The organism is Acidovorax sp. MR-S7, from assembly GCF_000400995.2.
Taxonomy (GTDB): Bacteria; Pseudomonadota; Gammaproteobacteria; order Burkholderiales; family Burkholderiaceae_C; genus MR-S7.
Genome location: NZ_DF238912.1, coordinates 1 through 56,001 on the forward strand (window position 1 = coordinate 1; position 56,001 = coordinate 56,001).

Genomic DNA, 56,001 nt, shown 5'->3' on the forward strand with positions numbered 1-56,001 from the left:
CATGGCAAACCCACTCCGTCAACGCGTTGGCCCACATACTACCAACACAGATTTGTGACAGAGCCATAAAAAAAGCCGCTTTCAGCGAAAGCGGCCTTTTGTAGGAAACCCTGGCGGGTTCTCGTTAAACTTGGTGCCCAGGAGAGGACTCGAACCTCCACGATGTTACTCGCTAGTACCTGAAACTAGTGCGTCTACCAATTCCGCCACCTGGGCATTTCAGGAAAGACAGAGATTGTATATCAAAAAAAATCACTCCAGTGCACCCGCGCCGCAGCTCTCGTTGGATGAGATCGAAGGCAGCGTGCAGGGGCACCGGGACGGGCACGGTTTTGTCCTGCGCGACGACGGGCAGGCCGATATCTACCTGCCTCCCAACGAGATGCGCGCCGTGCTGCACAAGGACCGCGTGCGCGTGCGCATCGTGCGCCACGACCGCCGGGGCCGGCCCGAGGGCCGCGTGGTCGAGATCGTCGAGCGGCTGCCCCAGCCCATCATCGGCCGCCTGCTGCAGGAAAGCGGCGTGTGGCTGGTGGCGCCGGAGGATAAGCGCTACGGCCAGGACGTGCTGATTCCCAAAGGCGCCACCGGCGCGGCGACGCCCGGCCAGGTGGTCGTGGTCGAGCTGACCGAGCCGCCCGCCTTGTTCGGCCAGCCCGTGGGCCGGGTGGTCGAAGTGCTGGGCGAGGTGGACGACCCCGGCATGGAGGTGGAGATCGCGGTGCGCAAGTACGGCGTGCCGCACGAATTCTCCGAAGCCTGCCTGGCCGAGACCAAGGCGCTGCCCGACAAGGTGCGCGCCAAGGACAAGCGCCAGCGCGTGGACCTGACGGACGTGCCGCTGGTCACCATCGACGGCGAGGACGCGCGCGACTTCGACGACGCCGTGTACTGCGAGCCGGCGCGCGTGGGCCGCGGCAAGGGCTGGCGCCTGCTGGTGGCCATCGCCGACGTGAGCCATTACGTGGAGACGGGCAGCGCGATCGACGTGGATGCCTACGACCGCGCCACCAGCGTGTACTTTCCCCGGCGCGTCATTCCCATGCTGCCGGAGAAGCTCTCCAACGGCCTGTGCTCGCTGAACCCGCACGTCGAGCGCCTGTGCATGGTCTGCGACATGCTGGTGACGGCCAAGGGTGAGATCCACGCCTACCAGTTCTACCCGGCAGTGATGCTCAGCCACGCCCGGTTCACCTACAACGAGGTGGCCGCCATCCTGGCCAACACCCGCGGGCCGGAGGCCAGCCGCTACAAGGAGCGCGTGGACAACCTGCTGCACCTGCACGACGTGTACCGCGCACTGCTCGGGGCGCGCCAGACGCGCGGCGCGGTGGACTTCGAGACCACGGAGACGCAGATCGTCTGCGACGACAACGGCCGCATCGAGCGCATCGTGCCGCGCGTGCGCACCGAGGCCCACCGGCTGATCGAGGAGGCCATGCTGGCGGCCAACGTCTGCAGCGCGGACTTCATCGGGCAGGCTGACCGCCCCGGCCTGTACCGCGTGCACGAAGGCCCCACGCCGGAAAAGCAGGACATCCTGCGCTCCTACCTCAAGGCCATGGGCGTGGGCATGACGATCGGGGACGACCCGCGTCCGTCGGAGTTCCAGGCCATCGCCGATGCGACCAAGGAGCGGCCCGACGCGCAGCAGATCCACACCATGCTGCTGCGCTCCATGCAGCAGGCGATCTACACGCCCGTCAACAGCGGGCACTTCGGGCTGGCCTTCGAGGCCTACACGCACTTCACCAGCCCCATCCGCCGCTACCCCGACCTGCTGGTGCACCGCGTCATCAAGTCCGTCCTGGGCAAGAGCCGCTACGTGCTGCCCCAGCTGCCCACGCCGGGCGAGGCGCAGTTCAAGCTGGCCAAGCGCCTGGCGGCCTCCAAGGCGTCGGACGGCGCCAAGCCGCCGCGCGGCAAGGCAGCGGGCAGCAGCCGCGAGATCGAGGCATGGGAGGCCGCCGGCCTGCACTGCAGCGCCAACGAGCGCCGCGCCGACGAAGCCAGCCGCGACGTGGAGGCCTGGCTCAAGTGCCAGTACATGCGCGAGCACCTGGGCGAGGAGTACAGCGGCGTCGTGAGCGCGGCGACCAGCTTCGGCATCTTCGTCACCCTGGATGCGCTGTACGTCGAGGGCCTGGTGCACATCACCGAGCTGGGCGGCGAATACTTCAAGTTCGACGAGGCGCGCCAGGAGCTGCGGGGCGAGCGCACCGGCATCCGCTATTCCATCGGCACGCGCGTGCGCGTGCAGGTCAGCCGCGTGGACCTGGACGGGCGCAAGATCGACTTCCGCCTCGTGCGCGACGAGATGGACGGCATGCCTGCCAAGCCCGGCAAGGCCGCGAAAGGGCGAGAATCGCCCGTGCGCGCTCCGGTGGACGATGCCAGGGCGCCCGCCCCGGCGCGCGCGCAGGCCCGTAGCGGCGCACGCGGCAAGGCGGACAAGCCCCCCGGCCGCAAGCCCGAAGCCGGAAAGGCCGGCCGCGGCGGCAAGGGCCGCCGCTCGCGCGGCTGAGCCTTCTGCGCCTTGCGGGCGCTGCCCGCATCCCCACCACCCTTTGAGAACAAGAGGCATCGCCATGAGTGAGACTTCCAAAATCGCCATCGTCACGGGCGCCGGCACCGGCATCGGCAAGGCGGCTGCGCTGGCCCTGCTGGGCAACGGCTGGACCGTGGCATTGGCCGGCCGCCGCGAGCAGCCGCTGCTGGACGCTGCGGCCGAATCGGGCGCCGGGCCGCGTGCCCTGGCCGTGCCCACCGACGTGTCGGACCCGCAGGCCGTGCGCAGCCTGTTCGACCAGGTGGTGGAGCGCTTCGGCCGCGTGGACCTGCTGTTCAACAACGCCGGTGTGGGCGCCCCCGCCGTCCCCCTGGAAGACCTGCCGGTGGAGCAGTGGAAGAACGTGGTGGACATCAACCTGAACGGCATGTTCTATTGCATCCAGAACGCCTTCCGTGTGATGAAGGCGCAGGCGCCGCGCGGCGGGCGCATCATCAACAACGGCTCCATCTCCGCCCACACGCCGCGCCCCAATTCCATCGCCTACACCGCCACCAAGCACGCAGTGATGGGCATGACGAAGACGGCCTCGCTCGACGGGCGCAAGTACGACATCGCCGTGGGCCAGATCGACGTGGGCAACGCGGGTACGGAACTGGCCCAGCGCATGACCCAGGGCGTGATGCAGGCGCACGGCGCCGTCGCACCCGAGCCGCTGATGGACGTGAACATCGTCGGGCAGTCGGTGCTCTACATGGCCAACCTGCCGCTCGAAGCCAACGTGATGTTCCACACCGTCATGGCCACGAAGATGCCGTTCGCCGGACGCGGATGAGCGCGCTCCTCCGGGCGCTGGCGGTGTGGGCCGCCATTCTGGCGCCGTCTGCCTGGGCGGCCGATGCGGACCATCCTCCCGTGGAGTCGATGGCATCGCGCGTGCTGGCATGTACCGCGTGCCACGGGCGCGAAGGGCGGGCCACGCCGGGCGGCTATTTCCCGCGCATCGCGGGCAAGCCCGCAGGCTATCTCTACCACCAGCTGCTCAACTTCCGCGACGGGCGGCGCAGCTACCCTCCCATGTCGTACCTGCTGGAGCACCTGACGGACGACTACCTGCGCGAGGTCGCGGAGCATTTCGCCGCGCTGGACCTGCCTTATGCGCCGCCCCAGCCTGCGCAGGCCCCTGCCGCCGTGCTGCAGCGGGGGCGCGCGCTCGTGCTGCAGGGCGATGCCGGGCGCGACCTCCCGGCCTGCGTGCACTGCCATGGAGAGTCTTTGACCGGCGTGGCGCCGTTCATTCCCGGCCTGCTGGGCCTGTCGCGTGACTATGTGAACAGCCAATTGGGTGCTTGGCAGACCGGCCAGCGGCGCGCGCAGGCGCCCGACTGCATGGCGCAAGTGGCCCGGCAGCTCTCGGTGGAAGACGTGAGCGCCGTGTCCGCATGGCTGGCCTCCCAGCCTGTGCCTGCGCAGGGGCGGCCGGCTACTGCGCTGGCGATGCGGCTGCCGTTGCCCTGCGGCGGCGTGCCGCAGCAGCCGCAAGCGGCGGCGGGAGGTGTGCGATGACGTCCCGCCTCGCGCTCTGGGGGGCAGGCCTGGCCTGCGCCGTGGCCGTCGCGGCGGCGGGCGTGTGGGCGCTCAACCGCCTCGATGAGGCGCCTCTGCCCGCGCAGGACGCGCCCGCGTCCTCGGCGCCCGAAACCATCGCGCGGGGGGAATACTTGGCGCGTGCGGGCAATTGCATCTCCTGCCATACGAGCCCGGGAGGCGCCGCCTTCGCGGGCGGGCGGGCGATCGACACGCCCTTCGGCTCCATCTACGCTTCCAACCTGACGCCGCACGATGCCACGGGCATCGGCCGGTGGACGTCTTCCGAATTCTGGCGCGCACTGCACAACGGCCGTTCGCGCGACGGCCGCCTGCTGTACCCCGCGTTTCCCTATCCCAACTACACGCGCGTGACGCGCGAGGACTCGGACGCCATCTTCAGCTATCTGCGCAGCCTCGCGCCGGTCGAGCAGCCCAGCCCTGCGCATGCGCTGCGGTTCCCGTACAACACGCAGGCCGCGCTGGCGGTCTGGCGGGCATTGTTCTTCCGTCCCGGCGTGCTGGACGCGCAGCCCGGGCAAACCGAAGAATGGAACCGCGGTGCCTACCTGGTCCAGGGATTGGGCCATTGCGCTGCATGCCACACGCCGCGCAACGCCCTGGGTGCCACGCGCGAGGGGGCGGCCTTCCAGGGCGGGCTGATGCCGGTGCAGAACTGGTATGCCCCTGCACTGAATTCCGCGCGCGAGGCCGGGCTGGCGGCGTGGCCGCTGGAGGATGCCGTAGCGCTGCTCAAGACCGGCGTGTCTCCCCGGGCGGCCGTTTCCGGCCCCATGGCGGAGGTGGTGTTCCGCAGCCTGCAGTACCTGAGCGAGGAGGACCTGCGTGCCATGGCCACCTATTTGCGTGGCTTGCCGCAGGCGCAGGACGCGCCCCTGCCGGTGGCCAGGCCATCGCAGAAGGTCATGGAGCGTGGCGAGCAGGTGTATGCGCAGCACTGTGCGCAATGCCACGGCCGGCAGGGGGAGGGGAGCACTGGCGCATTTCCCGCGCTGGCCGGCAACCGCGCGGTGGAGATGCCAGAAACCGTCAACCTGGTGCGCGTGCTGCTGCAAGGCGGTTACCTGCCGGCCACCCAGGGCAACCCGCGTCCCCATGGCATGCCGCCTTTCATGCACAGCCTGGGCGACGAGGACATGGCCGCGGTGCTTTCCTACATCCGCGCAGCCTGGGGCAACCAGGGCTCCAGGGTGGATACCATTGACGTCCACCGCGGCCGGGAGCGGCGCGGCCATTGACATCGAGCACCTCCTCCATGGGCCCACCTGCCGAACCGAATGCGACGACCCCTGCCTCTTCCATGCGGGAAGGGTTGTGGGTCATCTGCCTGTGCGCGCAGTGGTGCGACGTGTGCCGCCAGTACCGTGCCGGTTTCGAGGCCCTGGCCCGCGAGTGGCCCGGGGCCCGGTTCCTGTGGGTGGACGTGGAGGACGAGGAGGGCGTCGTCGGCGACGTGGACGTGGAGACTTTCCCCACGCTCCTGATCGGCGACGGCCGGGGCGTGCGCTTCCTGGGGCCTCTGCTGCCGCAGGCCGGCGTGCTGGGGCGGCTGCTGCAAGGGCTCGGCAGCAAAGGGTTTTCCCCTGTGGCGGACGGGCCGGCGGAAGCGCTGTTGCGGCGCATTGTTGCCAGCCGCGCTTGAATGCAAGATGCGTGCCGCGATCCTTTGCATCGCGGGGCATTAGCGAGTACAATACTCGCTTCACGACCAATCGGGCGGGTACCAACCGCCCGTTTTTTTTGGGCGTTTGCTTTTCAGTCCCGGCCGCCACGAAGGCGAGGGCAGGCCGGGCATTTCATCTGGAATTGGACAGAGCGCACACACGTGGCATTGCAGCAGATTGTTGAACAGACCGTGGCCGGGTTGGGCTATGACCTGGTGGAGATCGAACGCTCCGCAGGGGGCCTGCTGCGTATCACCATCGACCTCCCGTGGACTCCCGTGCAGGAGGGCGAGCCGCCCGCCGCGGAGCAGTTCATCACCGTGGAAGATTGCGAGAAGGTCACGCGCCAGCTCCAGTTCGCGCTGGAGGTCGAGGGCGTGGACTACAAGCGCCTGGAGGTGTCCTCCCCGGGCATCGACCGCCTGCTGCGCAACGAGCGCGACTTCGAGCGCTTCGAGGGCGAGATGGTCGACATCACGCTCAAGGCCCCGCTGGGTGCGGCGGCGGGCGGGCAGGTGTCTGCCAACCGCAAGAAATTCCGGGGCACGCTGGAGCGCGTGCAGGCCGGTGGCTGGCAGGTCGTGTGGAGCGACGAGCCGCCCCCGAAGCCAGGCCAGCGCGTGAGCAAGAAGCGCGTGCCGCCGCCGCTGCAGGCGCTGGGGTTCACGTTCGACGAGCTGCGCGAGGCGCGGCTGGCGCCCATCGTGGACTTCAAGGGGCGGGGCGCCAAGCCCGGGACCGAAGGCTGAGAAACCGAACAGTGGGGCCGCCGTGTATGGCCGGGGCCCGCGAGAGATTGAGAAACAGGAGAGTCGTCGCATGAATCGCGAATTGTTGATGTTGGTGGAAGCCATTTCGCGCGAGAAGAACGTCGAGCGCGATGTAGTCTTGGGCGCGGTGGAGTCGGCGCTGGCGCAGGCCACGAAGAAGCTGTACCAGGGCGAGGTGGACATCCGCGTGGCCATCGACCGCGACAGCGGCGAGTACGAGACTTTCCGCCGCTGGCTGGTGGTGCCCGACGACGCGGGCCTGCAGAACCCCGACGCCGAAGAACTGCTGATGGATGCGCAGGAGCGCGTCCCCGACATCGAGGTGGGCGAATACATCGAGGAATCGGTGGAGTCCGTGCCCATCGGCCGCATCGGCGCAATGGCCGCCAAGCAGGTGATCCTGCAGAAGATCCGCGACGCCGAGCGCGAGATGCTGCTCAACGACTTCATGAGCCGTGGGGAGAGGATCTTCACCGGCACCGTCAAGCGCATGGACAAGGGCGACATCATCGTCGAGTCCGGCCGCGTAGAAGGGCGCCTGCGCCGCAGCGAGATGATCCCCAAGGAGAACCTGCGTAATGGCGACCGCGTGCGTGCCATGATCATGGAGGTGGACCTGACGCTGCGCGGCGCGCCCATCATCCTGTCGCGCTCGGCGCCCGAGTTCATGATCGAGCTGTTCCGCAACGAAGTGCCCGAGATCGAGCAGGGCCTGCTGGAGATCAAGAGCTGCGCCCGCGACCCGGGCAGCCGCGCCAAGATCGCCGTGCTGTCGCACGACAAGCGCGTGGACCCGATCGGCACCTGCGTGGGCGTGCGCGGCACACGCGTGAATGCCGTGACCAACGAGCTGGCAGGCGAGCGCGTGGACATCGTGCTCTGGTCCGAGGACCCCGCCCAGTTCGTGATCGGCGCGCTGGCGCCGGCCAACGTGTCGTCCATCGTGGTGGATGAGGAAAAACATGCCATGGACGTGGTGGTGGACGAGGAGAACCTCGCCATCGCCATCGGCCGCGGCGGCCAGAACGTGCGCCTGGCCTCGGACCTCACGGGCTGGAAGATCAACATCATGGACGCGGCCGAAAGCGCCCAGAAGCAGGCCGAGGAAACCGACGCGGCCCGCAAGCTGTTCATGGAGAAGCTCGACGTGGACGAGGAGATCGCCGACATCCTGATCGAGGAAGGCTTCGCCAGCCTCGAGGAGGTGGCCTACGTGCCGCTGCAGGAAATGCTGGAGATCGAGAGCTTCGACGAAGACACCGTGAACGAGCTGCGCGCCCGCGCCAAGGACGCGCTGTTGACCATGGAAATCGCCCGCGAGGAGAGCATTGGCACCGTCTCCCAGGATCTGCGCGACCTGGAAGGCCTCAATGCCGAGCTGATCGCCAAGCTCGCCGCTGGCGGAGTGCATACGCGTGATGACCTGGCCGATCTGGCCATTGACGAATTGACCGAACTGACCGGCCAGACCGCCGAGGATGCCAAGGCCTTGATCATGAAGGCGCGTGAGCACTGGTTTGCCGCGGGGCAAGAGTAAAGGTCAGGGAGGTTCGAACTGAATATGTCGAGTAACACTGTTGCCGAGTTCGCTGCAGAGCTCAAGAAATCGCCTGAAACCCTGCTGGAGCAGCTCAAGTCTGCCGGCGTGGCCAAGACGTCCGCGGTCGATGCGCTGAATGAGTCCGACAAGCAAAAGCTTCTGGCCTATTTGCAGGCCAGCCACGGTACCGTGGGCGGCGACCGCAAGAAGATCACCCTGGTGAAGAAGTCCACCAGCGAGATCAAGCAGGCCGACGCCACGGGCAAGGCGCGCACCATCCAGGTGGAAGTGCGCAAGAAGCGCACCTTCATCAAGCGCGACGACGCTGCCGAGGCGCCCGAGGCACCCTCCGCCGAGGACCAGGACCTGGTTCGCCGCGAGGAAGAAGCGCGCCAGCAGGCCGAACTGTTCCGCCGCCAGGAGGAAGAGCTGGCCACACAGCGCCAGGAGCGCGAGGCGCGCGAGCGCCGCGAACGCGAGGCCGAGGAGCGCGCCGCCGCCTATGCGGCCCAGCAGGCCGAGAAGAAGGCCCAAGAATCCGCCGAGCGCCAGGAAGCGCAGCGCGAAGCCGCCGCCGAGGCCGAGGCACGCAACCAGGCGCAGGCCGAGGCGCGTGCCAAGGCCGAAGCCGAATCCAAGGCCCGCGCGGCCGAGGATGCGGCGCGCGCGGCCGACCTGGACGAGCGCCGCCGCAGGGCCCTGGCCGAGGCCGAGGCCATCCGCGCCATGATGGCCGCGCCCAAGAAGGTGCTCGTGGCCAAGAAGCCCGAGGAGGCCAAGCCGGCCGCCAAGGCAGCCACCCCCGCGGCCGATGCCAAGAAGGGCACGCTGCACAAGCCGGCCACCGGCACGGGCGGCGCCCGCGCGGGCGCGCCTGCCGCTCCGGGCGCGGGCAAGGAAGTGAAGTCCGCCAAGCTCTCGTCGAGCTGGGCCAACGACACGACCAAGAAGAAGGAAATCAAGACCCGCGGCGACAGCAGCGGCGGGGTGGGGCGCAACAACTGGCGCGGCGGCCCGCGCGGCCGGCGCGGCAACGACCGCGACGACCAGCGCCAGCAGCAGGCGCCGGCCGAGTTCCGCGCGATCGAGGTGCACGTGCCCGAGACCATCACCGTGGCCGAGCTGGCGCACAAGATGGCCATCAAGGCCTCCGAGGTCATCAAGGCGCTCATGAAGATGGGCCAGATGGTCACCATCAACCAGCCGCTGGACCAGGACACCGCCATGATCGTGGTGGAGGAAATGGGCCACAAGGCCGTGGTCGCCGCGCTGGACGATCCGGAAGCGTTCACCGCCGAGGAAGTCTCCGGCCACCAGGCAGAGGCCCTGTCGCGCGCGCCTGTGGTCACCGTCATGGGCCACGTGGACCACGGCAAGACCTCGCTGCTGGACTACATCCGCCGCTCCAAGGTGGCGGCGGGCGAGGCCGGCGGCATCACGCAGCACATCGGCGCTTACCACGTCGAGACGCCGCGCGGCATCGTCACCTTCCTGGACACCCCCGGCCACGAGGCCTTCACGGCCATGCGTGCCCGCGGCGCCCAGGCGACCGACATCGTCATCTTGGTGTGCGCAGCCGACGACGGCGTGATGCCCCAGACCAAGGAAGCCATCAAGCACGCGAAGGCGGCTGGCGTTCCCATCGTCGTGGCCATCACCAAGGCCGACAAGCCCGAAGCGAACCCCGACCGCGTCAAGCAGGAGCTGGTGGGCGAGCAGGTGGTGCCCGAGGAATACGGCGGCGACTCGCCCTTCGTGGCCGTGTCGTCCAAGACCGGCATGGGCATCGACGAGCTGCTGGAGCAGGTGCTGCTGCAGGCCGAAGTGCTGGAGCTCAAGGCCCCGGTGGACGCCATGGCCAAGGGCCTGGTCATCGAAGCCCAGCTCGACAAGGGCCGCGGCCCCGTGGCTACGGTGCTGGTGCAGTCTGGCACGCTCAAGGTGGGCGATGTGGTGCTCGCGGGCCAGACCTTCGGCCGCGTGCGCGCCATGACCGACGAGGACGGCCGCTCCACCAAGGAAGCCGGCCCCTCGATCCCTGTCGAGATCCAGGGCCTGACCGAGGTGCCCCAGGCGGGCGACGAGTTCATGGTGCTGTCCGACGAGCGCCGTGCACGGGAGATCGCGACCTACCGCGCGGGCAAGTTCCGCAACACCAAGCTGGCCAGGCAGCAGGCCGCCAAGCTGGAGAACATGTTCGCCGATATGGCGGCGGGCGAGGTGCAGAACCTGCCCATCATCATCAAGGCGGACGTGCAAGGCTCCCAGGAAGCGCTGGCGCAGTCGCTGCTCAAGCTTTCGACCGACGAGATCAAGGTCCAGCTCGTGTATGCGGGCGTGGGCGGCATCAGCGAGTCCGACGTGAACCTGGCGATCGCCTCCAAGGCCATCGTGATCGGCTTCAACGTGCGTGCCGACGCAGGCGCGCGCAAGCTGGCCGAGAGCAACGGCGTGGACCTGCGCTACTACGGCATCATCTACGACGCCGTGGACGAGCTGAAGGTGGCCATGTCCGGCATGCTGGCGCCCGAGCAGCGCGAGGAGGTCATCGGCACGGCCGAGATCCGCACGGTGTTCGTGGCCTCCAAGATCGGCACGGTGGCGGGCTCCTACATCACCTCGGGCATGGTCCATCGCAACGCACGCTTCCGCCTGCTGCGCGACAACGTGGTGGTGTACACGGGCGAGGTCGAATCGCTGCGCCGCATCAAGGACGACGTCAAGGAAGTCAAGGAAGGCTTCGAGTGCGGTATCAAGCTCAAGAACTACAACGACATCCGCGAGGGTGACCAGCTGGAGTTCTTCGACATCAAGGAAATCGCGCGTACGCTGTAAGCAGGACGACGGGAAGGGCACGCTATGCAGATCATTCACAGGATGTGGCGTGAGCACCGCGGCTTCATGCTCTTCGTGGGGCTGATGCTCGTGTTCCGCTCGGCCGTGGCCGACTGGAACTACGTGCCCTCGTCGTCGATGAACCCGACCCTGTACGCGGGCGACCGCGTACTCGTGGACAAGCGTGCCTACAGCCTGCGCGTGCCCTTCACGCTGCACGAGGTGGCGCGCTGGGGTACGCCGCAGCGCGGCGACGTGATCACCTTCGACTCGCCGGCCGACGGGCTCAACCTCATCAAGCGTGTGGTGGCCGTGGCAGGCGACGAGGTGTCCATGTCGAACAACCAGCTGTTCCTGAACGGCCGGCCACAGCCGCGCATCCTGGTGGATGCGCAGCGCGACATACCCACGGAGCAGGGCTTGCTGAAGGCCGAGGTCTGGCACGAAGCGCTGGACGGCCACATGATCGAGGTGGCCCGCCTGCCCGGCATGAACCTCTACACCGGCTTCGCGCCGGTGCGCGTGCCCGAAGGCCACGTGATGGTCATGGGCGACAGCCGTGACAACAGCAAGGATTCGCGTTTCCTCGGCTTCATCGACGTGCGCCGCGTCACCGGCAAGGCCGTGCGCGTGGTGCTGTCCCACGATCCGGACCATATGTACGTGCCGCGCGTGGACCGCTGGTGGCAACCCCTGCATCTTTGAACCGCCATGGCAGCCAAGAAATCATCCACCCCCAACCGCGGCTTCAAGGTCGCGGACCAGATCCAGCGCGACCTGACCGAGCTGATCCGCGAGTTGAAGGACCCGCGCATCGGCATGTGCACGCTGCAGGGCGTGGAAGTGACGCCCGACTACGCGCACGCCAAGGTGTTCTTCAGCGTGCTCGTGGGCGATGCCGACGCCACGCAGGAGGCGCTGAACCAGGCCGCGGGATTCCTGCGCAACGGCCTGTTCAAGCGCCTGCACATCCACACCGTGCCCACGCTGCACTTCGTGTTCGACCGCACTACCGAGCGCGCGGCCGACATGAATGCGCTGATCGCACGCGCGGTGGCCTCTCGTTCCAAGGACGACGACGACGCATGACCGAGCGCGCTCCCCGCATCCGGGTGCAGCGGCGCCCGGTGCACGGAGTGCTGCTGCTCGACAAACCCCTGGGCCTGTCCAGCAACGACGCCTTGCAGAAGGCGAAGTGGCTGCTGCGCGCCGAGAAGGCGGGCCACACGGGCACGCTCGATCCGCTGGCCACGGGCGTGCTGCCGCTGTGCTTCGGCGCGGCCACCAAGTTCAGCCAGTTGCAGCTCGATGCGCCCAAGACCTACGAGGCCGTCGCGCTGCTGGGCGTGACCACCGCCACCGGCGATGCCGAGGGCGAGGTGCTGCAGCGGCGGGCGGTCGACCCCGCGCAGCTCACGCCCGAGCGCCTGGCGGCCGTGCAGGCGCAGTTCACCGGCCCCATCCGGCAGGTGCCGCCGATGCACAGCGCGCTCAAGAAGGACGGCAAGGCGCTCTATGAATACGCGCGCGCCGGTGTGTCCGTGGAGCGCGAGGCGCGCGACGTGACGATCCACGCATTGGAACTGACCCTGACGCAGGCTGGGCAGGCACAGCCAGCTATCAAGATGGTAGTGACGTGCAGCAAGGGCACCTACATCCGCACGCTGGGTGAGGTCATCGGCGCGGCCCTGGGCTGCGGCGCGCACCTCACCTTCCTGCGCCGCACCGACACCGGGGGCCTGGGCGTCGCGCGTTGCGTGACGCTGCACGCGCTGGAGGCCATGGGCGAGGACGAGCGCCTGGCCTGCGTGCAGCCGGTGGAGACGCTGCTGGCCGGGCACGTGCCTGTCACGCTCGACGAGGACAATGCAGGCCGGTTCCTCTCCGGCATGCGCCGGCGCGGGCCCTGGCCCGATGCGCCGGCCGTGGCCGTGTTCGGCACGCGCCCACGCGCGCTGCTGGGCGTGGCACACATCACGCGGGGCGAGCTGATCCCTGGCCGGCTGCTCTCTCCCATCGAAATACAACAGATCCTGGAAAGCGCGCCGCGCGCTGCCAACGCGGCACATTGAAGGCAACAACGCTATGAGCAAACAAATCCGCAACATCGCCATCATCGCCCACGTCGACCATGGCAAGACCACCATGGTGGACCAGCTGCTGCGCCAGTCCGGCACCTTCGCCGCCCACGAGAAAGTCGTGGACACGGTGATGGACAACAACGCCATCGAGCGCGAGCGCGGCATCACCATCCTGGCCAAGAACTGCGCCGTGAGCTGGAACGGCACGCACATCAACATCCTCGACACGCCCGGCCACGCCGACTTCGGCGGCGAGGTGGAGCGCGCGCTCTCGATGGTGGACGGCGTGGTGCTGCTGATCGACGCGCAGGAAGGCCCCATGCCCCAGACGCGCTTCGTGACCAAGAAGGCGCTGGCCCTGGGCCTCAAGCCCATCGTGGTGGTCAACAAGGTGGACAAGCCCGGCGCCAACCCCGACAAGGTGGTGAACGCCGCGTTCGACCTGTTCGACAAGCTGGGCGCGACCGACGAGCAGCTCGACTTCCCCGTGGTCTATGCCTCCGGCATCAACGGCTGGAGCGCGCTGGAGCAGGGCGCGCCGGGCGAGCAGTGGGGCCCCGACATGTCGGCCCTGTTCGAGACCATCCTCAAGCACGTGCCCTCGGTCAAGGGTGACCCCTCCGCGCCGCTGCAGATGCAGGTGTCCGCGCTGGACTACTCCACCTTCGTGGGCCGCATCGGCGTGGGCCGCATCACGCAGGGCACGCTCAAGGCAGGCCAGGACGTGCTGGTCATGGCCGGCCCCGATGGCGAGAGCTACAAGGGCCGCGTGAACCAAATCCACCAGTTCCAGGGCCTGGACCGCGTGCAGGTGACCGAGGCCGGCCCCAGCGAGATCGTGCTCATCAACGGCATCGAGAACGTGGGCATCGGCGAGACGCTGACCGACCCGGCCAACCCGCAGCCGCTGCCCATGCTCAAGATCGACGAGCCCACGCTGACCATGAACTTCTGCGTGAACACCTCGCCGCTGGCGGGCCGCGAAGGCAAGTTCGTGACCAGCCGCCAGCTCTGGGACCGCCTGCAGAAGGAGCTGCGCTCCAACGTCGCCCTGCGCGTGAAGGAGACCGACGAGGACGGGATCTTCGAGGTGTCCGGCCGGGGCGAACTGCACCTGACCATCCTGCTGGAGGAAATGCGCCGCGAGGGCTACGAGCTGGCCGTCTCCAAGCCGCGCGTGGTCTTCAAGGACATCGACGGCGAGCGCTGCGAGCCCATCGAGCTGGTGACCGCCGACATCGAGGAAGGCCACCAGGGCGGCGTGATGCAGGCGCTGGGCGAGCGCAAGGGCGAGCTGGTGAACATGGAGCCGGACGGCCGCGGGCGCGTGCGCCTGGAATACCGCATCCCTGCGCGCGGCCTGATCGGCTTCACCAACGAGTTCCTGAACCTGACGCGCGGCTCGGGCCTCATCAGCAACATCTTCGACAGCTACGAGCCGCACAAGGGCGACATCGGCGGGCGCAAGAACGGCGTGCTGATCTCCATGGACGACGGCGAGATCTTCACCTACGCCCTGGGCAAGCTGGATGACCGCGGCCGCATGTTCGTGCGCGCGGGCGACCCGGTGTACGAGGGCATGATCGTCGGCGTGCACAACCGCGACAACGACCTCGTGGTGAACGCCACGCGCACCAAGCAGCTCACCAACTTCCGCGTGAGCGGCAAGGAAGACGCGATCAAGATCACGCCGCCCATCGACCTCACGCTGGAATACGGCGTGGAGTTCATCGAGGACGACGAACTCGTCGAGATCACGCCCAAGAGCATCCGCCTGCGCAAGCGCCACCTCAAGGAGCACGAGCGCAAGCGCGCCAGCCGCGAGGGCGCATGACGCTGCGCGCCGGCTGACCGGCCCGTGGCCCGTAGGGCGAGCCGCTCCGCAAGGAGGGCTCGCCCTGCGCGCATCCGGGCCTGCGCAAAGCGGGCTGCGCGGCTACCGTGCGGCGCTGCACACAGCGATGCAGACAACGGCCTGTGGCAGCGACTGCGCGGACAGCGCCAGGGCCATGCGGTGGACCTGGTACCGGCCGTGCTGGTGGGCGCAGCGCTTTCGTCGCTGGCCACCTTCCCGCTGGCCTGGCCGTTCCAGGCCACGGGGCACGACCTGGCGCTGCTGGCCTTGCGGGGTCTGGTCCAATTGGCGATTCCGTGCGTGCTCGTGGTGTACTGTGCGCGCGTGCTCAAGGCGCCCGAGGTGGCGCTGCTGGGTCTGCTGGAGGTGATTTTCGGCATTCTGCTGGCCTGGGCGGGTGCGGGTGAGCGCCCGGCCCCGGCCGTGCTGATGGGGTGGCGCGCTGGTGATCGGCGCGTTCGTTTTCAATGAACTGCTTGGATGGAAGGAACAACAATGACGGAGATGACGGCGGAAGTCGTGACCGAGGTGCGCGGCCGCGTGGGCTGCATCACACTGAACCGCCCGAAGGCGCTCAACGCCTTGTCGCTGGGCATGGTGCGCAGCCTCATGGCCACGCTGCTGGCCTGGCAGAAGGATGACCAGGTGCTGGCCGTGGCGATCCGCGGCAACGGCCGCGAGGGGCCGTTCGGCGCGTTCTGCGCGGGCGGCGACATCCGCTTCCTGCACGCGGCGGGTAGCAGCGGCAACCCGCAGCTCGAGGACTTCTTCACTGAGGAATACGCGCTCAACCACCTGATCCACACCTTCGGCAAGCCCTACATCGCGTTCATGGACGGCATCGTCATGGGCGGCGGCATGGGCATCAGCCAGGGCGGCACGCTGCGCGTGGTGACCGAGCGCACCAAGATGGCCATGCCCGAGACGGCCATCGGCCTGTTCCCAGACGTGGGCGGCGGCTACTTCCTCTCGCGCTGCCCGGGCCGCGTGGGCGAGTGGCTGGCCTTGACGGGCGACACCATCGGCGCGGCGGACGCCATCGCGTTCCAGCTGGCCGACGGCTTCCTGCCCTGCGGCGAGCTGGGCGCCGTGTGGGAGCAGCTGGGCAGCCAGCCGTTCTCCGACGGCAAGGCGGTGCAGGACTTCGTTGCTTCCAAATTCGTAGCTGCTGGCGCTTGCCAGGTAAGCGCTGGAGCCCAAATCGACCAATATTTCGGTCTGGACGGCGTGCCGGCCATCATCGCGGCGCTGGAAGCCGCGCCGGGCGAATGGGAGCGCGCCACGGCCGCCACCCTGCGCAAGCGCTCGCCGCTGATGCTGCACGTGGTGCTGGAGCAGATCCGCCGCGCGCGGGGCATGGGCCTGGCCGACGACCTGCGCATGGAGCGCGACATGGTGCGCCACTGCTTCTACCTGCGCCCCGGCCAGAGCGAGACCATCGAGGGCATCCGCGCGCTGGCCGTGGACAAGGACCACAGCCCGCAGTGGGCCCCCGCGCGCATCGAGGACGTGACGCCCGCGGTGTGGCAGCCGTTCTTCGACAGCCCCTGGCCCGTGCACGCGCATCCGCTGGCGCCGCTGCGCGACTGAGGCGGGCACCGTGAAAAAAAGCCGCACAACCGTGCGGCTTTTTTCATGCAGGCGGCAGGGCCGTCAGGGCCGCGCCACCTTCCAGACGCCGTTCACGCCGTCGCCCAGCTTCTCGCCGGGCCTGGTGTCCTTGGCGAAGTAGTAGAGCGGCTGGCCCTTGTAGGCCCATTGGCGGGTGTTGTCGCTGCGCACGAGGATGGTGTAGTCGCCCTGGGGCTGCGCGCCGGACGCCACGGCCAGCGGCGGCCAGTTGACGGCGCACTGGTCGTAGCAGGCGGAGGCGCCGCTGCCCTGGGCATCCCGGGTGAAGAAATACAGCGTGCGGCCGTCGGGGCCGATCAGCGTGCCGTCGGCGGCGCGGGTGGGCGTGCTGGGCTTGGCGTGGTGCATGCCGCCGGTGCCGCAGGCGGCCAGGAGGGTGGCCGACAGGGCAACGGCGGCGAGGGAAAGCTTGCGGGTCATGGACGGGCTCCTTGCTGGAGTTGGCGGAGCCTTCGACTGTAGGGGCGGGCGGCGCTGCCCGGCTGTCGGACGGGTGCCCGAGATGCTTCAGCGGTGGCGGCTCTTCATCGCGCGTTCCACCTCGCGCTTGCCTTCGCGGTCCTTGATGGTGTCGCGCTTGTCGTGCTCGGCCTTGCCCTTGGCCAGGGCGATGTCGCACTTGGCGCGGCCGTCCTTCCAGTGCAGGTTCAGCGGCACCAGCGTGTAGCCTTTCTGCTCCACCTTGCCGATCAGGCGCTTGATCTCGTCCTTGTGCATCAGCAGCTTCTTGATGCGGGCGGCGTCGGGGCTCACGTGGGTGGAGGCGGTCTTGAGCGGGTTGATCTGGCAGCCGATCAGGTACAGCTCGCCCTCCTTGATGACCACGTAGCCGTCCGTGAGCTGGGCCTTGCCTTCGCGCAGCGCCTTCACCTCCCAGCCGTGCAGCACCATGCCCGCCTCGTAGCGTTCCTCGAAGAAGTAGTTGTATGCCGCCTTCTTGTTGTCGGCGATGCGTGACGATGTTTCGGGTTTCTTGGCCATGGGTTCTAGATGCGGATGCCATAGGAGGATGCAATGCCTCCCTACAATGGTCATCCGTCTCGCGCCATGGATTCTAGGCGCCCCGCCTTCATGAAAACAGTCAACAAGTCCGTCCTCATCTGGTACAGCCCCGAAGAAATGTTCGCACTCGTGACGGACGTGGAGAAGTATCCGCAGTTCCTGCCCTGGTGCGATCATGCCCGGGTGCTGGAGCGTGACGAGCACGGCATGAAGGCCGAGGTCGGCATCGCGCTGGGGGGCATCCGCAAGTCCTTCGTCACGCGCAACACGCACGAGGCGGGCCGCCGCGTGAAGATGGAGCTGGTCGAAGGCCCGTTCTCGCAGCTGGACGGCGACTGGCACTTCCACCCCGTGGGCGATGGCTCGCAGCGCGCCTGCAAGGTCGAGCTGCAACTGCGCTATGGGTTCGACAACCGGGCCCTGGCTGCCCTCGTGGGGCCGGTGTTCGACCGCATCGCCGCCAGCTTCGTGGATGCGTTCATCCAGCGCGCGGAGCAGGTCTATGGCTGATGCCGTGGGGGCTGTGCTGCGGATCACCGTGGCCGCCGGGCTGGCGCCGGGCGGGGTGCGCGAGTGGACGCTGCAGCTGCCGCCAGGGGCTACCGTAGCCGACGCCTTGCGGGCGTGCGGGCTGGAGATGGGCGACAGCAGCTTCGCCTGCGGCATCTGGGGCCGCGCAGTCCCGGCCGACGAGGCGCTGCGCGACGGCGACCGCGTGGAGTGGTGCCGCCCGCTGCGGGTGGACCCCAAGCTGGCGCGCCGCCAACGCTTCGCGAGCCAGGGCGCACGCGCGGCGGGCCTTTTCTCCAAGCGCCGGCCGGGCGCCAAGGCCGGGTACTGATGCGAAAAGGCCGCCTCCCGGGCGGCCTTGCGGTTCCAGGAGAGGGGCTTAGAGCGTGTTTACGCTCTCACCGGCAGTCGGAGGCGATGACCTCGTCGGCGCGGCGCAGCTCCGCGGCGCGCGTGGCGTCGTCCATGTAGCCGCGCTCACCCTGCGCGTTCACATGGCCCACGAGCTGGCCGGGCGCCAGCGCGGCCTTGGCGCGCTTGGCGCGCGCGCAGTTGTCGGCGCGGGCCCTGGCCATGCGGTCTTCTTCGGCTTTCTTCTTGGCGGCCTCGGCGGCATCGGCCTTGGCCTTGTTGTCCTCGAGCTGCTTGTCCTTGCCGCTGACCTGCGGCGCGGCGGCCGCCGGCGCGCTGGCGGGTGCCGCGGCCGCCGAGGCGGGCGCTGCCGCCGGCGCGGCGCGGCCCAGCGTGTGCGGCTGCTTGAGGATGTTCTTCTCGGGAACGTCCTGCGGGGGCGGCCGGTCGCTGAAGACCTTGCGCCCATCCTTGTCCACCCATTGCCATTGCGCCGAGGCGCCCATCGCCCAGGTGCAGGCAATGGCCAACAGAAGCAGCTTGCGGGATCTCATGCGGCAGAGTGTAGCGGCGGCGCTGCGCTGCCACCAGCGGCGCCCCGGCGGAACGTGTCGCGCCGCGGGTACAATCCTTTTTTTGGAGCTTTCACATGCGCCTTCTCGGAAAAGCGCTCACCTTCGACGATGTGTTGCTGGTGCCAGCGTACTCCCAGGTCCTGCCCAAGGACACCTCCCTCTCCACGCGCTTCACGCGCGACATCACCCTGAATCTCCCCCTCGTGTCCGCCGCCATGGACACCGTCACCGAGGCGCGCCTGGCCATCGCCATTGCGCAGGAGGGCGGCATCGGCGTGATCCACAAGAACATGACGGCGCAGGAGCAGGCGGCCGAGGTTGCCAAGGTCAAGCGCCATGAGTCCGGCGTGGTGCGCGACCCCGTGGTGATCACGCCCGAGCACACGGTGCTGCAGGTGCTGGAGCTGTCGGAGAACCTGGGCATCTCGGGCTTCCCGGTATGCGACGGCGGCAAGGTGGTGGGCATCGTCACCAGCCGCGACGTGCGCTTCGAGACGCGCTACGACGTGAAGGTGCGCGAGATCATGACGCCGCGCGAGAAGCTGGTCACCGTCAACGACAAGGACGGCACCACGCCCGCGCAGGCCAAGGCGCTGCTCAACCGGCACAAGCTGGAGCGCCTGCTGGTGGTGAACGACGCCTTCGAGCTCAAGGGCCTCATCACCGTCAAGGACATCAACAAGCAGACCACCTTCCCCAACGCCGCGCGCGATGCGGCCGGCCGCCTGCGCGTGGCCGCCGCCGTGGGCGTGGGCGAGGGCACCGAGGAGCGCGTCGAACTGCTGGTCAAGGCCGGCGTGGACGCCATCGTGGTCGACACGGCCCACGGCCACAGCAAGGGCGTGATCGACCGCGTGCGCTGGGTCAAGCAGAAGCACCCGCAGGTGCAGGTCATCGGCGGCAACATCGCCACGGGCGCCGCTGCGCTGGCGCTGGTCGAGGCCGGCGCGGACGCGGTCAAGGTCGGCATCGGCCCGGGCTCGATCTGCACCACCCGCATCGTCGCCGGCGTCGGCGTGCCGCAGATCATGGCCATCGACAGCGTGGCCACGGCGCTCCAGGGCACGGGCGTGCCGCTGATCGCCGACGGCGGCATCCGCTTCTCGGGCGACATCGCCAAGGCGCTGGCCGCAGGCGCATCCACGGTGATGATGGGCGGCATGTTCGCCGGCACCGAAGAGGCGCCCGGCGAGGTCATCCTCTACCAGGGCCGCTCCTACAAGAGCTACCGCGGCATGGGCTCCATCGGCGCCATGCAGCAGGGCTCGGCCGACCGCTACTTCCAGGAAGCCACCACGGGCAACCCCAACGCCGACAAGCTCGTGCCCGAGGGCATCGAGGGCCGCGTGCCCTACAAGGGCTCGATGGTGTCCATCGTCTTCCAGATGGCGGGCGGCGTGCGCGCGGCCATGGGCTACTGCGGCTGTGCCACCATCGAGGAGATGAACAACCAGGCGGAGTTCGTGGAGATCACGGCCGCCGGCATCCGCGAGTCGCACGTGCACGACGTGCAGATCACCAAGGAAGCCCCCAACTACCGCGCGGACTGATACGCCGCAGCCCGCAGGCCCGAACCCCGCAGCCAGGTGTTCGGGCCTTTGTCTTTCCCGACCCGCCGCTCCGCCATGCAACACGACAAGATCCTCATCCTCGATTTCGGCTCCCAAGTCACCCAGCTCATCGCGCGCCGCGTGCGCGAGGCCCATGTCTACTGCGAGGTGCATCCCTGCGACGTGAGCAGCGACTGGGTGCGCGCCTTCGCCGCCGACGGCCGGCTCAAGGGCGTGATCCTCTCGGGCAGCCATGCCAGCGTCTATGAGGTGGATGACCGCGCGCCCGATGCCGTGTTCGATCTGGGCATCCCCGTGCTCGGCATCTGCTACGGCATGCAGACCATGGCGACGCAGCTCGGCGGCAAGGTGGAGGGCTCGCACACCCGCGAATTCGGCTACGCCGAAGTGCGTGCCCATGGGCACACCGCGCTGCTCAAGGACATTGCCGACTTCACCACCGCCGAGGGCCACGGCATGCTCAAGGTGTGGATGAGCCATGGCGACAAGGTGACCACGCTGCCTCCGGGCTTCAAGGTGATGGCCTCCACGCCGTCGTGCCCCATCGCGGGCATGGCCGACGAGGCGCGCCGTTTCTATGCCGTGCAGTTCCATCCCGAAGTCACGCACACCGTGCAGGGCGCGGCCATGCTCACGCGCTTCGTGCGCGAGATCTGCGGCGCCGATGCGGACTGGATCATGGGCGACTACATCGAGGAAGCGGTCACGAAAATCCGCGAGCAGGTGGGCGACGAGGAGGTCATCCTCGGCCTGTCGGGCGGTGTCGATTCCTCCGTCGCCGCAGCGCTGATCCACCGTGCCATCGGCGACCAGCTCACCTGCGTGTTCGTCGATCACGGCCTGCTGCGCCTCAACGAGGGCGACATGGTCATGGAGATGTTCGAGGGCAAGCTGCACGCTAAGGTCATCCGCGTGGATGCCAGCGACCTGTTCCTGGGCAAGCTGGCCGGCGTCAGCGAGCCCGAGGCCAAGCGCAAGATCATCGGCGGCCTGTTCGTCGATGTGTTCAAGGCCGAAGCCGCCAAGCTCAAGGCCGGCGACGCGGGCCACAAGGGCGCGACCTTCCTGGCCCAAGGCACCATCTACCCCGACGTGATCGAGAGCGGCGGCGCCAAGAGCAAGAAGGCCGTCACCATCAAGAGCCACCACAACGTCGGCGGCCTGCCCGAGCAACTGGGCCTGAAGCTGCTGGAGCCGCTGCGCGACCTGTTCAAGGACGAGGTGCGCGAACTCGGCGTGGCCCTGGGCCTGCCGCGCGAGATGGTCTACCGCCACCCGTTCCCCGGCCCCGGCCTGGGCGTGCGCATCCTGGGCGAAGTGAAGAAGGAATACGCCGACCTGCTGCGCCGCGCCGACGCCATCTTCATCGAGGAGCTGCGCAACTTCCGCGACGAAGCCACCGGCAAGACCTGGTACGACCTGACCAGCCAGGCCTTCACCGTCTTCCTGCCCGTCAAGAGCGTGGGCGTGATGGGTGACGGCCGCACCTACGACTACGTCGTCGCCCTGCGCGCCGTGCAGACCAGCGATTTCATGACGGCCGACTGGGCGGAGCTGCCCTATGGGCTGCTGAAGAAGGTGTCGGGCCGCATCATCAACGAGGTGCGCGGGATCAACCGGGTGACCTACGACGTGAGCAGCAAGCCGCCGGCGACGATCGAGTGGGAATGATCGGGCCGCAGTGAGCCAAGCCTGCGCTCCAGCGGCAGCCGGTGCGCAGGCGCGAAAAGGCCTGGAAGCTCAACGCAGCACGGCGAAGTACCGCTCCAGCGGCTCGCGCGCCGTGCGGGTGCTGTTCACTGGCGCCTGCGTGTCTTCCCAACCCAGCGCCATTCCGCACACCACCACCTCTGACTCCGCGAGCCCCAGTGCGCTTCGTACCACCGCGGGATAGCTCGCCAACGCCCCGATCGCGCAGCCGGCCAGCCCGTGTCCCTGCGCCGCCAGCATCAGCGCGTGCAGGCACATGCCGAGGTCCATGAAACCGCCCGCGCCGAAGTCCCGGTCGATGGTCACGACCAGTGCGACGGGCGCGTCGAAGAAGCGGAAGTTGCGCTCGAACTGCGCGGCACGTCCCGCCTCGTCGCCCCGCGCCACGCCGATGGCGCCGTACAGCGCCTGGGCAGCGGCCACCTGCCGCTTGCGCAGCGCGAGCGGCATGGGCCGGGGGAAGTAGCCGTAGTCCTCCTGCTCGGGCACGCCATCGCGCCGTGCCTGGGCCAGCGCGCTGCACAGCCGCTCGCGCGCGGCGCCTTCCACGGCCCAGAAGCGGCCGGGTTGCAGGTTGGCGCCGCTGGGTGCGCGGCGCGCCACGGCCAGCAGATGTTCGAGAAGTTCCGCCGGCACGGCGCGTGGCAAGAAGGCACGCACCGAGTGGCGTTCGCGCGCCAGCAGGTCGTGGGCCGTGGGGGTCATGCACCCTCCCTGGGCATGGACACCCATGCGGCCGTGCCCAGCCCGCCCGCGCCCGCGATGCAGGCCATGCCGCGCGGCGCTGCGCTGGGTGTGGCCTGCAGCTGCGCCAGTACGCGCACCAGCGCGATCGCGCCCGAGGCGCCGATGGGGTGGCCGCGCGCGAGTCCGCCGCCCTGGCGGTTGACGGTGCCGGGCGGCAGGCCGAGTTCGTCGCAGAAAGCGATGCCCTGCGCGGCGAAGGCGTCGTGCAGTTCCAGTGCGTCGAGCCGCGCCAGCGGCCAGCCGCTGCGCGCCTGCGCGGCGCGGGCCGCGGCGGCGGCGCAGAGCATGGGAACTTCGGGCGCGCCGCCTACGCTGGAGGCGCCGTGCCACAGCGCGCGCGCTCGCAGGCCCAAGCGTGCACAGGCTTCGTGCGTGGCCAGCAGCAGCAGGGCCGCGCCGTCGGCCCTGGGCGAAACGGCGGCGGTGCCGACGGCGCAGGCCCCCCCGCCCGCCACGGCGGGCATGCGCGCGGCGCTGAGGCGCTCGCGCGGGTAGGCGTCATGCGCCAGCCCGTTCAGGGGCACGATCTCGCCGGCCATCGCGCCGCGGGCGGCAGCGGCGCGTGCGTGGCTTGCGGCGGCCCAAGCGTCTTGCGCAGCGCGGGTGACGCCGTGGCGCTGCGCCCAGGCAGCCGCGGCTTGCAGCATGCCGGGGTCGCGGTCGGGCCAGGGGGCGAAGGGCGGGCTGTCATAGGGCACCGGCGCGGCGCCGTGCTCCAGCGGGCGGTGGTGGCGTAGCGGAGCGCGGCTCCAGGCCTCGGCGCCGCCCGCCACCACCACCTGCGCTTGCCCGAGCGCGAGCAGCCCGCAGGCGTGGGTGATGGCGTCCAGTCCTGCGCAGCATTGCGTGTCCACGGTGGCGGCGGGCGTGCGCTCGGGCAGCCCCGCGGCCAGCGCGAGCATGCGCGCGGGGTTGCCGCCCGCGCCCAGGGCGTTGCCGAGCACCACGGCATCGACCCTGTCGGCGGGCAGGCCGCTGTCGGCGAGCAGGCGTGCGAGGAGCGGCGCGGCGAGGTCGTGCGGCTGGCAGCGCGAGAGCGCGCCGCCCACGGGCGCCACCGGCGTGCGCGCCCAGGCGAGGATGGAAAAGGGCGCCTGGCTCATGGCAGGCGTGCGAGGGATGCGTGGCCGCCCGATGCCAGCGCGCGCGCGATGGCCGCGTGGTCGGTCTTGCCGCTCGCGGTCTGCGGCCACGGGCCCCGCCACAGCCACCAATGGCGTGGCGTCTTGAAGGGTTCGAGCCGCTCGCGGCACCACGCGGCCAGCAGCGGTGCCGGGGGCGGCTCGCCCGGGCATTGCAGTACCGCGTGCACAGCCATGCCGCGCAGTGCGTCGGGCAGGCCGTGCAGGCTGGCCTGGACCACGGCCGGGTGGGCCGCGAGGCAGGTTTCGATTTCCTCGGGGAACAGGTTCTTGCCCTGCGTGACCACCATGCGGCTTTCGCGCCCGCACAGGTGCAGCAGGCCGGACGCGTCCAGGAAGCCCACGTCGCGCACCGAGAGCCAGTCGCCTTCGCGCAGCGCGGCCGTGCCGTCTGCCAGGTTCACGTAGCCGGTGAACAGCATGGGGCTACGCACCCAGATCAGCCCGGTTTCGCCACGGGGGAGCGGGGCAGTGCCGGGATGGGGGCCGATGTGCAGGGCCACGTTGCTGAAGGCGCGCCCCACGGCCTGCGTGGGGGCCTGCGCGTCGGCGTCCATCCAGGCGATGTAGCTGGCTTCGGAGGCGCCGTAGAACTCCACGATGCGCGCGCGCGGAAAGAGCCGCCGCAGCTCGGGCGTGCGCTCGCGCATCCAGCGCGCGCCGCTGATCAGCACCAGCCGCACGCCCTCGATGGGCGCGAGCCGCCTGCGCTGCGCCCATTGCAGCATCAGCACGAGCTGGCTGGGCACGGCCACGAGCAGCGGCGTGCCGCCCGCGGCCAGCGTGGCGAGCGCGCGCGGCGCGGAAAAGCGCTCCTGGACCTCGGCGCCCGCCCCGCTCCACAGGCCCAGCAGTGCGCCGAAGAGGAACAGCGAGTGCGACATGCGCCCGGGCGCCAGCACGCGCGTGGCGGCGTCGAGGCCGAAGTCGCGCAGCGTCACGGCGAAGCTCTCGGCCCAGGAGCGGTGGTTGCGCTCGAAGCCCTTGGGCAGGCCCGTGCTGCCCGACGTGAAGCCGACGTAGAACGGCGTTTCGGGTGCGGGCGGCGCACCCGTGTGCGCCCGTGCGGGCAGTTTCGCGGCGATGGCCTGGGCCACGGTGGCGGGCCAGTCGGCATCGCCCATGGCGGCGCAGCGGCCGCTGGCGATTACGGCGAGGAAGTCCACCACGCGCTCCAGCGTGCCGCCTTCGCCTTCGAGCAGCACCGTGGCCGGAGCGCCCTGCGCATCCAGGCGCGCGGCGCGCTCCTGCACCAGCGCGTGCAGCGCGGCGAAGGTGAGGTGCCGCTCGCCATTGGCCAGCGCCACGGCTGCGGGGCGCTCGTGCGCCCAGCGGGCCAGCGGGGCATGCACGAGGCGTTCGTCCGCCATGCTCAACGCGCGCGGTTGCCGAAGGGCCAGTCCGGCAATGCCTTGGCCACCGTGTGCACCACGAGCGCGCACAACACGCACTTGACGAGGTCGCCCGGCACGAAGGCCAGGTCCACCATGAAGGCCTGCGCCAGCGGCATCTGCGCCACCAGCACCAGCCCGGCGATGCCCATGGCGTGCAGGCACACCAGCCCGCCGAGCACCGACGCCACGAAGGCCGACAGCGCCGTGCGCAGCGGCGTGGCGTGCGGCAGCAGGCCCATCACGGCGCCTGTCACGCCTGCGGCCACGCCGTAGCCCAGCAGGTAGCCCGCCGAGGGCGCCATGAACACGCCCAGCCCGCCGCGCCCGCCCGCGAGCAGCGGCAACCCCGCCGCCACCGCGACGAGAAACAGGGCCATGGACTGAAAGCCCTGCCGCGCGCCCAGCAGGCAGCCCGCGAGCATCACGCCGAGCGACTGGATGGTGATGGGCACGCCCAGCGGCAGGTCGATCTTGGGGATCAGCCCCATGACGGCCATCAGGGCGGCGAACAGCGCGACCAGCGCCATGGAGTGCGAGTGCGTGCGGGTGGCGGCAGCAGGCATGTGTGAAGCGTCCTGTGTAAGAAAAAAACTAACCGCCCAGCCGGGCGTCGATGGCATCGGCCACGCGGCGCGCGCTTTGCAGCATCTGCACGGTGAGCGGCGCGATCAGCCGCAGGCCGCCCGTGCGGCCGGTGCGCAGGCGGTGGGCATCGTCGAGCTTCTTCCACTGCGTGAAGAAGTGTTCGGTGAAGCGCAGCATGAGTGCGAGCTGCAGCGACACGCGCTGCGGCTGCAGGCCCAGGTGCGCCAGCGGCGCGAGCAGCGCGTCGAGCACCGCCAGCAGATCGGTGGGCCGCGTGGTCACGGTGAGCGCCACGCCCAGGGTCGAGGCGCAGGCCAGCCGCAGCGCGCTCACGGCGGCCACGTCGGGCCGGCCCGTCCACAGGTGGAAGGCGGCCACCAGCAGCGCCGCGGTCAGCACCGACGCCATGAGCCGGCGCGCCACGCGCGTGGCCTCCCCCAGGCTGGCCCACAGCAGCAGGCAGCCGCACGCCGCGGCGGCCAGCACCCAGGGGCTGTCCACAAGGAACAGCAGCGTGCCGAACACGGCCATGCAGGCCAGCTTGAGGCCGGCGGGCCAGGCGTGCAGCCACGCAGGTTGTGCGCTGTAGAGGCTGCCCATCACGCCTCCTTCCTGCGCGCTGCCACTTCGGCCGCCACGGCGGCCTCGTAGGCGGCGCAGACCTCGCGCCCCGGCCCGTCGGCCTGCACGCGGCCCTGTTCCAGCCAGAGCACGCGCGGGTAGTGGCGCACGTGCTCCAGTACATGGGTGGAGACCAGCACCTGCTGCGCGCAGGCGCCGATCTCATCGGCCAGCCGCGCCTGGCCGGGCAAGTCCAGGCTGGCATAGGGCTCGTCCAGCAGCAGCGTGCGCGGCCCCGCGATCAGCAGCGCCAGCCAGCACACCTGCTGGCGCTGGCCCTGGCTCAATGCACCCACGGCGCGCGGAGCCCAATCCTGCAGGCCGCGCGCGGCCAGAAAGGCGCGTGCCTGCGCGAGCGTCTCGCGCTTCGGGGCGCCGCGGGGCTGCAGGCCCAATGCCAGTTCCTCTTCCACCGTGGGAAAGAGGATCTGGTCGTCCGGGTTCTGGAACATCATGCCCACGCGCCGTGCGCGGGGCCCGCCCGGCGGCAGGGTGTGCAGGTCCTGCCCCTGCGAAAGCACCTGTCCTGCCTCCGGCGCGTCCAGCCCGCACAGCAGGCGCAGCAGGCTGGTCTTGCCCGCGCCGTTGTGGCCGATGAGGCCGATGCGCTCGCCGTCCAGCCGCAGGTCCAGGCCATCGAACACCTGTGTGGCTCCGCGGCGCAGGCGTACGCGCTGCACTTCGAGCAGTGCAGTCGTGGAGGCGGCGGCCGGGCAGTCCATGGCGATAGGTCGTGTCAGATCGAAATGCATTTTATGCACACGCATCTTTCTGCAAAAGACGTTCTTCTTTCATTAAATGTGGAAAAACGAGTGTATTCATCCTGCCGTATCTACGCGCAAAATGGGCCCGGTTTGGCGTCTGTTTGCCTGCAACTGCTGCACGTTGCTGAAAGTGCCGTTTTCTTGCCGCCTTCTCGTGGCAATCTGTCGTCTTTTCTCTGCATTGGCTCGGGCACAATGGGCTGCAATCCGCTACGTATGCCTGCTTTGCGGGGTGTGCAGCGGTTTCCTTTACTGAACTGCGTGGGAGAAACACATGCGGCCACCGTCCCTGAAGCGAATCCGCCATTTCCTCCCCGTCCCGTGCGTGCGCATGGCTGCGGCGGCTGCCGTGCTGCTGGGTGCCACGGGGGTGGGGCATGCGCTGGATTTCAATGCCCGCCCGCCGAATGCGCCGGACCAGCGCCCGGCCTTCAAGGGCCAGACGCGGGCGCCCGCCATCGATGAGAGCGTCCGGCTGCACACGCAGATCGTCGCGCGGGGCTTGGTCCATCCCTGGGGGATGGAGCAGCTCCCCGATGGCCGTTGGCTGGTGACGGAGCGCCCGGGGCGGCTGCGCCTGGTCTCCGCCGATGGAACGGTGTCTGATCCGGTGGCCGGCCTGCCGCCCGTGGACGCGCGGGGGCAGGGCGGCTTGCTGGATGTGGCGGTCGGCAGGGACTTCGCCCGGACGCGCCAGGTCTGGTGGAGCTACGCCGAGCCCCGGGGCGAGGGGCGCAACGCGACCGCGGTGGCCACGGGCATCCTGTCCGAGGACGGTCGCCAGCTCACGCAGGTGCGTGTGGTCTTCCAGCAGCAGCCCGCGTGGAGTTCCACGGCCCATTTCGGCTCGCGGCTGGTGTTCGGCCGCGACGGCATGCTGTTCGTGACCACCGGCGACCGCTCCCTGCCGCAGCCGCGCGTGCTGGCGCAGGACGTCGGCACCCATCTCGGCAAGGTGCTGCGCATCGATCCGCAGGGCGGCGCAGCGCAGGGCAATCCCTCCCTGCAGGGTGGGCGGCCCGAGGTCTGGTCGTATGGGCACCGCAACCTGCAGTCGGCCGCGCTGGATGCCGACGGCAACCTCTGGACGGCGGAGCATGGCCCGCGCGGAGGGGATGAATTGAACCGGCCGCAGGCCGGTTTGAACTATGGCTGGCCGGTGATCACCTATGGCCTGGACTACAGCGGCCGCCCCATCGGCGAAGGGGTGACCACCCGGGAGGGCATGGAGCAGCCCGTCTACTACTGGGATCCGGTGATCGCGCCCGGCGGCATGGCCTTCTACCAGGGCGGCTTGTTTGCCGGATGGCAGGGCGATCTGCTGATCGGGGGGCTGGCCAGCCAGGCGCTGGTGCGGCTGAAGCTGGCCGGTGGGCGTGTGGTGGGAGAGGCCCGGTGCCTGCAGGGGCAGGGCCGCATCCGGGACGTCGCCGTCGCCCGGGACGGCGCGATCATGGTGCTGACCGATGCCCCGGATGGGGCCCTGGTGCGCGTGACGCCCGCGCGCTGAGCCGCCTGGTTACGCGGACAGCGCGGCCAGCGCGCGCTGGGTGATTTCCTCCACGCTGCCGGTGCCGCTGATGGAGCGGTACTTCGGCGCACTGGCGGGATCCTGCCGGGCCCAGCTGGAGTAGTAGTCCACCAGCGGGCGGGTCTGGGCGCTGTAGACCTCCAGGCGCTTCTTGACGGTGTCTTCCTTGTCGTCCTCGCGCTGGATCAGGTCTTCACCGGTCACGTCGTCCTTGCCCGGCACCTTGGGCGGGTTGAACTTCACGTGGTAGGTACGGCCGCTGGCGGGGTGCGAGCGGCGGCCGCTCATGCGTTCGATGATCGCGTCGAACGGCACGTCGATCTCCAGCACGTAGTCCAGCTTGACGCCGGCGGCCTTCATGGCATCGGCCTGCGGGATGGTGCGGGGGAAGCCGTCGAACAGGAAACCCTGGGCGCAATCGGGCTGGGCGATGCGCTCCTTCACGAGGTTGATGATGAGGTCGTCGCTCACGAGCTGGCCCGCATCCATGACCGCCTTGGCCTGCACGCCCAGCGGCGTGCCGGCCTTCACCGCGGCGCGCAGCATGTCACCGGTGGAGATTTGCGGAATGCCGAATTTCTGGCAGATGAACGTGGCTTGCGTCCCCTTTCCGGCGCCGGGCGCGCCGAGCAGAATCAGTCTCATGGGAGGTCCTCTGGTGATTTGAAATCAGTGGGCACGCGACCGCGCCGGAGGGGGTGCGTGCCTTATTTGTTGCATTCGAGCATAGCACGCGATCCCTGCGCGAGCCTGACGTGCCTCCTCAGGCTACAAGCAGGGCGCGCACGCGCTCCAGGTCGGCGGGCGTGTCCACGCCGGGGCCGGGGGCGTGGGACGTGACGTGCACGGCGATGCGGTGGCCGTGCCAGAGCGCGCGCAGCTGCTCCAGCGATTCCAGCGCCTCGGTGGGCGCGGGCGGCAGTTGCGGAAAGCGGCGCAGGAAGCCCACGCGGTAGCTGTAGATGCCGATGTGGCGCAGCGGTGCGAGGCCCTGGGCGCGGGGCTCGCGCCACCAGGCGCTGCCCAGCGCGGCGTCGCGCGCATGGGGGATGGGCGCGCGGCTGAAGTAGTGGGCGAACCCCTGGGCGTCAAGCACCGTCTTCACCACGTTGGGGTTGGCGAAGTCGTCCACGCTGTCGATGGGGTGGGCGGCGGTGCCCATGGCCGCCTGCGGCCTGGCTTGCAGCAGGGCGGCGACGGCGTCGATGAGGCGCGGGTCGATCAGCGGCTCGTCGCCCTGCACGTTGACCACGATGTCGCCGTCGTCCAGGCCCAGCAGCTCGCAGGCCTCGGCCAGGCGGTCGCTGCCGCTCGGGTGGTCGCTGCGGGTGAGCAGGGCCTGCACGCCGTGGGCCTGGCAGGCCTGCACGATGCGCGCGTCGTCGGCGGCCACCACGCAGCGCGCGGCCGCGCTCTCGGCCGCGCGGCGCGCCACGCGCACCACCATGGGCAGGCCGGCGATGTCCGCCAGGGGCTTGTCGGGCAGGCGCGTGGAGGCCAGGCGCGCCGGAATCAGCACCGTGAAGGGTGCCGTGCTCACTGCCCCAGCTCCGCGTCGGTCAGCGTGCGGGCTTCGGTTTCCAGCAGCACGGGGATGCCGTCGCGCACGGGGTAGGCCAGGCGCGCGCTGCGCGAGACGAGTTCCTGGCGCTCGCGGTCGTAGGTGAGGGGGCCCTTGGTGACGGGGCAGACCAGCAGTTCGAGCAGTTTGGGGTCCATGGCGGTGATCCTCAATGGGACAGGGATGATAGGCGCGCGTCCAGCGCGTCGAAGAAGGCGGGCGGTATCTGCACGGCCAGGGGCACGGCCAGCGCGTCGGGGTGCGCGGGCCAGAGCTTGGTGGCGTCTTTTTCGGTGCAAATCAGCCTCAGGCGCTTGTCTGGCAAGCGCTGCCAGCTAGAAAAATCATAGTGATCGGGCAGGGCTTCCTCCCGCTCGGGCGCCAGGCCTCGCGCGCGCAGCATGGCGAAGAAGTCCTGCGGGCGGGCGATGGCCGCCACGGCGTGCAGCGGCTGGCCGCGCAGCGCGGCCAGGGGCACGCGGGCGCCGGTGGCGTCCACGGCCTCGGGGGCCAGCGTGCGTGCCAGCGGGTACTGCGGCGCGGGGCTACCCGGCGCGGGGCCGGCATGCAGCACCAGGTCCACCGCGCGCGGCCAGGGCTCGCGCAGGGGGCCGGCGGGCAGCAGGAAGCCGTTGCCGATGCCCTCGTCGTTGAACACGCAGATCTCCACGTCGCGCGCCAGGGCCAGGTGCTGCAGGCCGTCGTCGCAGACGATCACGTCGATGGCGGGGTGGGCGGCGAGCAGTGCGCGGCCGGCGTCAAGGCGGCGGCGGGCCACGAAGACCGGTGCGCCGGTGGCGCGGGCGATCAGCGCGGGCTCGTCGCCCACTTCCGCGGCGCTGCTGCCGGGCAGGGCCTCGCGGCAGTCCTGCGTGCGGCGGCCGTAGCCGCGCGAGATGACGCCCGGGCGCCAGCCGCGCGCCTGCAGGTGGCGCACCACGGCAAGGGTGACGGGGGTCTTGCCCGCGCCGCCGGCGATCACGTTGCCCACGACGATGACCGGCACCGGCAGGCGCTCGCTGCGCAGGAGGCCCCGGCGGTAGAGCTGGCGGCGCAGCGCGGAGAGGGCGCCGTAGGGCAGCGACAGCGGCCAGAGCAGCCAGGCCAGCGGGCCCCGGCCCTGCCAGGCGCGGCGCAGGCGCTGCGCGGCGGCCATGCGTGTCACTTGCCGGCCGAGGCCGGCGTTTGCGTGGCGAAGGTGATCTGCGACAGGCCCACGCGGCGCGCGGCCTCCATCACCGTGACCACGGCCTGGTGGGGGGCGGAGGCGTCGGCGCTGATGATGACCACGCTCTCGCCCCCGGCCGGGGCGGAGGCCGCAAGGGCGCGGGCCACCAGCTCGACGTTCCTGCCCTCCAGCGTGTCCTTGTTCACGGCATAGCGGCCGTTGGCGGCCACGGACACGATGATTTCCTTGGGCCGGTCGCGCAGCTGCTCGGCATTGGCCACGGGCAGGGTGAGCTGCAGCTCGGTGAACTTGCTGTAGGTGGTGGTCAGCATCAGGAAGATGAGGATCACCAGCAGCACGTCGATGAACGGGATGAGGTTGATCTCCGGCTCATCCTTGGCGCGGGGGCGGAAGTTCATGGCGCCAGGCGCCCCAGGTGGCGCACGAACCGCTCGGCGGCCAGCTCCAGCGTGAGCAGGTATTCATCCACGCGGCCGCGGAAGTAGCGCCAGAAGATCAGCGCGGGAATGGCGACGATCAGGCCGAACGCGGTGTTGTAGAGCGCGATGGAGATGCCGTGCGCCAGTTGCGCAGGGTTGCCGCCGCCCGCGCCCATGCCGCCGGCGCCGCCTTGCGAGCCGAAGATCTCGATCATGCCGATCACCGTGCCCAGCAGGCCCAGCAGCGGCGCGGCCGATGCGATGGTGCCCAGGGCCGTGAGGTATTTCTCCAGGCGGTGCGCCACGGCGCGGCCCGTGCCTTCCATGGCGGCGCGCAGGTCGGCCTCGGTGCTGCGGGGGTTGGCCTGGAGCGCGCGCAGGCCGCTGGCCAGCACCTCGCCCAGCGCGGAGTTCTGCGCGAGCTGGTTCACCACGTCGGGCGTGGGCACGGAGCGGGAGGACACGGAGATGGCCTCGTCCAGCAGCTTGGGCGGAGCGACGCGGGCCGTCTTGAGGGCCATGAAACGCTCGAAAATCAGCGCCAGCGCCACGATGGAGCAGGCAATCAGGGGCCAGATGGGCCAACCGGCGGCTTGTATGATCGACAGCAATTCTCACTCCGCGCACGATGAAAGCAGCGGGGGATTATGGCGCAGCTTGCGAAGGCCCCCGCGAGCGCACCGCCCGGCGCCGGCACGCTTGCTGACGGCGGCCTGACTCACATTTTCTGTGGATAACTTTGTGGGAAACCGCTTGTACAGACAGCGCCAGGCGGCACCGCTGCGTGGTTTGCTTGGGGTGATGAAAAAATACGCAGCAAAATTTTCATATAAATCAATGACTTGCATGTGGATGCGTGATTTGCGGCCGATGCGGCTGTCTTGCTGCAGCGCCGCTCCCGCTGGCGCAGATCTGTGGACTAGTGCGGCCCCCCCGCCGCGCGCCAGGGCTGGAGCAGCCTGTGTTTGAGCGCCCGAACGCAGGCGTGGCGCCGCTTGTCTGGGAGGTCGGGGCGCTGTGCCGCGCCATTGCTGATGCCCTGGAGGCGCGCTTCAACCCTGTCGCGGTGCGCGGCGAGATCACGGGCTTTTCGCGCGCGTCCAGCGGGCATTGCTACTTCACGCTCAAGGACGCGCAGGGGCAGGTGCGCTGCGCCATGTTCCGCCGCGCGGCCAGCCAGCTCGACTTCGTGCCGCGCGACGGCGAGCTGGTGGAGATGCGCGGGCGCCTGGGCGTGTACGAGGCCCGGGGCGACCTGCAGCTGATCGTGGAAGGGCTGCAGCGCGCGGGGCAGGGCGCGCTGTTCGAGCAGTTCCTGCGCCTGAAGGCCCAGCTGGAGGCCGAGGGCCTGTTCGACCCTGCGCGCAAGCGCCCGCTGCCGGTGCTGCCGCGCGGCATCGGCCTCGTCACCTCGCCGGGCGCCGCCGCGCTGCACGATGTGGTGACCGCGCTGCGCCGGCGCGTGCCGCACATTCCCGTGGTGCTGGTGCCGGCGCTGGTGCAGGGGGCGCAGGCGCCCGCGTCCATCGCCGAGGCGCTATCGAAACTGTATCGGCTGGCGCAGGAGGGGCAGGCGCTGGAGGCTGCTTCGGCCGTCGACGTCATCCTGCTCGTGCGCGGCGGCGGCTCCATCGAGGACCTGTGGGCCTTCAACGACGAGCGCGTGGCCCGCGCCATCGTGCAGAGCCCCGTGCCGCTGGTGAGCGGCGTGGGGCACGAGACCGACTTCACCATCGCCGACTTCTGCGCCGACCTGCGCGCGCCCACGCCCACGGCCGCGGCCGAGCTGGTGGCGCAGCCGCGCGCCGTCTGGCTGGGAGCGCTGGAGCTGCTGGCCGGGCGGCTGCAGGATGCCGCGCAACGGCAGATCGACCTGGACCACCAGCGGCTGGACGGGGCGGCGCAGCGCCTGGGCCGGCCCTCGGGCTTCGTGGGGCGCCAGCAATTGCAGCTGGCGCGGCTGGCGCAGTGCATGCGCCACGGCATGCTATTGAAAACGCAGCGCCTCGCGCACGCCAGCCAATCGCTGCAGGCCGATTTCCCGCATATCGTGCGCGGCGGCCTGGCGCGCAGCGCCGAGCGGCTGGAGCGCGCCGCGCTGCGCCTGGAGCTGTTGGACCCGCGCCTGGTGCTGCAGCGCGGCTACGCGCTGCTGACCGATGCGCAGGGCCGCGCGGTGACGCGGGCCGGCCAGGTGCGGCTGGGCGACACCGTGCACGCGCGGCTGGCCGAGGGCGAGCTGGACCTGGCGGTCACGCCGCGGCGGCTGATCTGAGAGCGTGTTCAAGGTTCTATCGTGGTGCCCGTTGCCCCGCAAAGGCAGTAGCTGCAAGGCGCAAACCGCAGACGGGCTGGTGCCCCGGCGAGGATTTGCAACGCCGCAGATGCTGCCTTTGCGGGGCAACCCTTCGGGCAAGGCAGCAAACAGCCGCACTCGTCGTTGCGCACCTTGCCCAGGCCGCCAGCATGGCCTGCGGTGCGCGCCTAGATTGCGGCTGTTTGCTGCCTTGAGGTCACCACGATAGAACCTTGAACACGCTCTGAATCCCGCAGGCGGCGGCGGGAGTCGCCCGCCGCCTACAACGCCGCGTGCGGTTCCTTCCTACAATGCCCGTTGCTGCGCCGCTTGCCGGCGCTTCGCACATTCCAAACCCCACGAGAAGGACTTGACCATGGAACACACCCTGCCTCCGCTGCCCTATGCCATCGACGCCCTGGCTCCCTACTACAGCCAGGAAACGCTGGAGTACCACCACGGCAAGCACCACAACGCCTATGTGGTGAACCTGAACAACCTGCAAAAGGGCACCGAGTTCGAGAACATGGCGCTCGAGGAGATCGTGAAGAAGTCCTCCGGCGGCATCTACAACAACGCGGCCCAGATCTGGAACCACACCTTCTTCTGGAACTGCATGGCGCCCAATGGCGGCGGCGAGCCCACGGGCGCCCTGCTGGATGCCATCAACAAGAAGTGGGGCAGCTACGCTGCGTTCAAGGAAGCCTTCGTCAAGAGCGCCGTGGGCAACTTCGGCTCCGGCTGGACCTGGCTGGTGAAGAAGGCCGACGGCACTGTGGACATCGTCAACACGGGCGCCGCCGGCACGCCGCTAACCACCGAGGACAAGGCCCTGCTGACGGTGGATGTGTGGGAGCACGCCTACTACATCGACTACCGCAACCTGCGCCCGAAGTTCGTCGAGACCTTCCTGGACAAGCTGGTGAACTGGAAGTTCGCCGAAGCCAACTTCGCCTGACCGGCGCGGCCGCTTCTGCCAAGGGGGCCCGGAGAGCGATCTCCGGGCCCTTTTTTCGTGGGGCGCGGGCAGTCTTGTAGAAGACTTGCAAAAAAATCCGGCTTTTCCGTCCGAATTTTTCATATCGCAATATTTCATTGCGGAAAACGGGACTTCCGCGCGGGCATCTCAAGCACAATCCCACAGGTCACCGCCATGGCCGCGCGCCGGGTCGCCCGACAGCACCGATCCCCCTGTTTTTTGTTCACCTGAGAGACGAGATGAGCACCCAACAACCCACCATCATCTACACCCTGACCGATGAGGCGCCGCGCCTGGCGACGGCTTCGTTCCTGCCCATCGTGCGCGCGTTCGCGGCGCCGGCCGGCATCAACGTGGCCGAGAGCGACATCTCCGTGGCCGCGCGCGTCCTGGGCCAGTTCCCCGAGGCGCTGAGCGACGCGCAGAAGGTGCCCGACACCCTGGCCGAGCTGGGCAAGAAGACGCTGCAGGCCGACGCCAACATCATCAAGCTGCCCAACATCAGCGCTTCGGTGGCGCAGCTCAAGGCGGCCATCAAGGAGCTGCAGGGCAAGGGTTACAAGATTCCCGACTACCCCGAGAACCCTGCGACAGAGGAAGAAAAGAGCATCCGCGCGCGCTACAACAAGTGCATCGGCAGCGCCGTGAACCCGGTGCTGCGCGAGGGCAACTCCGACCGTCGCGCGCCCAAGGCCGTCAAGGAATATGCGCGCAAGCACCCGCACAGCATGGCCGAGTGGAGCCAGGCCTCGCGCTCGCACGTCTCGCACATGCACGCGGGCGACTTCTACCACGGCGAGAAGTCCATGACGCTGGACCGCGCGCGCAACGTGAAGATGGAACTCATCACCAAGAGCGGCAAGACCATCGTGCTCAAGCCCAAGGTCGCGCTGCAGGACCGCGAGGTGATCGACTCCATGTTCATGAGCAAGAAGGCGCTGCTGGCCTTCTATGAAAAGGAGATCGAGGACGCGCGCAAGACCGGCGTGATGTTCTCGCTGCACGTGAAGGCCACGATGATGAAGGTGTCGCACCCCATCGTGTTCGGCCACTGCGTGCGCATCTTCTACAAGGACGCGTTCGAGAAGCACGCCAAGCTGTTCGACGAGCTGGGCATCAACGTCAACAACGGCATGGTCGATCTCTACAACAAGATCGCCACGCTGCCGCAGAGCCAGCAGGACGAGATCAAGCGCGACCTGCACGCCTGCCACGAGCACCGCCCCGAGCTGGCGATGGTCGATTCCGCCAAGGGCATCACCAACTTCCACTCGCCCAACGACATCATCGTGGACGCCTCCATGCCCGCCATGATCCGCAACGGCGGCAAGATGTGGGACGCCAATGGCCGCCTGAAGGACGTGAAGGCCGTGATGCCCGAGTCCACTTTCGCCCGCATCTACCAGGAGATGATCAACTTCTGCAAGTGGCACGGCGCGTTCGACCCCAAGACCATGGGCACCGTGCCCAACGTGGGCCTGATGGCGCAGCAGGCCGAGGAATACGGCAGCCACGACAAGACCTTCGAGATCTCCGAGGACGGCGTGGCCAACATCACCGACCTCGACACCGGCGAAGTGCTGCTCTCGCAGAACGTGGAGCAGGGCGACATCTGGCGCATGTGCCAGGTGAAGGACGCACCGATCCGCGACTGGGTGAAGCTCGCCGTCACGCGCGCGCGCAACTCGGGTATGCCGGTCGTGTTTTGGCTCGACCCGTACCGTCCGCACGAGGCGCAGCTCATCACCAAGGTGAAGATGTACCTGCACGAGCACGACACCACGGGCCTCGATATTCAAATCATGAGCCAGGTGCGCGCGATGCGCTACACGCTGGAGCGCGTGATCCGCGGCCAGGACACCATCAGCGCCACTGGCAACATCCTGCGCGACTACCTGACCGACCTGTTCCCGATCATGGAGCTGGGCACCAGCGCCAAGATGCTCTCCATCGTGCCGCTGATGGCCGGCGGCGGCATGTACGAGACGGGCGCGGGCGGCTCGGCGCCCAAGCACGTGCAGCAGCTCGTGGAAGAGAACCACCTGCGCTGGGATTCGCTGGGCGAGTTCCTGGCGCTGGCCGTGTCGCTGGAAGACCTGGGCCTGAAGAACAACAACCCGCGCGCCAAGCTGCTGTCCAAGACCCTGGACTCCGCCACCGGCAAGCTGCTGGACAACAACAAGAACCCCAGCCCCAAGACCGGCCAGCTCGACAACCGCGGCAGCCAGTTCTACCTGGCCCTGTACTGGGCGCAGGAACTGGCCGCGCAGACCGAGGACAAGGAACTGGCTGGCAAGTTCGCGCTCCTGGCCAAGCAGCTGGCCGACAACGAGCAGAAGATCGTGGAGGAGCTCAATGCCGTGCAGGGCAAGCCTGCCGACATCGGCGGCTACTACCTGCCCGACGTGGCCAAGCTCGACGCCATCATGCGTCCCAGCGCCACCTTCAACGCGGCGCTCGGCGCCCTCGCTTGATGCGGCGCTGACCGGCCCGCTCCCGGCGCACGACCAGCCTGCCCGCAAGGGCGGCCGGTTTTTTCTTGAGTGGTGCTATGAAGAAAGGAGCTGGTGGCGATTGATGGCTGGGTAATTCAGGTGGGAATCACATCGAAACCCTTGCACAAGAAGCGCAAGCAGCTCCTGAAACAGGTGCTAGCGCGCCGAGAACGGCTGGCCGCCCAGCTTGGCGCCCGCCTTGAGCCCGCGCTTGGCGAACCAGCCCTGGTTCATCTCCAGCACGTAGCGCACCGGCTTGGCCGAGCAGTGCGAGGACTCGTCCAGCGGCTTCATGTCGGCCAGGTTGACGATGGTGCCGTCGTCGGCGACGAAGGCCGCGGTGAGCGGCAGCAGCGTGTTGCGCATCCAGAAGCACTGCGTGGCCGGCTGCTCGAACACGAACAGCATGCCCTCGTGCTGCGGCATCTCGCGCCGGTGCATCAGGCCGGTCTGGCGCTCCTGCGGCGCCTGGGCCACCTGGGCCTCGATGCGGTGCATGCCGGCGCGCAGCTCCACGCGGGGCAGGTGCATCTGCGCGCCCTCCTGCGCCAGCGCCACGGCCGAGGCGGCCAGCCCGAGGCCGATGGCCAGCAGGCGGGGCAGGATGGAGCGCGAGGAGGAAGGCGGGCGGATGGGTGTCATGGCAGGAAGCTCGGGCGGAAAGGCTACTAGCGTAGCAGCCGAAAAAAAGCCCGCGCAATAAGGCGGGCCGGTGCGTGCAAAAAAGGAGCGGTCAGGCGGCCTTGCGCTGCTTGTGGCTCTTCTTCTTGGCCACCTTGTGCTTGGCCGGGGCCTTGGCGTGGTGGTTGCGGGCCTTCGATGCCTTGGCGGCCGGGGCTGCCAGGGCGGCGGGCTGCGCGGAGACGGCGGGCGTGGCGGGATCTGCTTGGGCGTAGGCGCCCGAGGCGAGCAGACCACCGATCAGGAGAGCGAGGAGTTTTTTCATATATGCCAGTTCCTTGAGGGAGGTCGGTGACAGCCATGCGCTCGCGCGCGTGGCGCGCGCCGCGGGAGGAAGAGGCAGGCACGCCCTGGATCAACGGCCGGCGCGCCGCGCCGTTGACAAGCCCTAAAATCTTCGGGCCTTACACCGGAGACCGGAGACAGTTCCATGACCAGCTACCAGCACATCCAAGTACCCGCCGAAGGCGGCAAGATCACCGTCAACGCCGACATGACGCTGAGCGTGCCGGACCGGCCCATCATTCCCTTCATCGAGGGCGACGGCACGGGCGTGGACATCACGCCCGTGATGCTGCAGGTGGTGGACGCGGCCGTGGCGCGCGCCTATGGCGGCCGCCGCAAGATCCACTGGATGGAGGTCTACGCGGGCGAGAAGTCCACCCGCGTCTACGGCCCCGACGTCTGGCTGCCCGAGGAAACGCTGCACGCGGTGCGCGAGTACGTCGTGTCCATCAAGGGCCCGCTCACCACGCCGGTGGGCGGCGGCATCCGCTCGCTGAACGTGGCCCTGCGCCAGGAGCTGGACCTGTACGTGTGCCTGCGCCCCATCCAGTATTTCAAGGGCGTGCCCTCGCCGGTCAAGGCGCCCGAGAAGACCAACATGGTGATCTTCCGCGAGAACTCGGAGGACATCTACGCCGGCATCGAGTTCGAGGCGCAGTCCGAGAAGGCCAGGAAGCTCATCCAGTTCCTGCAGGACGAGTTCGGCGTGAAGAAGATCCGCTTCCCCGAGACCTCGGGCATCGGCGTCAAGCCGGTGTCGCGCGAGGGCACGCAGCGCCTGGTGCGCAAGGCCATCCAGTACGCCATCGACAACGACAAGCCCAGCGTGACCCTCGTGCACAAGGGCAACATCATGAAGTTCACCGAGGGGGCCTTCCGCGACTGGGGCTACGAGCTGGCGGCGAGCGAGTTCGGCGCCGAGCCCATCGACGGCGGCCCGTGGATGCGCCTGAAGAACCCGCGCAACGGCAAGGAGATCACCGTCAAGGACAGCATCGCCGACGCCTTCCTGCAGCAGATCCTGCTGCGCCCGGCGGAGTACAGCGTGATCGCCACGCTGAACCTCAACGGCGACTACATCTCCGACGCGCTGGCCGCGCAGGTGGGCGGCATCGGCATCGCGCCGGGCGCCAACCTGTCGGACTCGGTGGCCATGTTCGAGGCCACGCACGGCACCGCGCCCAAGTACGCGGGCAAGGACTACGTGAACCCCGGCTCCGAGATCCTCTCGGCCGAGATGATGCTGCGGCACATGGGCTGGACCGAGGCGGCCGACCTCATCATCCGCGCGATGGAGAAGGCCATCCAGAGCAAGAAGGTCACCTACGACTTCGCGCGCCTCATGGACGGGGCCACGCAGGTGAGCTGCTCGGGCTTCGGCCGTGTCATGATCGAGGCAATGCAGGACTGATGCGCTGCCACGCCTCGTAGGCGGCCAGCGCCGTGTGCATCTGCACGGTGTGCGCGAAGCGGAACGCCTCGCCGTGCACTGTCTCGTCGGGGAACTCGGTGATGAGCGTGACGGGCGCGTCGTGCCGGTTCTCCGACTGCATGCAGGCGATGCCGTCGATGACCTCGAAGGGCAGCGGGCCCGCGTGGCGCTCGTACAGCGCCCGCTGGCGCGCGTTGTATTCGGCCAGCCCCGGCACCTGCCGCAGGGCGGCGCAGACGGCTTCCAGCAACGCGCGCGCAGGTCGCTCCCAGCCCGCGTGGTGGCGCAGGATCAGGAAGAAGCCTTTGGGCAGCATCCACTGCTCGAAGCCGCGCGGCACGTAGCCCGACAGCGGCCGCGTCCACTCGTGCGCGGGGTAGCCGTGCAGGTTCACGTGCAGGTGTGCGCCCGAGAGCGCCAGCGCGGCCTGGCGCGCCTCGCGCTCGAAGAAGGGCGGCGCGTCGCGGTACTCCACGTCGTCGCCCAGCGCGGTGTAGCGCGCCGCGTGGTGCATGTGGCCCGGGTGCACGGCGCACAGCTCGCGGTGCAGGGCGTAGCCGTCGGGGTTCTCCAGCGCGATCAGGGCCAGGTGCGTGCCCGGCCGCGCCAGCAGCGCCTGCGCGGCGCGCAGCGCGCCCACCACGCCGGAAGTCTCGTTCGCGTGCTGGCCCGCGCTCAGGAACACGGGCGCCTGGGTGCCGCGGTGGTACCGGCCCCAGACGGTGCGGCCCTGGCGCGTGCCCGCCGAGAAGGGCTCGCCGCCCCCGTCCTGCAGGTGGCGGTGGATGCGCGCGGGCGGCGGCGCGGTGTCCAGCGTGTCGAGCGGCTGGCCGTCGGTGGCTGCGTGCCAGGCGGGCGCGGCCTGCGCGTCCTGGCTGGCGGCATCGAAGCGCTGCAGCGCGACGCGCACGCGCGGCGCGCCGGCGCCGCCGCGCACGTCGGGCACGATCTGGCCGGGCTGCAGGCGCCGGTCGCCCGGCGGGCGGCCGCTGTGGCGCTGGAACCATTCCAACAGCGAGAAGTACAGGTCTTCGTGCACGGCCTCGGGAAGGCTGACGCTCTCGCCGGCCCAGGCCAGGTGGTGCTCGAAGCCGGGCAGGTCCACCTGGATCTGCAGGCGCTCGAAATACGGCTCCTGCGCGGGCCAGGGATGGCCCAGCACGGCCTGCAGGGCGTGCTCGAACGCCTGCTCGGCGTCGGTGTGCACGGGCGTGTCCAGCAGGTCGGCCGCGCCGGCGCGGGTGCCGGCGCGCAGCCAGCCCGTGGGTGACAGCGTGGCGGCGCCCAGCACGTCGGCATGCATGCGGTTGGGGGCGAAGACGCGCTGCTGCGTGCGCTGCCCGTCGCGCCAGAGCAGTTCCACGTCGTAGTGCGGCTGCGTGTCCTCGCGCGGCTCGAAGCGGGGCGGTTCGGCCAGGGGCAGCGCGGCCAGCGGGTAGGCCTCCAGCAGGAAGCGGTGCGCGGGGCCGGCATGCGTGCGTGGGTAGCGGATACGGGCCGTGGCCAGGCGGGCGGTGTCCACGTCCTCCAGGAAGTGGTGCAGCAGCGGCTTGTAGGCGCTGTGCAGCCGTGCGTGCACGCCGGCCTGGGCCAGCTGGCGCTCGGCCTCCTGGCGCTGCGCGCGGCCCTCGAAGAGCCAGCCTTCCACGTGGCGGCCGTGCCAGTGGGGATGCGAGAAGCGCTGCACCCATGCGTGCAGCGTGCGGTCGAACGTGCGGTCGAGAAGGACGGCCTGCGGGCCGGAGGGCTCGGGGGTGGAGGGCATGCGGCGGGGCGGGGAAGGGATGAGCGATGATCGCCCATCCATTATGGGGAAACGTGACGGCGGGACGATGCACATGGCGACGAAACTCTGGCAGTTCTGGGTAGACCGGGGCGGCACCTTCACCGATATCGTGGGGCGGCGCCCGGACGGCGCGCTGGTCACGCACAAGCTGCTGTCGGACAACCCCGGCCATTACCGCGACGCGGCCGTGGCGGGCATCCGCGCCCTGCTGGGCCTGGGGCCGCACGAGCCCGTCACCCCGGACCGCGTGGAGTGCGTGAAGATGGGCACGACGGTGGCCACGAACGCGCTGCTGGAGCGCAAGGGCGAGCCCACGCTGCTGGTGACCACGCGCGGGTTCCGGGATGCGCTGCGCATCGCCTACCAGAACCGGCCGCGCCTGTTCGACCGCCGCATCGTGCTGCCCGAGTTGCTCTACAGCCGCGTGATCGAGGCGCAGGAGCGCGTGGGCGCGCACGGCGAGGTGGTCGAGCCGCTGGACGAGGAACACCTCAAGGAGCGGCTCTGGGCCGCCTACGACGCCGGCCTGCGCAGCGTGGCCATCGTGTTCATGCACGGCTACCGCTACACGGCGCACGAGCAGGCGGCGGCGCGGCTGGCGCGGCAGGCGGGCTTCACCCAGGTCAGCACCTCGCACGGCACGAGCCCGCTGATGAAGTTCGTCAGCCGCGGCGACACCACGGTGGTGGACGCCTATCTCTCGCCCATCCTGCGCCGCTATGTGGAGCAGGTGGCGGCCGAGATGCCCGGCGTGCCGCTCTACTTCATGCAGTCCTCCGGCGGGCTCACGGATGCGCACCGCTTCCAGGGCAAGGACGCGATCCTCTCGGGCCCGGCCGGCGGCATCGTGGGCATGGCGCGCACGGCGGCGCTGGCCGGCCACGCGCACGTGATCGGCTTCGACATGGGCGGCACCTCCACCGACGTGAGCCACTTCGCCGGCACGTTCGAGCGCGAGTTCGAGACCCAGGTGGCCGGCGTGCGCATGCGCGCGCCGATGATGAGCATCCACACCGTCGCGGCGGGCGGCGGCTCCATCGTGGAGTTCGACGGCGCGCGCCTGCGCGTGGGGCCGCACAGCGCGGGCGCCAACCCCGGCCCGGCGAGCTACCGCCGCGGCGGGCCGCTGGCGGTGACGGATGCCAACGTGCTGGTGGGCAAGATCCAGCCTGCCTGGTTCCCGCGCGTGTTCGGCCCCGCGGCCGACCAGCCGCTGGACGCGGACGTGGTGCGCGCGCGCTTCCAGGCGCTGGCCGCGCAGGCGGGCCGCAGCGCGCAGGACTTGGCGCACGGCTGCATCCAGATCGCCGTGCAGCAGATGGCGGGCGCCATCAAGAAGATCTCGGTGGCGCGGGGCTACGACGTCACGCGCTACACGCTGCAGTGCTTCGGCGGCGCGGGCGGGCAGCACGCCTGCCTGGTGGCGGATGCGCTGGGCATGCAGCGGGTGCTGGTGCATCCGCTGGCTGGCGTGCTGTCGGCCTACGGCATGGGCCTGGCCGACCAGAACGTGATGCGCGAGCAGGCGGTGGAGGCGTGCCTGGCGCCCGAGGCCCTGCCGGCCATCGCCGCCGCGCTCGACGTGCTGGCCGAGGCCGCGCTGGCGGAGATGGCGGGCAGCGGCGCGCCGGGCGCCGGCGTGGCGGTGCACCGGCGCGTGCACGTGCGCTACGAGGGCTCGGACGCCGCCCTGGTCGTGCCTTTCGGCGACCTGCCGGCCATCGTGGCGGCCTTCGAGGCCGCCTACCGCCAGCGCTTCGCCTTCCTGCTGCAGGGCAAGGCGCTGATCGCGGAGGCCGTGTCGGTGGAGGCGGTGCTGGCCGGCGACGCGCCGGCCGAGCGCACGCTGCCGCTGCATGGGCCGCGCACGGTGCCGCGCCGCGACACGGTGTGCATGTTCACCGTGGGCCTGGATGGCGCGCCCGCGTGGCACGACGCGGCCCTGGTGGTGCGCGAGGACCTGCGCGCGGGCGACGTGCTGCAGGGGCCGGCCGTCATCGCGGAGAAAAACGCCACCACCGTGGTCGAGCCCGGCTGGCAGGCGCACCTGACCGCGCTGGACCACCTGGTGCTGGAGCGCTGCGTGCCGCGCGCCGAGCGGCATGCGGCGGGCGCCACGGCCGACCCGGTGCTGCTGGAGGTGTTTAACCACCTGTTCATGAACATCGCCGAGCAGATGGGACTGCAGCTGCAGAACACGGCGCATTCGGTGAACATCAAGGAGCGGCTGGACTTCTCGTGCGCGCTGTTCGACGCCGAGGGCCAGCTCATCGCCAATGCGCCGCACATGCCGGTGCACCTGGGCAGCATGGGCGAGAGCATCAAGACCGTCATCGCGCGCAACCGCGCCCGCATGCGGCCGGGCGACGTGTACGTGCTCAACGACCCCTACCACGGCGGCACGCACCTGCCGGACATCACGGTCATCACGCCGGTCTACATCGGCGCGGATGCGGACGGGGAGGGCGCAGCGCCCACGTTCTACGTGGGCAGCCGCGGCCACCATGCGGACGTGGGCGGCGCCACGCCGGGATCTATGCCGCCGTTTTCCACGCGCATCGAGGAAGAGGGCGTGCAGATCGACAACTTCAAGCTGGTGGAAGGCGGCGTGCTGCGCGAGGCCGAGATGCTCGCGCTGCTGCAAGGCGGCGCCTACCCCAGCCGCAACCCGCAGCAGAACCTGGCCGACCTGAAGGCGCAGATCGCCGCGAACGAGAAGGGCGTGCAGGAGCTGCGCCGCATGGCCGGGCAGTTCGGGCTGCCGGTGGTGCAGGCATACATGCGCCATGTGCAGGACAACGCGGAAGAATCCGTGCGCCGCGCCATCACGCGCCTGGCCGCGCGGGTGAAGGACGGGCGCTTCACGCTGCCGCTGGACAACGGCGCGCAGATCCAGGTGGCCGTGCGCATCGACGCGGCCGCGCGCAGCGCGGTGATCGACTTCACCGGCACCTCGCCCCAGCAGGCCAACAACTTCAACGCGCCCACGGCCGTGTGCATGGCGGCGGTGCTGTATGTGTTCCGCTCGCTGGTGCAGGACGACATCCCGCTCAACGCGGGGTGCCTCAAGCCGCTGCAGGTCATCATCCCGCCGGGCTCCATGCTCCACCCCCATCCGCCCGCGTCGGTGGTGGCGGGCAACGTGGAGACGTCCACCTGCATCACGAACGCGCTGCTGGGGGCGCTGGGCGTGTCGGCGGCCAGCCAGTGCACGATGAACAACTTCACCTTCGGCAACGCGCGCCACCAGTACTACGAGACGATCGCCGGCGGCAGCGGCGCGGGGGGCGAGTTCGACGGGGCGGGGGCGCTCGTGGGCGGCTTCGACGGCACGAGCGTGGTGCAGACCCACATGACCAATTCGCGCCTGACCGACCCGGAGGTGCTGGAGTTCCGCTTCCCCGTGCGGCTGGAGGGTTACGCCATCCGCGCGGGCTCGGGCGGCGCGGGCCGCTGGAAGGGCGGCGACGGCGGGGTGCGGCGCATCCGCTTCCTGGAGCCCATGACTGCGGGCATCCTGTCCAACGGCAGGCTGCACGGCGCCTTCGGCATGGCCGGCGGCGTGGCGGGCCGGCCCGGCATCAACCGCGTGGTGCGCGCCGACGGGCGGGTGCAGGTTCTGGAGCACATCGGCCAGGCCGCGATGGAGGCCGGCGACGTGTTCGAGGTCCACACGCCGGGCGGCGGCGGCTTCGGCTCGCCGGTTTGAGTGAAAAATGGCTGCGGCGCTTGTCCAGCAAGCGCAGGCAGCTATGGTTTCAGGAGTCCCGGTCTTCGCCGCTGCCGGTCATGCGGCTCAGGCTCTGCGGCACCGCCTCGCCGGAGCGCCGGGCGCGAAAAAGGGCGGCGCGCATCAGGAAGATGCTGGTCACGGGCACGGTGACGGCGACGAACAGCGCGATCAGCAGCACGTGCAGCGCCAGGAAGCCTTCCTGCACCGAGAAGTACACGAGCGCGCCGTGCATCACGCACCAGCAGCCCATGGTGGCGATGATGGAAGGGGCGTGCACGCGCTCGAAGTAGCTCTTGAGGCGCAGCAGGCCGAGCGAGCCCATGAACGCGATGAGCGCGCCGCACAGCACCACCGCGGAGATGGCGATGTCCAGCCACAGCGGCAGGGGCTGGCCGTTCATTCGATCACCTCGCCGCGCAGCAGGAACTTGGCCATGGCGGTGGAGCTGGCGAAGCCGAGCAGCGCGATCAGCATCGCGGCCTCGAAGTAGTTGGTGCTGCCGTAGTAGATGCCCAGCACCAGCATGAACAGCATGGCGTTGAGGTACATGCAGTCCAGCGCCAGCACGCGGTCTTGCGCCGAGGGGCCTTTGAGCACGCGCACGAGGCACATCACCATGGCCAGGGCCAGGAGGAACAGGGCCACGGGCAGGGCCCAGGAAAGCACGGGACTGCTCACTCGAATATCTCCATCAGCGGGCGCTCGTAGCGCGTTTTGACGTGGTCGATGACGGCCTGGGCGTCGTCGACCTCCAGCACGTGCAGCATCAGCGCGGAGCGGTCCAGCGACAGCTCGGCCCACACGGTGCCCGGCGTGATGCACACGATCATGGCCAGCACGGCCAGCGCGTTCGGGTCGCGCAGCTCCAGGGGGATCTTCACGAAAGCGGGCGGATGGCGGCGCTGGGAGGGCAGCAGCAGGAAGCGCACCACGGCGATGTTGGACTGGGTGGTGTCCACCATGACGGCGAAGCACAGGCGCAGCGCCGTGCCCAGGTGGCGCACGCGCACCTTCTGCGGGCGCAGCTCCTTGAACAGCACGGGCAGGCCCAGGGCCAGGAGCAGCGCCAGGATCATGTGGCCCGCGCTGACCGAATGGTTCAGCAGCAGCCACATCACGAACAGGCCCAGCGAGATCAGAGGCGCGGGAAAGAGCTTCTTCATCATGGCGCGGCTCCTTCGGGGCGGCCCTCGACAGGGCGGCCCTCGGCGGCGGCCGTCGTGGGGCCCGGCTTGGGCGTGGCGGACATCACCGCGCGCACGTAGGTGCCCGGCGCGTGCAGCGCGTTGGCGGTGGCTTCCGTGAAGCGCATCACGCCGTCGGCCTGCATGGTGAGCGCCACGCAGATGCCCAGCAGCACCGCGATGGGCATGCCTTCCATCACGCGCAGCCGGGGCGTGGGCCGGTCGTGGCTGGCCCAGAAGTGGCGGATGCCCGAGCGCGTGAGCGCCATGAGCGCCACCAGGCCGGTTCCGATCATCAGCGCCAGCAGGCCCCAGCCCCAGGGGCCGAGCTGCGTTCCGGCCGAGGAGCCCAGGCCCAGCGGGTTGAGCAGGGCCGTGAGCATGGCGAACTTGCCCACGAAGCCCGACAGCGGCGGCATGCCGGCGATGACCAGCGTGCACATGAGGTAGGTCAGGCCCAGGAAGGCTGCGGCCGCGGGGATCACGCGGCCCACCAGCACCTCTTCGTCCTCGTCGAGGTTCAGGCCCGTGGAGGGCACCAGCTCGGGGGTGAGGAAGGGGGCGTCGTCGTCCATCTCGTAGGGCGCTAGCGTGGAGCCGTCGTTGCGCCAGCGGTCGATCAGGTCGGCGAGCAGGAAGAGGGCGCTCACCGCCAGCGTGGAGCTGGGCAGGTAGTAGAGCAGCCCGGCGGTGAGCCCGTTCTGCCCGAAGCCCGCCGCCGCCAGCAGCGTGCCGGAGGACAGCACCGCCGCATGGCCCGCCAAGTGGGTGAGGCGCTGCGAGCCCATCATGCCGATGGCGCCGAAGGCCATGGTGGCCATGCCCCCGGCGACCAGCCACAGGCTGCCGAACAGCGCCGAGGGGCCGGCCTCGCTGCTGAACAGCAGCGTCCACAGGCGCAGCAGCGTGTAGACGCCCACCTTGGTCATGATGGCGAACAGCGCGCCCACGGGCGCCGTGGCGGCGCTGTAGGCGGGCACCAGCCAGAAGTTGAGCGGCCACACGGCGGCCTTGATGAGGAAGGCCGTGGCGAGGATGGCCGCCGCGGCGTGCAGCAGGCCGCGGTCGGCGTCCGACACCTGGGGCACGCTCTGCGCCAGGTCGGCCATGTTGAGCGTGCCGGTGATGCCGTAGAGCATCGAGGCGCCGATGAGGAACAGCGAGGAGGCCGCCAGGTTGATGGCGATGTAGTGCAGCCCCGCCTGCACGCGTGCGCGCCCCGAGCCGTGCAGCAGCAGGCCGTAGGAGGCCGCGAGCATGATCTCGAAGAACACGAACAGGTTGAACAGGTCCGCCGTGAGGAAGGCGCCGCCCAGCCCCATGAGCTGGAGCTGGAACAGCGTGTGGTAGTGCACGCCGGCGCGGTGCCAGCGCGCGCCTGCGAACACGATGGAGCACAGGGCCACGATGCCGGTCAGCACCAGCATCAGCGCCGACAGGCGGTCCAGCGCGAGCACGATGCCGAACGGCGCGGGCCAGTTGCCAGGCAGGTACACGCCCATGGTGGCGGGGGCGCCGGCCTGGTGCGTCCAGACCAGCAGGGCGATGGCGATCAGCAGGCCCGCCAGCGTGGAGAAGATGTTGAGCGTGAGCTTGAGGCGCTGCTTTTCCTCGCGCAGCAGCATCATGAACGCGGCCGTGAGCATCGGCAGGCCGATGGGGGCCAGCATGAGGTGCGGCATCAGCGTGGAGGTGAAGTCGGCCAGGCGGCTCATTGCATCTCCTGGACGTCGCGCGAGAGCGTGCCGTCCACGTGGTCGGTGCCGGCCATGCCGCGCGAGGCCAGCAGCACCACGAGGAACAGGGCCGTCATAGCGAAGCCGATGACGATGGCCGTGAGCACCAGCGCCTGCGGCAGGGGGTCGGTGTAGTGCAGCAGGTCCTGCGGCACGCCGGGCCGGAGCACGGGCTCCTTGTTGACCTCCAGGCCCAGCCGCCCCATGCTGAAGATGAACAGGTTCACCGCATACGACAGCAGCGACAGTCCCATGATGACCTGGAAGGTGCGCGGGCGCAGCAGCAGCCAGACGCCCGAGCCGGTGAGCACGCCGATGGACAGGGCCAGGATGGTTTCCATCAGCGGGCTCCCTGCGGCGCGGGGGCGGCCGTCTCGTCGTCGTAGGCCACCACGGCGGCCAGGGCTTGCTGTTCTTCTTCCATGAGTCGTGCGTGGTAGCGGTGGCCGCGCACCGACTGGTGGGCGATGGCCGTGAGGATGAGCAGGGTGGCGCCGACGACGAGCGAGAACACGCCCATGTCGAAGAACATGGCGCTGGCCACGTGGATGTCGCCCAGCACCGGCAGGTGCAGGTGGGCGGTGTGGCTGGTCAGGAAGGGGTAGCCCGCGGCGATCGCGCCCAGGCCCGTGGCCAGCGCCAGCAGCAGGCCCGTGGCGATCCAGCGGCGGGGCATCAGCGGCATGTGGGCTTCCACCCAGGAGGTGCCCGAGACGATGTATTGCAGAACCAGCCCTACCGAGAACACCAGCCCGGCCACGAAGCCGCCGCCCGGCTGGTTGTGCCCGCGCATGAACAGGTAGAACGCCACCAGCGCGGTGAACGGCAGCAGCAGGCGCACCAGCACGGCGGGCACCATGAGGTAGCCGACGGCCGTGTCCTGCGCGTTGCGCGGGTTCAGCAGGTCGGTCTGCAGGTCGGCAGGCAGGAAGCGCTGCTGCTCGGGCAGGTCCATGGTTTCGCGCGCAGGGCGGAAGCGCCGCAGCAGCGCGTAGACGGTGAGCGCCACGATGCCCAGAACCACGATCTCGCCGAAGGTGTCGAAGCCGCGGAAGTCGACCAGCATCACGTTGACCACGTTGGTGCCGCCGCCCTCGGTCAGCGCGCGCTCCAGGAAGAAGGTGGAGGTGCTCTCGGGGAAGGGGCGGCTCATCATGGCGAAGGCCAGCCAGGCCATGCCGCCGCCGGCGCCGACGGCCAGCAGCAGGTCGCGCAGGCGGCGCGCGCGCGCCAGCATGGGGCGGGGGTCGGCGGGGGGCAGGCTCTGGTCGCGCTTGGGCAGCCAGCGCAGGCCGAGCAGGATGAGGATGGTGGTGACGATCTCCACCGCGATCTGCGTGAGCGCCAGGTCGGGCGCGGAGAACCACAGGAAGGTGATGCAGGTGCACAGCCCGGCGCCGCCCACGAGCGTGAGCGCGGCCATGCGGTGGTACTTGGCCTGCCAGGCCGCGGCCAGCGCGCAGCTCACTCCGACCATCCAGATCACGACGAACGCGGGGGACAGCGGCAGCGTGCCCCGGTCGCCCAACTGCACGCCCAGCTTCCACAGCGGCAGGGCGCCCGCGCTCAGCGTGGCCAGCACCAGCCACAGCATCTGCCACTGCAGCCGCTGTGTGGACAGCAGGCGCCGCCCGCTGCGGCCCCAGCGCGTGAGCAGCGTGAGCGAGGCCTCGAAGACGCGGCGCCCGCTGATGCGCCACATGAGCGGCGGCGCGTCCACGTGGCCCTGGTTGCGCTGCCAGCGCAGCAGCAAATACAGCGCCGTGCCGCCCGCGAGCGCCACCAGGCTCATCACGAAGGGGGTGTTGATGCCGTGCCATACGGCCAGGCTGAAGGCCGGCAGCTCGCCGCCGACCACGGGCAGGGCGGCGGCGTCCAGGTATTTGCCCACCGACCAGGCGGGAACGATGCCCACCACCAGGCAGGCGCAGACCAGCAGCTCGACCGGCACGCGCATCCAGTGCGGGGGCTCGTGCGGCGTGTGCGGCAGGTCGGTGGCGGGCGGGCCCCAGAACACGTCGGCGATGAAGCGCAGCGAATAGGCCACGCTGAACATGCCGGCCACCGTGGCGGCCACGGGCAGCGCCGTGGCCACGAAGGGCGTGGCGTCGAGGAACACCGTCTCGGCGAAGAACATTTCCTTGGACAGGAAGCCGTTGAGCAGCGGCACGCCGGCCATGGCCGCGCCGGCGACCGTGGCCAGCGTCGCGGTGACCGGCATCATGGTGCGCAGGCCCGACAGGCGCCGGATGTCGCGCGTGCCGCTCTCGTGGTCCACGATGCCCGCGGCCATGAACAGCGACGCCTTGAAGGTTGCGTGGTTCATGATGTGGAACACCGCCGCCACGGCGGCCAGCGGGCTGTTGAGGCCCAGCAGCAGCGTGATCAGGCCCAGGTGCGAGATGGTGGAGTAGGCCAGCAGCCCTTTCAGGTCGTGCTGGAACATGGCCGCGTAGCCGCCGATCAGCAGCGTGAGCACGCCCGCGCCGCCCACGAGCCAGAACCAGGGCTCGGTGCCGCCCATCACGGGCCACAGGCGCGCCAGCAGGAACACGCCCGCCTTCACCATGGTGGCCGAGTGCAGGTAGCTGGACACGGGGGTGGGCGCGGCCATGGCGTTGGGCAGCCAGAACTGGAACGGGAACTGCGCGCTCTTGGTGAACGCGCCCAGCAGCACCAGCACCAGGGCCGTGAGGTACAGCGGGTGGTCGCGCACCAGCTCGGCCGAGCCCAGCACGCGGTCGAGGTCGTAGCTGCCGACGATGTGGCCCACGACGAGCAGGCCGGCCAGCAGGCACAGGCCGCCGGTGCCGGTCACGGTGAGCGCCATGCGCGCGCCGCGGCGTGCATCCTCGCGGTGGTGCCAGTAGCCGATGAGCAGGAACGAGAACAGGCTGGTGAGTTCCCAGAAGAACACCAGCTGGATGAGGTGGCCCGAGAGCACCACGCCCGCCATGGCGCCCATGAAGGCGAGGAAGAACGAGAAGAAGCGCGGCACGGGGTCGGCTGGCGACATGTAGTAGCGCGCGTAGAGCACCACCAGCGCCCCGATGCCGAACACCAGCATGCTGAACATCCAGGCGAAGCCGTCCATGCGCACGACCAGGTTCATGCCCAGCGCGGGCAGCCAGGCGATCTCCTGGCGCAGCACGCCGCCGTCCGCCACCTCGGGGAAGTACATCGCCGTCTGCACGGTGCAGAACAGCGCGATCAGCCCCGCCAGCGTGGACTCGGTGTTGCGCGCGTTGGCGGGCAGCACGGCGGCCATCAGGCTTCCGACGAAGGGCAGGACGATGAGGAGAATCAGGGACATGGGTGCCTGATTCTACGGGGAAGCTCCGCGCGCGCTGCTATGAAAACCCGAGCAGCTACCGGCGATTGGGTCAGCGTCTGCCCATGGTTTCAATGGCCGGGTGCCGTGGAGGGGGGCTGGCGGGCCGCCTGCGGGTACGCGGCGCCGTTCACGGTGAGGCCCTCGGCCGACAGCCGGCCGGCCGCCGCGGGGCCGATGCCCTTGACGCGGGCGATGAGGTCGCGCCAGTCGCTGAACGGCCCCCGGGCGCGCTCGGCCAGGATGCGGCCGGAGAGCGCGGGGCCGATGCCCTTGACGCCGTCCAGGTCGGCCACGCCCGCCTGGTTCACTTCCACCGCCGCCAGGGCGCAGGCCGCGTGCAGCAGCAGCGCGCCCAGGCACAGCAGGCGCCGCGGGGCGTTCACAGCTCTTCCACGCGGCGGGCGGGGTAGCTGTCCCAGGTCTGGCAGCCGGGGCATTGCCAGAAGTGCTGGCGCGCCTCGAAGCCGCAGGCCGCGCAGCGGTAGCGCGTGAGCGGCTTGGCGGCCTGCTCGAGCGCGCGCTGGATCTGCGGGTGGAACTGCTCGTGCGCCAGCGTCTCGCCGGCCAGCCATTTGGTCGCGGCCACGAGCGAGGGCTCTTTTTCCAGGTGGCGCACGTACCAGCCGCGCGCGTCCTGGGGCGTGCTGCCGCCTGTTTCCAGCGCCACGATGGCGTCCAGCAGGTCGAGCGAGGGCATGTCCTGGTAGTGCGCCTGCAGCAGGGCCAGGGCCTGTTCGGCGCTGCCGGTGGCCTGGGCGGTTTCCACGAGCAGAGGCGCGGCCAGGGGCAGCGCGGCGGGGGCCGCCTGGGGCAGCTCCAGCAGGGTGTGCAGCGCCGCGGCGGCGTCGCCCGTGCGCTGCTGCAGGCGCGCCAGCTCGATGCGCGCGCGCGGTGCGCGCGGCGCGATCGCGATGGCCTGCGCGAGCAGGGCCTGGGCGGCGGCGGTTTCCCCCCGCGCGGCCTGGGCCAGCGCCTGCTCGCACAGGTAGTGGGCCTGGCGGGTGCTGAAGTCGCCCTGCTGCGCGGCTTGCATGCGCTGCGCGATCTCGGTGGCCTGGGGCCAGTCGCGCGAGCGCTCGTAGATGGCCAGCAGGGCCATGCGGGCCTGGGCCTCGAAGGGCGAGCCTTCCAGGCGGCGCAGTGCGTCTTCGGCGCGGTCGAGCAGGCCGGCCTTGAGGAAGTCGAGCGCCAGCGCGTGCTGGGCGCGCTCGCGGTCGGCGCGGGAGAGGTCGCCGCGCGAGAGCAGGTGCTCGTGCACGCGCACGGCGCGGTTGTATTCGCCGCGGCGGCGGAACAGGTTGCCCAGGGCGAAGTGCAGTTCGGTGGTGTCGGGGTCGTTCTGCACGGCTTCGATGAAGGCGTCGATGGCCTGGTCCTGCTGTTCGTTGAGCAGGTAGTTCAGCCCCTTGAAGTAGGCCTTGGGCGCGCGGCGGTTCTCGTCGCGCAGCTGGCGCAGGTCGAAGCGCGAGGCGAGCCAGCCCAGCCCGAAGGCCAGCGGCAGCCCCAGCAAGAGCCAACTGAGGTCAAATTCCATGGATAGTCGGGGGCAGGGCGGGCTCGGGCGCGGGCGGGGCTGCCACTGCGGTGGCAGGCTGCTCCGCCTGGATGCGGCGCGCCGCGCTGCGGTGGCGCCACCAGCGGGGCACCATGCCCAGCACGCCGACGGCGACGCCCAGCGTGAACGCGGCCAGCACGATCAGCACCAGCGGTGCGTTCCACCGGGTGCCGAAGAAGAAGTGCACCGTGGTGTCCTGCTGGTTGTTCAGCGCGAAGGCGAAGAGGGTGAAAAAAATGGCTGCCTTGAGCAGCCACAGGAGGTATTTCATGCGGCTCCCCAGTGGTGGCGAGATTCTACGGTCTGCCACCCGCACGGTGCCGTTCGCGGCGTTTTAGGGGTAAAACAAGGCTCCAGTGCTTTTCCAGCAAGCGCAGGCAGCTATGGTTTTTGCTGTTCCGGCGCGCCGGTGCGCTGGTCCACGGCCTCGCGCAGGGCCTTGCCGGGCTTGAAGTGCGGCACGCGCTTTTCGGGGATCTGCACGGCTTCGCCGCTGCGCGGATTGCGGCCCATGCGGGGCGGGCGGCGGTTGACGGAAAAGCTGCCGAACCCGCGGATCTCGATGCGGTGCCCGCGCACCAGGGCATCGCCGATGGCATCCAGAATGGTCTTGACGGCGTACTCGGCATCGCGCTGGGTGAGCTGGCCGAAGCGGGCGGCCAGTTCTTCGACGAGGTCAGATCGGGTCATGGTGTTCTCGGGTGCGTAGCGGGGCAAAAAGCAGCGGGCGCCGTGGCGCCCGCTGCGGTGGCCGCCACCCCGGAGGATGGCGGCCGGTTCAGTGCCTGGAGACAGGCTCCGGCTTACTTGTCGGAGTTGTCCAGCTTGGCGCGCAGCAGGGCGCCCAGGCTGGTGGTGCCGGCGTTTTCCTTGGCCGACTGGGCCGACAGGTGGGCCATGGCGCCTTGCTCGTCGGCCATGTCCTTGGCCTTGATCGACAGCTGGATGTTGCGGGTCTTGCGATCCACGTTGACCACCACGGCGGTGATTTCGTCGCCTTCCTTGAGCACGTTGCGGGCGTCTTCCACGCGGTCGCGGGAGATTTCCGAAGCGCGCAGGTAGCCCACGATGTCTTCGCCCAGGTCGATCTCGGCGCCGCGCGCGTCAACCGTCTTGACCTTGCCGGACACGGTCTGGCCCTTGTCGTTCACCGTCACGAAGGTGGTGAACGGGTCGCCGTCGAGCTGCTTGATGCCCAGGGAGATGCGCTCGCGGTCCACGTCCACGGCCAGCACGATCGCCTCGACTTCCTGGCCCTTCTTGTAGTTGCGCACGGCGGATTCGCCGGGCTCGTTCCAGGACAGGTCGGACAGGTGCACCAGGCCGTCGATGCCGGCAGCCAGGCCCACGAACACGCCGAAGTCGGTGATGGACTTGATCGGGCCCTTGACGCGGTCGCCGCGCTTGGTGTTCTGCGCGAATTCCTGCCAGGGGTTGGCCTTGCACTGCTTCATGCCCAGGCTGATGCGGCGCTTGTCTTCGTCGATCTCCAGGACCATGACTTCGACTTCGTCGCCCAGCGACACGAGCTTGGAGGGAGCGACGTTCTTGTTGGTCCAGTCCATCTCGGAGACGTGCACCAGGCCTTCGATGCCGGGCTCCAGCTCGACGAACGCGCCGTAGTCGGCGATGTTCGTGACCTTGCCGAACAGGCGCGTGCCCGAGGGGTAGCGGCGCGACACGCCCAGCCAGGGATCGTCGCCCATTTGCTTGAGGCCCAGCGAGACGCGGTTCTTCTCGGTGTCGAACTTGAGGATCTTGGCCGTGATTTCCTGGCCGGCCTGCACCACCTCGGAGGGGTGGCGAACGCGGCGCCATGCCATGTCGGTGATGTGCAGCAGGCCGTCGATGCCGCCGAGGTCCACGAACGCACCGTATTCGGTGATGTTCTTGACCACGCCCTGCACGATGGCGCCTTCCTTGAGCGTTTCCATCAGCTTGGCGCGCTCTTCGCCCATGGAGGCTTCCACCACGGCGCGGCGGCTCAGCACCACGTTGTTGCGCTTGCGGTCGAGCTTGATGACCTTGAACTCCATCGTCTTGTTTTCGTACGGAGTCAGGTCCTTGACGGGACGGGTGTCGATCAGCGAGCCGGGCAGGAAGGCGCGGATGCCGTTGACCAGCACCGTCAGGCCGCCCTTGACCTTGCCGGAGGTCGTGCCGGTCACGAAGTCGCCGGATTCCAGCGCCTTTTCCAGTGCCAGCCACGAAGCCAGGCGCTTGGCGGTGTCGCGCGACAGGATGGTGTCGCCGTAGCCGTTCTCGATGGAGCCGATGGCCACGGACACGAAGTCGCCCACCTGGACTTCGATCTCGCCCTGGTCGTTCTTGAATTCGTC

52 protein-coding genes, 1 tRNA gene and 1 pseudogene (1 of these 54 only partly in view) are annotated in these 56,001 nt (G+C 69.6%); 24 read left to right on the forward strand and 30 right to left on the reverse strand.

Going from position 1 to position 56,001, the window contains the following annotated elements; all coding sequences use genetic code 11:
* Positions 1-131: 131 nt before the first annotated feature.
* A tRNA-Leu gene (locus AVS7_RS08235) sits at positions 132-216 on the reverse strand.
* A gap of 19 nt (positions 217-235) precedes the next feature.
* Between AVS7_RS08235 and rnr the strand changes: the two genes are divergently transcribed.
* From rnr to AVS7_RS08305, 14 genes and pseudogenes are all read left to right on the forward strand, one after another.
* Positions 236-2,524, forward strand: a complete 2,289-nt coding sequence (gene rnr / locus AVS7_RS08240) for a ribonuclease R (protein WP_034690350.1) — start codon at positions 236-238, stop codon at positions 2,522-2,524.
* A 64-nt stretch (positions 2,525-2,588) separates the two neighbouring features.
* A complete protein-coding gene (locus tag AVS7_RS08245; protein WP_020227968.1) occupies positions 2,589-3,344 on the forward strand; it encodes an SDR family oxidoreductase in 756 nt (251 codons plus the stop codon).
* Positions 3,341-4,075 (forward strand): c-type cytochrome, encoded by a 735-nt coding sequence (locus tag AVS7_RS08250; RefSeq protein WP_020227969.1) that lies wholly within the window; start codon positions 3,341-3,343, stop codon positions 4,073-4,075. Before AVS7_RS08245 ends, AVS7_RS08250 begins: the two co-directional genes overlap by 4 nt.
* On the forward strand, positions 4,072-5,355 hold the full coding sequence (locus tag AVS7_RS08255; RefSeq protein WP_020227970.1) for a cytochrome c: 1,284 nt from the start codon (positions 4,072-4,074) through the stop codon (positions 5,353-5,355). Before AVS7_RS08250 ends, AVS7_RS08255 begins: the two co-directional genes overlap by 4 nt.
* Before the next feature lie 62 nt (positions 5,356-5,417).
* Positions 5,418-5,759, forward strand: coding sequence for a thioredoxin family protein (locus AVS7_RS08260; RefSeq protein WP_020227971.1), 342 nt, complete (start codon positions 5,418-5,420; stop codon positions 5,757-5,759).
* A 183-nt stretch (positions 5,760-5,942) separates the two neighbouring features.
* Positions 5,943-6,530 (forward strand): ribosome maturation factor RimP, encoded by a 588-nt coding sequence (rimP, locus tag AVS7_RS08265; protein WP_024001168.1) that lies wholly within the window; start codon positions 5,943-5,945, stop codon positions 6,528-6,530.
* Between the two features lie 70 nt (positions 6,531-6,600).
* Positions 6,601-8,088 carry a transcription termination factor NusA gene (gene nusA, locus AVS7_RS08270; RefSeq protein ID WP_024001169.1) on the forward strand — a complete coding sequence of 496 codons (1,488 nt, stop codon included), beginning with the start codon at positions 6,601-6,603 and terminating at the stop codon, positions 8,086-8,088.
* Between the two features lie 24 nt (positions 8,089-8,112).
* A complete protein-coding gene (gene infB, locus AVS7_RS08275; protein ID WP_020227974.1) occupies positions 8,113-10,926 on the forward strand; it encodes a translation initiation factor IF-2 in 2,814 nt (937 codons plus the stop codon).
* A 24-nt stretch (positions 10,927-10,950) separates the two neighbouring features.
* Positions 10,951-11,631 (forward strand): signal peptidase I, encoded by a 681-nt coding sequence (gene lepB, locus AVS7_RS08280; RefSeq protein ID WP_020227975.1) that lies wholly within the window; start codon positions 10,951-10,953, stop codon positions 11,629-11,631.
* A 6-nt stretch (positions 11,632-11,637) separates the two neighbouring features.
* The gene (gene rbfA / locus AVS7_RS08285) at positions 11,638-12,015 is read left to right on the forward strand and encodes a 30S ribosome-binding factor RbfA (RefSeq protein WP_020227976.1); all 378 of its coding nucleotides are present in this window, start codon (positions 11,638-11,640) and stop codon (positions 12,013-12,015) included.
* A complete protein-coding gene (gene truB / locus AVS7_RS08290; protein WP_020227977.1) occupies positions 12,012-12,998 on the forward strand; it encodes a tRNA pseudouridine(55) synthase TruB in 987 nt (328 codons plus the stop codon). The genes rbfA and truB overlap by 4 nt, the downstream gene beginning before the upstream one ends.
* A gap of 13 nt (positions 12,999-13,011) precedes the next feature.
* Complete coding sequence (typA, locus tag AVS7_RS08295; protein WP_020227978.1) at positions 13,012-14,841, forward strand: translational GTPase TypA; 1,830 nt, start codon at positions 13,012-13,014, stop codon at positions 14,839-14,841.
* A 162-nt stretch (positions 14,842-15,003) separates the two neighbouring features.
* Positions 15,004-15,361: pseudogene (locus tag AVS7_RS08300) on the forward strand (EamA family transporter); the annotation flags it as partial.
* Complete coding sequence (locus AVS7_RS08305; protein ID WP_020227979.1) at positions 15,358-16,452, forward strand: enoyl-CoA hydratase/isomerase family protein; 1,095 nt, start codon at positions 15,358-15,360, stop codon at positions 16,450-16,452. The pseudogene AVS7_RS08300 and the gene AVS7_RS08305, both read left to right, overlap by 4 nt.
* Before the next feature lie 63 nt (positions 16,453-16,515).
* Here AVS7_RS08305 and AVS7_RS08310 read toward each other — a convergent pair whose 3' ends face one another.
* Positions 16,516-16,914 carry a hypothetical protein gene (locus AVS7_RS08310; RefSeq protein ID WP_020227980.1) on the reverse strand — a complete coding sequence of 133 codons (399 nt, stop codon included), beginning with the start codon at positions 16,912-16,914 and terminating at the stop codon, positions 16,516-16,518.
* An 87-nt stretch (positions 16,915-17,001) separates the two neighbouring features.
* The gene (smpB, locus tag AVS7_RS08315; RefSeq protein ID WP_020227981.1) at positions 17,002-17,475 is read right to left on the reverse strand and encodes an SsrA-binding protein SmpB; all 474 of its coding nucleotides are present in this window, start codon (positions 17,473-17,475) and stop codon (positions 17,002-17,004) included.
* Between the two features lie 90 nt (positions 17,476-17,565).
* Between smpB and AVS7_RS08320 the strand changes: the two genes are divergently transcribed.
* Entirely contained in the window at positions 17,566-18,006 is a 441-nt protein-coding gene (locus AVS7_RS08320; protein WP_020227982.1) for a type II toxin-antitoxin system RatA family toxin, read from the forward strand.
* Entirely contained in the window at positions 17,999-18,337 is a 339-nt protein-coding gene (locus tag AVS7_RS08325) for an RnfH family protein (RefSeq protein ID WP_020227983.1), read from the forward strand. The genes AVS7_RS08320 and AVS7_RS08325 overlap by 8 nt, the downstream gene beginning before the upstream one ends.
* 67 nt (positions 18,338-18,404) lie before the next feature.
* On the opposite strand, the gene AVS7_RS08330 is transcribed toward AVS7_RS08325, so the two are convergent.
* A complete protein-coding gene (locus tag AVS7_RS08330; protein ID WP_034690353.1) occupies positions 18,405-18,911 on the reverse strand; it encodes a DUF4124 domain-containing protein in 507 nt (168 codons plus the stop codon).
* Positions 18,912-19,006: 95 nt separating this feature from the next.
* Between AVS7_RS08330 and guaB the strand changes: the two genes are divergently transcribed.
* Together guaB and guaA are read left to right on the forward strand one after the other, a co-directional pair.
* Positions 19,007-20,482, forward strand: coding sequence for an IMP dehydrogenase (gene guaB / locus AVS7_RS08335; RefSeq protein WP_020227985.1), 1,476 nt, complete (start codon positions 19,007-19,009; stop codon positions 20,480-20,482).
* A gap of 75 nt (positions 20,483-20,557) precedes the next feature.
* The gene (guaA, locus tag AVS7_RS08340) at positions 20,558-22,174 is read left to right on the forward strand and encodes a glutamine-hydrolyzing GMP synthase (protein ID WP_020227986.1); all 1,617 of its coding nucleotides are present in this window, start codon (positions 20,558-20,560) and stop codon (positions 22,172-22,174) included.
* Positions 22,175-22,243: 69 nt separating this feature from the next.
* On the opposite strand, the gene AVS7_RS08345 is transcribed toward guaA, so the two are convergent.
* From AVS7_RS08345 to AVS7_RS08370, 6 genes are read right to left on the reverse strand one after another with little or no spacing between them, the layout of a single operon-like run.
* A complete protein-coding gene (locus tag AVS7_RS08345; RefSeq protein ID WP_020227987.1) occupies positions 22,244-22,918 on the reverse strand; it encodes a nitroreductase in 675 nt (224 codons plus the stop codon).
* Positions 22,915-24,063 (reverse strand): acetyl-CoA C-acyltransferase, encoded by a 1,149-nt coding sequence (locus AVS7_RS08350; protein WP_020227988.1) that lies wholly within the window; start codon positions 24,061-24,063, stop codon positions 22,915-22,917. Before AVS7_RS08350 ends, AVS7_RS08345 begins: the two co-directional genes overlap by 4 nt.
* Positions 24,060-25,472 carry an AMP-binding protein gene (locus tag AVS7_RS08355; RefSeq protein ID WP_024001175.1) on the reverse strand — a complete coding sequence of 471 codons (1,413 nt, stop codon included), beginning with the start codon at positions 25,470-25,472 and terminating at the stop codon, positions 24,060-24,062. Before AVS7_RS08355 ends, AVS7_RS08350 begins: the two co-directional genes overlap by 4 nt.
* A gap of 2 nt (positions 25,473-25,474) precedes the next feature.
* Positions 25,475-26,059 carry a biotin transporter BioY gene (locus AVS7_RS08360; protein ID WP_020227990.1) on the reverse strand — a complete coding sequence of 195 codons (585 nt, stop codon included), beginning with the start codon at positions 26,057-26,059 and terminating at the stop codon, positions 25,475-25,477.
* Between the two features lie 28 nt (positions 26,060-26,087).
* Positions 26,088-26,681, reverse strand: coding sequence for an energy-coupling factor transporter transmembrane protein EcfT (locus tag AVS7_RS08365; protein WP_020227991.1), 594 nt, complete (start codon positions 26,679-26,681; stop codon positions 26,088-26,090).
* Positions 26,681-27,424, reverse strand: coding sequence for an energy-coupling factor ABC transporter ATP-binding protein (locus tag AVS7_RS08370; RefSeq protein WP_020227992.1), 744 nt, complete (start codon positions 27,422-27,424; stop codon positions 26,681-26,683). Before AVS7_RS08370 ends, AVS7_RS08365 begins: the two co-directional genes overlap by 1 nt.
* A 316-nt stretch (positions 27,425-27,740) precedes the next feature.
* Between AVS7_RS08370 and AVS7_RS08375 the strand changes: the two genes are divergently transcribed.
* Positions 27,741-28,976: a PQQ-dependent sugar dehydrogenase gene (locus tag AVS7_RS08375; protein ID WP_053215493.1), complete on the forward strand. Its 1,236-nt coding sequence runs from the start codon at positions 27,741-27,743 to the stop codon at positions 28,974-28,976.
* Between the two features lie 9 nt (positions 28,977-28,985).
* On the opposite strand, the gene adk is transcribed toward AVS7_RS08375, so the two are convergent.
* From adk to AVS7_RS08405, 6 genes are all read right to left on the reverse strand, one after another.
* The gene (gene adk / locus AVS7_RS08380) at positions 28,986-29,642 is read right to left on the reverse strand and encodes an adenylate kinase (protein WP_020227994.1); all 657 of its coding nucleotides are present in this window, start codon (positions 29,640-29,642) and stop codon (positions 28,986-28,988) included.
* A 118-nt stretch (positions 29,643-29,760) separates the two neighbouring features.
* Positions 29,761-30,537 (reverse strand): 3-deoxy-manno-octulosonate cytidylyltransferase, encoded by a 777-nt coding sequence (gene kdsB / locus AVS7_RS08385; RefSeq protein ID WP_020227995.1) that lies wholly within the window; start codon positions 30,535-30,537, stop codon positions 29,761-29,763.
* Entirely contained in the window at positions 30,534-30,716 is a 183-nt protein-coding gene (locus AVS7_RS08390) for a Trm112 family protein (RefSeq protein ID WP_020227996.1), read from the reverse strand. The genes kdsB and AVS7_RS08390 overlap by 4 nt, the downstream gene beginning before the upstream one ends.
* 11 nt (positions 30,717-30,727) lie before the next feature.
* On the reverse strand, positions 30,728-31,714 hold the full coding sequence (lpxK, locus tag AVS7_RS08395) for a tetraacyldisaccharide 4'-kinase (protein ID WP_020227997.1): 987 nt from the start codon (positions 31,712-31,714) through the stop codon (positions 30,728-30,730).
* A gap of 5 nt (positions 31,715-31,719) precedes the next feature.
* Complete coding sequence (locus AVS7_RS08400; protein ID WP_020227998.1) at positions 31,720-32,145, reverse strand: biopolymer transporter ExbD; 426 nt, start codon at positions 32,143-32,145, stop codon at positions 31,720-31,722.
* Positions 32,142-32,777: a MotA/TolQ/ExbB proton channel family protein gene (locus tag AVS7_RS08405; protein WP_020227999.1), complete on the reverse strand. Its 636-nt coding sequence runs from the start codon at positions 32,775-32,777 to the stop codon at positions 32,142-32,144. The genes AVS7_RS08400 and AVS7_RS08405 overlap by 4 nt, the downstream gene beginning before the upstream one ends.
* Positions 32,778-33,127: 350 nt before the next feature.
* Between AVS7_RS08405 and xseA the strand changes: the two genes are divergently transcribed.
* From xseA to AVS7_RS08420, 3 genes are all read left to right on the forward strand, one after another.
* The gene (gene xseA, locus AVS7_RS08410; RefSeq protein ID WP_020228000.1) at positions 33,128-34,441 is read left to right on the forward strand and encodes an exodeoxyribonuclease VII large subunit; all 1,314 of its coding nucleotides are present in this window, start codon (positions 33,128-33,130) and stop codon (positions 34,439-34,441) included.
* A 397-nt stretch (positions 34,442-34,838) separates the two neighbouring features.
* Positions 34,839-35,420, forward strand: coding sequence for a superoxide dismutase (locus AVS7_RS08415; protein ID WP_020228001.1), 582 nt, complete (start codon positions 34,839-34,841; stop codon positions 35,418-35,420).
* A gap of 260 nt (positions 35,421-35,680) precedes the next feature.
* Positions 35,681-37,915 carry an NADP-dependent isocitrate dehydrogenase gene (locus AVS7_RS08420; protein ID WP_020228002.1) on the forward strand — a complete coding sequence of 745 codons (2,235 nt, stop codon included), beginning with the start codon at positions 35,681-35,683 and terminating at the stop codon, positions 37,913-37,915.
* Positions 37,916-38,092: 177 nt separating this feature from the next.
* Here the strand turns inward: AVS7_RS08420 and AVS7_RS08425 are convergent, their stop codons facing one another.
* On the reverse strand, positions 38,093-38,578 hold the full coding sequence (locus tag AVS7_RS08425; protein WP_020228003.1) for a DUF192 domain-containing protein: 486 nt from the start codon (positions 38,576-38,578) through the stop codon (positions 38,093-38,095).
* A gap of 91 nt (positions 38,579-38,669) precedes the next feature.
* The gene (locus AVS7_RS08430) at positions 38,670-38,882 is read right to left on the reverse strand and encodes a hypothetical protein (RefSeq protein WP_020228004.1); all 213 of its coding nucleotides are present in this window, start codon (positions 38,880-38,882) and stop codon (positions 38,670-38,672) included.
* Positions 38,883-39,047: 165 nt separating this feature from the next.
* On the opposite strand from AVS7_RS08430, the gene icd reads away from it, so the two are divergent.
* Positions 39,048-40,313: an NADP-dependent isocitrate dehydrogenase gene (gene icd / locus AVS7_RS08435; RefSeq protein ID WP_020228005.1), complete on the forward strand. Its 1,266-nt coding sequence runs from the start codon at positions 39,048-39,050 to the stop codon at positions 40,311-40,313.
* Here icd and AVS7_RS08440 read toward each other — a convergent pair.
* Positions 40,288-42,099 carry a hypothetical protein gene (locus AVS7_RS08440; protein WP_020228006.1) on the reverse strand — a complete coding sequence of 604 codons (1,812 nt, stop codon included), beginning with the start codon at positions 42,097-42,099 and terminating at the stop codon, positions 40,288-40,290. The genes icd and AVS7_RS08440 overlap by 26 nt on opposite strands.
* A gap of 73 nt (positions 42,100-42,172) precedes the next feature.
* Here AVS7_RS08440 and AVS7_RS08445 point away from each other — a divergent pair, with 73 nt between their 5' ends.
* The gene (locus AVS7_RS08445) at positions 42,173-45,829 is read left to right on the forward strand and encodes a hydantoinase B/oxoprolinase family protein (protein WP_034690371.1); all 3,657 of its coding nucleotides are present in this window, start codon (positions 42,173-42,175) and stop codon (positions 45,827-45,829) included.
* Positions 45,830-45,878: 49 nt separating this feature from the next.
* Here the strand turns inward: AVS7_RS08445 and mnhG are convergent, their stop codons facing one another.
* The 11 genes from mnhG to rpsA all read right to left on the reverse strand — a co-directional run.
* The gene (gene mnhG, locus AVS7_RS08450) at positions 45,879-46,253 is read right to left on the reverse strand and encodes a monovalent cation/H(+) antiporter subunit G (protein WP_020228008.1); all 375 of its coding nucleotides are present in this window, start codon (positions 46,251-46,253) and stop codon (positions 45,879-45,881) included.
* Positions 46,250-46,471, reverse strand: coding sequence for a K+/H+ antiporter subunit F (locus AVS7_RS08455; protein ID WP_049696871.1), 222 nt, complete (start codon positions 46,469-46,471; stop codon positions 46,250-46,252). The genes mnhG and AVS7_RS08455 overlap by 4 nt, the downstream gene beginning before the upstream one ends.
* A 56-nt stretch (positions 46,472-46,527) precedes the next feature.
* Positions 46,528-47,019, reverse strand: a complete 492-nt coding sequence (locus AVS7_RS08460; protein ID WP_020228010.1) for a Na+/H+ antiporter subunit E — start codon at positions 47,017-47,019, stop codon at positions 46,528-46,530.
* Positions 47,016-48,752 carry a monovalent cation/H+ antiporter subunit D gene (locus AVS7_RS08465; protein WP_020228011.1) on the reverse strand — a complete coding sequence of 579 codons (1,737 nt, stop codon included), beginning with the start codon at positions 48,750-48,752 and terminating at the stop codon, positions 47,016-47,018. Before AVS7_RS08465 ends, AVS7_RS08460 begins: the two co-directional genes overlap by 4 nt.
* A complete protein-coding gene (locus tag AVS7_RS08470; protein ID WP_020228012.1) occupies positions 48,749-49,114 on the reverse strand; it encodes a Na+/H+ antiporter subunit C in 366 nt (121 codons plus the stop codon). Before AVS7_RS08470 ends, AVS7_RS08465 begins: the two co-directional genes overlap by 4 nt.
* A complete protein-coding gene (locus AVS7_RS08475) occupies positions 49,114-52,086 on the reverse strand; it encodes a monovalent cation/H+ antiporter subunit A (RefSeq protein WP_020228013.1) in 2,973 nt (990 codons plus the stop codon). Before AVS7_RS08475 ends, AVS7_RS08470 begins: the two co-directional genes overlap by 1 nt.
* 89 nt (positions 52,087-52,175) lie before the next feature.
* Positions 52,176-52,490 (reverse strand): helix-hairpin-helix domain-containing protein, encoded by a 315-nt coding sequence (locus AVS7_RS08480; protein WP_020228014.1) that lies wholly within the window; start codon positions 52,488-52,490, stop codon positions 52,176-52,178.
* A complete protein-coding gene (gene lapB / locus AVS7_RS08485; protein ID WP_024001178.1) occupies positions 52,487-53,641 on the reverse strand; it encodes a lipopolysaccharide assembly protein LapB in 1,155 nt (384 codons plus the stop codon). Before lapB ends, AVS7_RS08480 begins: the two co-directional genes overlap by 4 nt.
* Positions 53,631-53,933: a lipopolysaccharide assembly LapA domain-containing protein gene (locus AVS7_RS08490; RefSeq protein ID WP_020228016.1), complete on the reverse strand. Its 303-nt coding sequence runs from the start codon at positions 53,931-53,933 to the stop codon at positions 53,631-53,633. The genes lapB and AVS7_RS08490 overlap by 11 nt, the downstream gene beginning before the upstream one ends.
* A gap of 110 nt (positions 53,934-54,043) precedes the next feature.
* Positions 54,044-54,379 (reverse strand): integration host factor subunit beta, encoded by a 336-nt coding sequence (locus tag AVS7_RS08495; RefSeq protein WP_020228017.1) that lies wholly within the window; start codon positions 54,377-54,379, stop codon positions 54,044-54,046.
* Positions 54,380-54,465: 86 nt separating this feature from the next.
* A protein-coding gene (rpsA, locus tag AVS7_RS08500; RefSeq protein WP_020228018.1) for a 30S ribosomal protein S1 crosses the window boundary here: on the reverse strand, positions 54,466-56,001 show its 3' portion. The gene runs 150 nt beyond the window's last position; 1,536 of the gene's 1,686 nt are visible here — the last part of the coding sequence; its start codon lies beyond the right edge, outside the window; its stop codon occupies positions 54,466-54,468.

Bases quoted from the DNA above. Each gene is read 5' to 3' on its own strand.
- AVS7_RS08390 (WP_020227996.1), bottom strand. From the start codon at position 30,716: ATGGACCCCAAACTGCTCGAACTGCTGGTCTGCCCCGTCACCAAGGGC.
- guaB (WP_020227985.1), top strand. From the start codon at position 19,007: ATGCGCCTTCTCGGAAAAGCGCTCACCTTCGACGATGTGTTGCTGGTG.
- AVS7_RS08370 (WP_020227992.1), bottom strand. From the start codon at position 27,424: ATGGACTGCCCGGCCGCCGCCTCCACGACTGCACTGCTCGAAGTGCAG.
- AVS7_RS08430 (WP_020228004.1), bottom strand. From the start codon at position 38,882: ATGAAAAAACTCCTCGCTCTCCTGATCGGTGGTCTGCTCGCCTCGGGC.
- AVS7_RS08400 (WP_020227998.1), bottom strand. From the start codon at position 32,145: ATGAACTTCCGCCCCCGCGCCAAGGATGAGCCGGAGATCAACCTCATC.
- AVS7_RS08305 (WP_020227979.1), top strand. From the start codon at position 15,358: ATGACGGAGATGACGGCGGAAGTCGTGACCGAGGTGCGCGGCCGCGTG.
- AVS7_RS08465 (WP_020228011.1), bottom strand. From the start codon at position 48,752: ATGAGCCGCCTGGCCGACTTCACCTCCACGCTGATGCCGCACCTCATG.
- adk (WP_020227994.1), bottom strand. From the start codon at position 29,642: ATGAGACTGATTCTGCTCGGCGCGCCCGGCGCCGGAAAGGGGACGCAA.
- AVS7_RS08350 (WP_020227988.1), bottom strand. From the start codon at position 24,063: ATGAGCCAGGCGCCCTTTTCCATCCTCGCCTGGGCGCGCACGCCGGTG.
- AVS7_RS08320 (WP_020227982.1), top strand. From the start codon at position 17,566: ATGAAAACAGTCAACAAGTCCGTCCTCATCTGGTACAGCCCCGAAGAA.
- AVS7_RS08255 (WP_020227970.1), top strand. From the start codon at position 4,072: ATGACGTCCCGCCTCGCGCTCTGGGGGGCAGGCCTGGCCTGCGCCGTG.
- AVS7_RS08345 (WP_020227987.1), bottom strand. From the start codon at position 22,918: ATGACCCCCACGGCCCACGACCTGCTGGCGCGCGAACGCCACTCGGTG.
- AVS7_RS08455 (WP_049696871.1), bottom strand. From the start codon at position 46,471: ATGGTGATGTGCCTCGTGCGCGTGCTCAAAGGCCCCTCGGCGCAAGAC.
- infB (WP_020227974.1), top strand. From the start codon at position 8,113: ATGTCGAGTAACACTGTTGCCGAGTTCGCTGCAGAGCTCAAGAAATCG.
- AVS7_RS08420 (WP_020228002.1), top strand. From the start codon at position 35,681: ATGAGCACCCAACAACCCACCATCATCTACACCCTGACCGATGAGGCG.
- guaA (WP_020227986.1), top strand. From the start codon at position 20,558: ATGCAACACGACAAGATCCTCATCCTCGATTTCGGCTCCCAAGTCACC.
- AVS7_RS08490 (WP_020228016.1), bottom strand. From the start codon at position 53,933: ATGAAATACCTCCTGTGGCTGCTCAAGGCAGCCATTTTTTTCACCCTC.
- AVS7_RS08445 (WP_034690371.1), top strand. From the start codon at position 42,173: ATGGCGACGAAACTCTGGCAGTTCTGGGTAGACCGGGGCGGCACCTTC.
- AVS7_RS08325 (WP_020227983.1), top strand. From the start codon at position 17,999: ATGGCTGATGCCGTGGGGGCTGTGCTGCGGATCACCGTGGCCGCCGGG.
- AVS7_RS08460 (WP_020228010.1), bottom strand. From the start codon at position 47,019: ATGATGAAGAAGCTCTTTCCCGCGCCTCTGATCTCGCTGGGCCTGTTC.
- AVS7_RS08360 (WP_020227990.1), bottom strand. From the start codon at position 26,059: ATGCCTGCTGCCGCCACCCGCACGCACTCGCACTCCATGGCGCTGGTC.
- mnhG (WP_020228008.1), bottom strand. From the start codon at position 46,253: ATGAACGGCCAGCCCCTGCCGCTGTGGCTGGACATCGCCATCTCCGCG.
- AVS7_RS08330 (WP_034690353.1), bottom strand. From the start codon at position 18,911: ATGAGATCCCGCAAGCTGCTTCTGTTGGCCATTGCCTGCACCTGGGCG.
- AVS7_RS08245 (WP_020227968.1), top strand. From the start codon at position 2,589: ATGAGTGAGACTTCCAAAATCGCCATCGTCACGGGCGCCGGCACCGGC.
- AVS7_RS08470 (WP_020228012.1), bottom strand. From the start codon at position 49,114: ATGGAAACCATCCTGGCCCTGTCCATCGGCGTGCTCACCGGCTCGGGC.
- AVS7_RS08375 (WP_053215493.1), top strand. From the start codon at position 27,741: ATGCGGCCACCGTCCCTGAAGCGAATCCGCCATTTCCTCCCCGTCCCG.
- AVS7_RS08250 (WP_020227969.1), top strand. From the start codon at position 3,341: ATGAGCGCGCTCCTCCGGGCGCTGGCGGTGTGGGCCGCCATTCTGGCG.
- AVS7_RS08310 (WP_020227980.1), bottom strand. From the start codon at position 16,914: ATGACCCGCAAGCTTTCCCTCGCCGCCGTTGCCCTGTCGGCCACCCTC.
- typA (WP_020227978.1), top strand. From the start codon at position 13,012: ATGAGCAAACAAATCCGCAACATCGCCATCATCGCCCACGTCGACCAT.
- lapB (WP_024001178.1), bottom strand. From the start codon at position 53,641: ATGGAATTTGACCTCAGTTGGCTCTTGCTGGGGCTGCCGCTGGCCTTC.
- truB (WP_020227977.1), top strand. From the start codon at position 12,012: ATGACCGAGCGCGCTCCCCGCATCCGGGTGCAGCGGCGCCCGGTGCAC.
- AVS7_RS08415 (WP_020228001.1), top strand. From the start codon at position 34,839: ATGGAACACACCCTGCCTCCGCTGCCCTATGCCATCGACGCCCTGGCT.
- AVS7_RS08440 (WP_020228006.1), bottom strand. From the start codon at position 42,099: ATGCCCTCCACCCCCGAGCCCTCCGGCCCGCAGGCCGTCCTTCTCGAC.
- smpB (WP_020227981.1), bottom strand. From the start codon at position 17,475: ATGGCCAAGAAACCCGAAACATCGTCACGCATCGCCGACAACAAGAAG.
- rbfA (WP_020227976.1), top strand. From the start codon at position 11,638: ATGGCAGCCAAGAAATCATCCACCCCCAACCGCGGCTTCAAGGTCGCG.
- nusA (WP_024001169.1), top strand. From the start codon at position 6,601: ATGAATCGCGAATTGTTGATGTTGGTGGAAGCCATTTCGCGCGAGAAG.
- AVS7_RS08425 (WP_020228003.1), bottom strand. From the start codon at position 38,578: ATGACACCCATCCGCCCGCCTTCCTCCTCGCGCTCCATCCTGCCCCGC.
- lepB (WP_020227975.1), top strand. From the start codon at position 10,951: ATGCAGATCATTCACAGGATGTGGCGTGAGCACCGCGGCTTCATGCTC.
- AVS7_RS08260 (WP_020227971.1), top strand. From the start codon at position 5,418: ATGCGGGAAGGGTTGTGGGTCATCTGCCTGTGCGCGCAGTGGTGCGAC.
- lpxK (WP_020227997.1), bottom strand. From the start codon at position 31,714: ATGGCCGCCGCGCAGCGCCTGCGCCGCGCCTGGCAGGGCCGGGGCCCG.
- icd (WP_020228005.1), top strand. From the start codon at position 39,048: ATGACCAGCTACCAGCACATCCAAGTACCCGCCGAAGGCGGCAAGATC.
- AVS7_RS08355 (WP_024001175.1), bottom strand. From the start codon at position 25,472: ATGGCGGACGAACGCCTCGTGCATGCCCCGCTGGCCCGCTGGGCGCAC.
- AVS7_RS08365 (WP_020227991.1), bottom strand. From the start codon at position 26,681: ATGGGCAGCCTCTACAGCGCACAACCTGCGTGGCTGCACGCCTGGCCC.
- AVS7_RS08475 (WP_020228013.1), bottom strand. From the start codon at position 52,086: ATGTCCCTGATTCTCCTCATCGTCCTGCCCTTCGTCGGAAGCCTGATG.